Source organism: Streptomyces sp. NPDC002463 (assembly GCF_042889835.1).
GTDB classification, from domain to species: domain Bacteria; phylum Actinomycetota; class Actinomycetes; order Streptomycetales; family Streptomycetaceae; genus Streptomyces; species Streptomyces nymphaeiformis.
Genome location: NZ_JBIARL010000011.1, coordinates 55,923 through 110,753 on the forward strand (window position 1 = coordinate 55,923; position 54,831 = coordinate 110,753).

Annotated in this window: 54 protein-coding genes (2 of these 54 running past the window's edge); 18 read left to right on the plus strand and 36 right to left on the minus strand. The window is 72.9% G+C overall.

What is annotated here, in order from left to right; all coding sequences use genetic code 11:
* Positions 1–503: the 5' portion of an ABC transporter permease gene (locus ACFYX3_RS22580; RefSeq protein ID WP_389016094.1), read on the minus strand. Its footprint begins 184 nt before the window's first position; 503 of the gene's 687 nt are visible here — the first part of the coding sequence; the start codon lies at positions 501–503; its stop codon lies off the left edge, out of view.
* A 143-nt stretch (positions 504–646) separates the two neighbouring features.
* Between ACFYX3_RS22580 and ACFYX3_RS22585 the strand changes: the two genes are divergently transcribed.
* Complete coding sequence (locus ACFYX3_RS22585) at positions 647–1,642, plus strand: ABC transporter ATP-binding protein (protein ID WP_389016097.1); 996 nt, start codon at positions 647–649, stop codon at positions 1,640–1,642.
* A 105-nt stretch (positions 1,643–1,747) separates the two neighbouring features.
* Here ACFYX3_RS22585 and ACFYX3_RS22590 read toward each other — a convergent pair whose 3' ends face one another.
* Entirely contained in the window at positions 1,748–2,860 is a 1,113-nt protein-coding gene (locus ACFYX3_RS22590) for an alpha/beta hydrolase (protein ID WP_389016100.1), read from the minus strand.
* A 165-nt stretch (positions 2,861–3,025) separates the two neighbouring features.
* Here ACFYX3_RS22590 and ACFYX3_RS22595 point away from each other — a divergent pair, with 165 nt between their 5' ends.
* The 6 genes from ACFYX3_RS22595 to ACFYX3_RS22620 all read left to right on the plus strand — a co-directional run bounded on the left by ACFYX3_RS22595 (position 3,026) and on the right by ACFYX3_RS22620 (position 7,965).
* Complete coding sequence (locus tag ACFYX3_RS22595; protein ID WP_389016103.1) at positions 3,026–4,873, plus strand: phosphatidylglycerol lysyltransferase domain-containing protein; 1,848 nt, start codon at positions 3,026–3,028, stop codon at positions 4,871–4,873.
* A gap of 136 nt (positions 4,874–5,009) precedes the next feature.
* Complete coding sequence (folP, locus tag ACFYX3_RS22600) at positions 5,010–5,870, plus strand: dihydropteroate synthase (RefSeq protein WP_376581693.1); 861 nt, start codon at positions 5,010–5,012, stop codon at positions 5,868–5,870.
* A gap of 65 nt (positions 5,871–5,935) precedes the next feature.
* A complete protein-coding gene (locus ACFYX3_RS22605; RefSeq protein ID WP_376582065.1) occupies positions 5,936–6,355 on the plus strand; it encodes a nuclear transport factor 2 family protein in 420 nt (139 codons plus the stop codon).
* A 121-nt stretch (positions 6,356–6,476) separates the two neighbouring features.
* Complete coding sequence (gene folB, locus ACFYX3_RS22610; protein ID WP_116160313.1) at positions 6,477–6,836, plus strand: dihydroneopterin aldolase; 360 nt, start codon at positions 6,477–6,479, stop codon at positions 6,834–6,836.
* Positions 6,833–7,432, plus strand: coding sequence for a 2-amino-4-hydroxy-6-hydroxymethyldihydropteridine diphosphokinase (gene folK, locus ACFYX3_RS22615; protein ID WP_389016108.1), 600 nt, complete (start codon positions 6,833–6,835; stop codon positions 7,430–7,432). The genes folB and folK overlap by 4 nt, the downstream gene beginning before the upstream one ends.
* Before the next feature lie 47 nt (positions 7,433–7,479).
* Entirely contained in the window at positions 7,480–7,965 is a 486-nt protein-coding gene (locus ACFYX3_RS22620; protein ID WP_389016111.1) for a DUF3180 domain-containing protein, read from the plus strand.
* A 571-nt stretch (positions 7,966–8,536) separates the two neighbouring features.
* Here ACFYX3_RS22620 and ACFYX3_RS22625 read toward each other — a convergent pair.
* From ACFYX3_RS22625 to dacB, 7 genes are all read right to left on the minus strand, one after another.
* On the minus strand, positions 8,537–9,307 hold the full coding sequence (locus ACFYX3_RS22625; RefSeq protein ID WP_389016114.1) for a hypothetical protein: 771 nt from the start codon (positions 9,305–9,307) through the stop codon (positions 8,537–8,539).
* Positions 9,308–9,378: 71 nt separating this feature from the next.
* Entirely contained in the window at positions 9,379–9,984 is a 606-nt protein-coding gene (folE, locus tag ACFYX3_RS22630) for a GTP cyclohydrolase I FolE (protein ID WP_389016117.1), read from the minus strand.
* A 98-nt stretch (positions 9,985–10,082) separates the two neighbouring features.
* Positions 10,083–12,101: an ATP-dependent zinc metalloprotease FtsH gene (ftsH, locus tag ACFYX3_RS22635; protein ID WP_389016120.1), complete on the minus strand. Its 2,019-nt coding sequence runs from the start codon at positions 12,099–12,101 to the stop codon at positions 10,083–10,085.
* Positions 12,102–12,272: 171 nt separating this feature from the next.
* The gene (gene hpt / locus ACFYX3_RS22640) at positions 12,273–12,812 is read right to left on the minus strand and encodes a hypoxanthine phosphoribosyltransferase (protein WP_116165458.1); all 540 of its coding nucleotides are present in this window, start codon (positions 12,810–12,812) and stop codon (positions 12,273–12,275) included.
* A 41-nt stretch (positions 12,813–12,853) separates the two neighbouring features.
* Positions 12,854–13,852 (minus strand): tRNA lysidine(34) synthetase TilS, encoded by a 999-nt coding sequence (gene tilS / locus ACFYX3_RS22645; protein WP_116160308.1) that lies wholly within the window; start codon positions 13,850–13,852, stop codon positions 12,854–12,856.
* A gap of 208 nt (positions 13,853–14,060) precedes the next feature.
* Positions 14,061–15,200 (minus strand): zinc-dependent metalloprotease, encoded by a 1,140-nt coding sequence (locus tag ACFYX3_RS22650; RefSeq protein WP_382661562.1) that lies wholly within the window; start codon positions 15,198–15,200, stop codon positions 14,061–14,063.
* 59 nt (positions 15,201–15,259) lie between these two features.
* Positions 15,260–16,660, minus strand: coding sequence for a D-alanyl-D-alanine carboxypeptidase/D-alanyl-D-alanine-endopeptidase (gene dacB, locus ACFYX3_RS22655; RefSeq protein WP_389016125.1), 1,401 nt, complete (start codon positions 16,658–16,660; stop codon positions 15,260–15,262).
* A 102-nt stretch (positions 16,661–16,762) separates the two neighbouring features.
* Here dacB and ACFYX3_RS22660 point away from each other — a divergent pair, with 102 nt between their 5' ends.
* Positions 16,763–17,254 carry an inorganic diphosphatase gene (locus ACFYX3_RS22660; protein ID WP_362661041.1) on the plus strand — a complete coding sequence of 164 codons (492 nt, stop codon included), beginning with the start codon at positions 16,763–16,765 and terminating at the stop codon, positions 17,252–17,254.
* Positions 17,255–17,371: 117 nt separating this feature from the next.
* The gene (locus tag ACFYX3_RS22665; RefSeq protein ID WP_389016130.1) at positions 17,372–19,024 is read left to right on the plus strand and encodes a threonine/serine exporter family protein; all 1,653 of its coding nucleotides are present in this window, start codon (positions 17,372–17,374) and stop codon (positions 19,022–19,024) included.
* 9 nt (positions 19,025–19,033) lie between these two features.
* On the opposite strand, the gene ACFYX3_RS22670 is transcribed toward ACFYX3_RS22665, so the two are convergent.
* A complete protein-coding gene (locus ACFYX3_RS22670; RefSeq protein ID WP_382661564.1) occupies positions 19,034–19,738 on the minus strand; it encodes a DedA family protein in 705 nt (234 codons plus the stop codon).
* A 172-nt stretch (positions 19,739–19,910) separates the two neighbouring features.
* Between ACFYX3_RS22670 and ACFYX3_RS22675 the strand changes: the two genes are divergently transcribed.
* A complete protein-coding gene (locus ACFYX3_RS22675; protein WP_116160302.1) occupies positions 19,911–20,279 on the plus strand; it encodes a YbjQ family protein in 369 nt (122 codons plus the stop codon).
* Between the two features lie 2 nt (positions 20,280–20,281).
* Here ACFYX3_RS22675 and ACFYX3_RS22680 read toward each other — a convergent pair whose 3' ends face one another.
* Complete coding sequence (locus ACFYX3_RS22680) at positions 20,282–21,043, minus strand: MerR family transcriptional regulator (RefSeq protein WP_382661565.1); 762 nt, start codon at positions 21,041–21,043, stop codon at positions 20,282–20,284.
* A 137-nt stretch (positions 21,044–21,180) separates the two neighbouring features.
* Here ACFYX3_RS22680 and ACFYX3_RS22685 point away from each other — a divergent pair, with 137 nt between their 5' ends.
* Positions 21,181–22,455, plus strand: coding sequence for an ion channel protein (locus tag ACFYX3_RS22685; protein ID WP_389016136.1), 1,275 nt, complete (start codon positions 21,181–21,183; stop codon positions 22,453–22,455).
* Between the two features lie 9 nt (positions 22,456–22,464).
* Here ACFYX3_RS22685 and ACFYX3_RS22690 read toward each other — a convergent pair whose 3' ends face one another.
* The 6 genes from ACFYX3_RS22690 to ACFYX3_RS22715 form a co-directional block, all read right to left on the minus strand.
* On the minus strand, positions 22,465–23,280 hold the full coding sequence (locus tag ACFYX3_RS22690; protein ID WP_389016139.1) for an ABC transporter permease: 816 nt from the start codon (positions 23,278–23,280) through the stop codon (positions 22,465–22,467).
* Positions 23,277–24,227: an ATP-binding cassette domain-containing protein gene (locus ACFYX3_RS22695; protein WP_389016142.1), complete on the minus strand. Its 951-nt coding sequence runs from the start codon at positions 24,225–24,227 to the stop codon at positions 23,277–23,279. Before ACFYX3_RS22695 ends, ACFYX3_RS22690 begins: the two co-directional genes overlap by 4 nt.
* Before the next feature lie 103 nt (positions 24,228–24,330).
* A complete protein-coding gene (locus tag ACFYX3_RS22700; protein ID WP_389016145.1) occupies positions 24,331–24,945 on the minus strand; it encodes a PadR family transcriptional regulator in 615 nt (204 codons plus the stop codon).
* Positions 24,946–24,968: 23 nt separating this feature from the next.
* A complete protein-coding gene (locus tag ACFYX3_RS22705; RefSeq protein WP_389016148.1) occupies positions 24,969–25,511 on the minus strand; it encodes a DinB family protein in 543 nt (180 codons plus the stop codon).
* 133 nt (positions 25,512–25,644) lie between these two features.
* The gene (locus ACFYX3_RS22710) at positions 25,645–27,102 is read right to left on the minus strand and encodes an aldehyde dehydrogenase family protein (RefSeq protein WP_382661570.1); all 1,458 of its coding nucleotides are present in this window, start codon (positions 27,100–27,102) and stop codon (positions 25,645–25,647) included.
* A 62-nt stretch (positions 27,103–27,164) separates the two neighbouring features.
* Positions 27,165–28,037 (minus strand): helix-turn-helix transcriptional regulator, encoded by an 873-nt coding sequence (locus tag ACFYX3_RS22715; protein ID WP_352027053.1) that lies wholly within the window; start codon positions 28,035–28,037, stop codon positions 27,165–27,167.
* Positions 28,038–28,377: 340 nt separating this feature from the next.
* Here ACFYX3_RS22715 and ACFYX3_RS22720 point away from each other — a divergent pair, with 340 nt between their 5' ends.
* A complete protein-coding gene (locus ACFYX3_RS22720; protein ID WP_389016153.1) occupies positions 28,378–28,875 on the plus strand; it encodes an ATP-binding protein in 498 nt (165 codons plus the stop codon).
* Between the two features lie 54 nt (positions 28,876–28,929).
* Here ACFYX3_RS22720 and ACFYX3_RS22725 read toward each other — a convergent pair whose 3' ends face one another.
* The 8 genes from ACFYX3_RS22725 to ACFYX3_RS22760 form a co-directional block, all read right to left on the minus strand.
* Positions 28,930–29,142, minus strand: coding sequence for a DUF397 domain-containing protein (locus ACFYX3_RS22725; protein ID WP_063992029.1), 213 nt, complete (start codon positions 29,140–29,142; stop codon positions 28,930–28,932).
* A 179-nt stretch (positions 29,143–29,321) separates the two neighbouring features.
* Positions 29,322–29,486, minus strand: a complete 165-nt coding sequence (gene rpmG, locus ACFYX3_RS22730) for a 50S ribosomal protein L33 (protein WP_086826677.1) — start codon at positions 29,484–29,486, stop codon at positions 29,322–29,324.
* A 69-nt stretch (positions 29,487–29,555) separates the two neighbouring features.
* On the minus strand, positions 29,556–30,257 hold the full coding sequence (locus tag ACFYX3_RS22735; RefSeq protein WP_389016158.1) for a hypothetical protein: 702 nt from the start codon (positions 30,255–30,257) through the stop codon (positions 29,556–29,558).
* Entirely contained in the window at positions 30,254–30,814 is a 561-nt protein-coding gene (locus ACFYX3_RS22740) for a SigE family RNA polymerase sigma factor (protein WP_389016161.1), read from the minus strand. Before ACFYX3_RS22740 ends, ACFYX3_RS22735 begins: the two co-directional genes overlap by 4 nt.
* A 101-nt stretch (positions 30,815–30,915) precedes the next feature.
* Positions 30,916–31,512, minus strand: coding sequence for a hypothetical protein (locus ACFYX3_RS22745; RefSeq protein ID WP_389016164.1), 597 nt, complete (start codon positions 31,510–31,512; stop codon positions 30,916–30,918).
* Positions 31,513–31,618: 106 nt separating this feature from the next.
* Positions 31,619–33,682, minus strand: a complete 2,064-nt coding sequence (locus tag ACFYX3_RS22750; protein WP_389016167.1) for an FUSC family protein — start codon at positions 33,680–33,682, stop codon at positions 31,619–31,621.
* Positions 33,683–33,737: 55 nt separating this feature from the next.
* Positions 33,738–34,850 (minus strand): DUF2786 domain-containing protein, encoded by a 1,113-nt coding sequence (locus tag ACFYX3_RS22755; protein WP_389016170.1) that lies wholly within the window; start codon positions 34,848–34,850, stop codon positions 33,738–33,740.
* A complete protein-coding gene (locus ACFYX3_RS22760; protein WP_389016174.1) occupies positions 34,847–35,239 on the minus strand; it encodes a winged helix-turn-helix transcriptional regulator in 393 nt (130 codons plus the stop codon). The genes ACFYX3_RS22755 and ACFYX3_RS22760 overlap by 4 nt, the downstream gene beginning before the upstream one ends.
* Before the next feature lie 74 nt (positions 35,240–35,313).
* Between ACFYX3_RS22760 and ACFYX3_RS22765 the strand changes: the two genes are divergently transcribed.
* From ACFYX3_RS22765 to ACFYX3_RS22775, 3 genes are all read left to right on the plus strand, one after another.
* Positions 35,314–36,135 carry an NAD(P)H-binding protein gene (locus tag ACFYX3_RS22765; RefSeq protein WP_389016177.1) on the plus strand — a complete coding sequence of 274 codons (822 nt, stop codon included), beginning with the start codon at positions 35,314–35,316 and terminating at the stop codon, positions 36,133–36,135.
* Between the two features lie 70 nt (positions 36,136–36,205).
* A complete protein-coding gene (locus ACFYX3_RS22770) occupies positions 36,206–37,129 on the plus strand; it encodes an ABC transporter ATP-binding protein (RefSeq protein WP_389016180.1) in 924 nt (307 codons plus the stop codon).
* A complete protein-coding gene (locus tag ACFYX3_RS22775; protein ID WP_389016183.1) occupies positions 37,123–39,210 on the plus strand; it encodes an FtsX-like permease family protein in 2,088 nt (695 codons plus the stop codon). Before ACFYX3_RS22770 ends, ACFYX3_RS22775 begins: the two co-directional genes overlap by 7 nt.
* Before the next feature lie 497 nt (positions 39,211–39,707).
* Here the strand turns inward: ACFYX3_RS22775 and ACFYX3_RS22780 are convergent, their stop codons facing one another.
* Together ACFYX3_RS22780 and ACFYX3_RS22785 are read right to left on the minus strand one after the other, a co-directional pair.
* On the minus strand, positions 39,708–40,265 hold the full coding sequence (locus ACFYX3_RS22780; protein WP_389016686.1) for a GNAT family N-acetyltransferase: 558 nt from the start codon (positions 40,263–40,265) through the stop codon (positions 39,708–39,710).
* A 32-nt stretch (positions 40,266–40,297) separates the two neighbouring features.
* The gene (locus tag ACFYX3_RS22785) at positions 40,298–41,224 is read right to left on the minus strand and encodes an NADP-dependent oxidoreductase (RefSeq protein WP_389016186.1); all 927 of its coding nucleotides are present in this window, start codon (positions 41,222–41,224) and stop codon (positions 40,298–40,300) included.
* A 153-nt stretch (positions 41,225–41,377) separates the two neighbouring features.
* Here ACFYX3_RS22785 and ACFYX3_RS22790 point away from each other — a divergent pair, with 153 nt between their 5' ends.
* Both ACFYX3_RS22790 and ACFYX3_RS22795 read left to right on the plus strand, forming a co-directional pair.
* On the plus strand, positions 41,378–42,622 hold the full coding sequence (locus ACFYX3_RS22790) for a LuxR C-terminal-related transcriptional regulator (protein WP_389016189.1): 1,245 nt from the start codon (positions 41,378–41,380) through the stop codon (positions 42,620–42,622).
* A gap of 78 nt (positions 42,623–42,700) precedes the next feature.
* Positions 42,701–44,392: a bifunctional 3'-5' exonuclease/DNA polymerase gene (locus ACFYX3_RS22795; protein WP_389016192.1), complete on the plus strand. Its 1,692-nt coding sequence runs from the start codon at positions 42,701–42,703 to the stop codon at positions 44,390–44,392.
* A gap of 51 nt (positions 44,393–44,443) precedes the next feature.
* Here ACFYX3_RS22795 and ACFYX3_RS22800 read toward each other — a convergent pair whose 3' ends face one another.
* Together ACFYX3_RS22800 and ACFYX3_RS22805 are read right to left on the minus strand one after the other, a co-directional pair.
* Positions 44,444–45,724 (minus strand): hypothetical protein, encoded by a 1,281-nt coding sequence (locus ACFYX3_RS22800; RefSeq protein WP_389016195.1) that lies wholly within the window; start codon positions 45,722–45,724, stop codon positions 44,444–44,446.
* A gap of 40 nt (positions 45,725–45,764) precedes the next feature.
* Complete coding sequence (locus ACFYX3_RS22805) at positions 45,765–46,274, minus strand: SigE family RNA polymerase sigma factor (protein ID WP_389016198.1); 510 nt, start codon at positions 46,272–46,274, stop codon at positions 45,765–45,767.
* A gap of 121 nt (positions 46,275–46,395) precedes the next feature.
* Between ACFYX3_RS22805 and ACFYX3_RS22810 the strand changes: the two genes are divergently transcribed.
* Positions 46,396–46,776, plus strand: a complete 381-nt coding sequence (locus ACFYX3_RS22810) for a DUF6479 family protein (protein ID WP_376581747.1) — start codon at positions 46,396–46,398, stop codon at positions 46,774–46,776.
* Between the two features lie 117 nt (positions 46,777–46,893).
* On the opposite strand, the gene ACFYX3_RS22815 is transcribed toward ACFYX3_RS22810, so the two are convergent.
* From ACFYX3_RS22815 to ACFYX3_RS22845, 7 genes are all read right to left on the minus strand, one after another.
* Positions 46,894–47,607 (minus strand): pyridoxamine 5'-phosphate oxidase family protein, encoded by a 714-nt coding sequence (locus tag ACFYX3_RS22815; protein ID WP_389016202.1) that lies wholly within the window; start codon positions 47,605–47,607, stop codon positions 46,894–46,896.
* 47 nt (positions 47,608–47,654) lie between these two features.
* Complete coding sequence (locus ACFYX3_RS22820) at positions 47,655–48,995, minus strand: lysine N(6)-hydroxylase/L-ornithine N(5)-oxygenase family protein (RefSeq protein WP_389016205.1); 1,341 nt, start codon at positions 48,993–48,995, stop codon at positions 47,655–47,657.
* A gap of 28 nt (positions 48,996–49,023) precedes the next feature.
* Positions 49,024–50,268: an APC family permease gene (locus tag ACFYX3_RS22825; protein ID WP_389016209.1), complete on the minus strand. Its 1,245-nt coding sequence runs from the start codon at positions 50,266–50,268 to the stop codon at positions 49,024–49,026.
* 131 nt (positions 50,269–50,399) lie between these two features.
* Positions 50,400–52,493, minus strand: a complete 2,094-nt coding sequence (locus ACFYX3_RS22830; RefSeq protein ID WP_389016212.1) for an FAD-dependent oxidoreductase — start codon at positions 52,491–52,493, stop codon at positions 50,400–50,402.
* Positions 52,486–54,090, minus strand: coding sequence for a class I tRNA ligase family protein (locus tag ACFYX3_RS22835; protein WP_389016215.1), 1,605 nt, complete (start codon positions 54,088–54,090; stop codon positions 52,486–52,488). Before ACFYX3_RS22835 ends, ACFYX3_RS22830 begins: the two co-directional genes overlap by 8 nt.
* The gene (locus tag ACFYX3_RS22840) at positions 54,087–54,566 is read right to left on the minus strand and encodes a cupin domain-containing protein (RefSeq protein ID WP_184931028.1); all 480 of its coding nucleotides are present in this window, start codon (positions 54,564–54,566) and stop codon (positions 54,087–54,089) included. The genes ACFYX3_RS22835 and ACFYX3_RS22840 overlap by 4 nt, the downstream gene beginning before the upstream one ends.
* Positions 54,567–54,735: 169 nt before the next feature.
* A protein-coding gene (locus ACFYX3_RS22845) for a hypothetical protein (protein ID WP_389016218.1) crosses the window boundary here: on the minus strand, positions 54,736–54,831 show its 3' end. Its footprint extends 789 nt past the window's final position; only the last 96 of its 885 coding nucleotides appear in the window; the start codon falls outside the window, past its right edge; it ends in the stop codon at positions 54,736–54,738.

Consider the following 54,831-nt stretch of genomic DNA (forward strand, 5'->3'; position numbering starts at 1 on the left):
ACCGAGCCGACCGTCGTCAGGGCGATCGTGGAGACCGTCGCCATCCGTATGCCCGCCATCAGCACCGGCAGCGCCAGCGGGAGTTCGACCTGCCAGAGCATGCGCAGCGTGCCGTACCCCATGCCCCGGGCCGCCTCCCGCGTCTCGGCCGGCACGGCGGCGAGCCCCGCCAGGGTGTTGCGCACGAGGATCGTCAGCGCGTACAGCACGAGGCCGGTGACGACGAGCGCCGCCGACAGGCCGAAGAACGGCAGCAGCAGCGAGAACATCGCGAGCGACGGCACCGTGTAGAGCAGGGTGGTCAGTCCGAGGACCGGCCCCGCGAAGCGGGGCCGGTCGCGGACGAGCAGCGCGAGGGGCACCGCGACCGCGAGCGCGATCAGCACGGACACGACCGTGATTCCCACATGCTGGAGCAGCGCGTCCGTCAACTCCCCGCTGCGCGTGCGCAGATACTCACCGCAGATCCAGTCGTTCGCGACCAGACAGTTCGGCGCGCTCATCGTCCCTCCCCCCGGGTCGCCCGCACTCCCGAACGCTTGTGTGACGACCCTAACCCCCGCCACCGACAATCCCCGAGATCCGCCACCATGCGGCAACACGCCCTTCACACAAGGCCGTCGCCCAGGGGACAGAATGGGGAACCATGATCCGGTTCGAGCACGTGACCAAGCGGTACGACGACGGCACCACCGCCGTCGACGACCTCTCCTTCGAGGTCGCCGAGGGCGAACTCGTCACCCTGGTCGGCCCGTCGGGCTGCGGCAAGACGACCACGATGATGATGGTGAACCGACTCGTCGAGCCGACCTCGGGCCGCGTCCTCGTCGACGGCCGGGACATATCCGGCACCGACCCGGTCGCCCTGCGCCGCAAGATCGGCTACGTCATCCAGCAGGTCGGGCTCTTCCCCCACCGCACGGTCCTCGACAACACCGCGACCGTCCCCGCCCTCCTCGGCTGGAAGAAGGCCGCCGCACGCGCACGTGCCGCCGAACTCCTCGACCTCGTCGGCCTCGACCCGGCCGTGTACGGCTCCCGCTACCCCGCCCAGCTCTCCGGCGGCCAGCGCCAGCGCGTCGGCGTCGCCCGCGCGCTCGCCGCCGACCCGCCCGTCCTCCTCATGGACGAGCCCTTCGGCGCCGTCGACCCGGTCGTCCGCGAGCGCCTCCAGAACGAGTTCCTCGCGCTCCAGGCCACCGTCCGCAAGACCGTCCTCCTCGTCACCCACGACATCGAGGAGGCCGTCCGCATGGGCGACCGCATGGCCGTCTACGGACAGGGCCGCATCGAGCAGTTCGACACGCCCGCCACCGTCCTCGGCTCCCCCGCCACCCCGTACGTCGCGGACTTCGTCGGCAGCGACCGCGGCCTCAAGCGCCTCGCGGTCACCCCCGTCACCGAGGCCGACCTCGACCTCTGGAAGGGAAGCCGCGAAGGGTACGTCGGAGGCCCCGAGGAACACGAGGACGGCACCCGTGTACCCCTCGGGACCTCCCTCAAGGACGCCCTCGCCGTGCTCCTCCAGCACGACACCGGCCGCCTCACCGTCACCGGCGACGACGGCCGGCCGCTCGGCGTCCTCACCCCGGCCGGCGTCCACCGCGCCCTGCGCAGGGCCACCCCACGCGTGGAGGGCTAGAACCTGTCCGGCGGACCACGGCCGGGCCCCGATCCGCCGGACAGGCCTTAGGGCCCGTCTTTCGGGTCAGGGCCCGCGAGCCCGGCACGATCCGAAAGGCAGGCCCTAGTTCCCGCTGAGCCTCGCGCCCATCCAGACCAGACCCGGCGGGATCTCCCGGAGCCACGTGTTGAAGTTGTGGCCGCCGCTCTCCAGGATGATCGACGAGACCTGCGCCGGGCGCTTCACCTTCTTGACGAACTGCCGCGTCCCCTTCAGGTTGCTCTCGCCCCGCTTCGACGACGTCACCAGGAACGACGTGTTCCCCGGCTTCCCGTGGTCCAGGCTCCACAGCAGGTCGCCCCGCTTGCGCAGCGCGTCGTCCCCGTGGAACAGGTCCCCGGTCGTGACGTCCTCCGCCGCCCGGTAGTACGCGGAGAAACCCGCCCCCGCCACGAACCGGTCCGGGTGGTGGAGGGCGATCTTCAGGGCGCAGTAGCCACCCGTGGAGTTCCCCATGAACCCCCAGTTCCGCGCCTTCTTGCCCACCCGGTACGCCTGCGACACCGCCTTCGGCAGGTCGTCCGCGAAGAAGGTCTCCGTCTGCGGGCCGCCCGGGACGTCCACGCACTCGGTGTCCCGCGGCGGCGCCACCGTCGGACGCAGCATCACCAGGATCATCGGCTGCATCCGCCCGGCCTTCGCCTGGAGGTACGCCGACTTCGGGTAGTCGAGCCCCTTGATCAGGTTCTCCGCCGTCCCCGGATAGCCCGTGAGCACCACCGAGGCGGGGAAGGTCCGCTTCGCGTACTGCGGCTGGAAGTACTCCGGCGGCAGGTACACATAGGCCGGCGAGACGATCCCCGACCGCTCCCCCGCCACCAGGACCTTCTGTATCTGTCCCCCGACCGACGGACGGCCGCCTCCCGGCACGTCGAGCGCCTGCGTCCCCAACACCCGGACGTCCTTCGAACCGGCCCCGTGGTCGACGACCACGCCCATGTCCTGCTCCTGACCGAGCAGATCGGCCCAGGAACCGTAGAAGAGGAACGACCGGTTCGCCGCCAGACCCACCGCCGCGAACAGCGCCACCTGGGTCATGAGCAGCAGCCCCACCCGGCCCGAGACCGGCAGCCAGCCGCGCCGCGCGAGCTTCGGCCACAGCCAGACCGTGGCCAGGAACAGCACCACGGCCAGCGCCACGGCCGACACGAGGACTTTGTTACTGGTGAGACCCATGGGACGACCGAGCCTTCTTTCCGAGATTTTCCCGTGCGTGAATGAACCCGACCCCGTACGCCCTCGTCATAGAAGGCGCACCAGCCGGGACGGCCCGCCGAACGAGCCGCAGGGCCCGACCGGAGTCAAAGACCCTGCGCAGGACCACGGGAAGTACGGGAAGCCATGTCTGTCACGGTAGATGGGGACAAATCGGGATCGGTTCCGATTCGGGTGCGGCAGATTCTCCGCGGCCCCCGCCCCGAGAAGGTCCCCACCTTCATCGGCACGGCCTGCACCGCCATCGGCCTCATCGACATCGCCGCCGGGGTCTTCCCCCGCTTCCGGGCCAGCCGCATGCACCACGCGGCCGAAGTCCTCCCCGGCACCCTCGGCCCCCTCTCCGCCGCCCTCTCCCTGAGCGCCGGCGTCCTCCTCCTGCTCCTCGCCCACGGCCTCAAGCGGCACAAACGCCGCGCCTGGCGCGCCGCCGTCGTCCTCCTCCCCCTCGGCGCCGCCGCCCAGTTCGCCTGGCGCCACTCCGTCCTCGGCGCCCTCCTCTCCCTCGCACTCCTCACCCCCCTCGTACGCCACCGGGGCGAGTTCAACGCCCTCCCCGACCCCCGCAGCCGCTGGCGGGCACTCGCCAACTTCGTCGTCATGGGCGCCGGCTCCATCGCCCTCGGCCTCGTCATCGTCAGCGCCCACCCCCGCCGCATCATCGGCAGCCCCAGCCTCGCCGACCGCCTCGAACACGTCCTCTACGGACTCCTCGGCATCGAAGGCCCCGTCGCCTACACCAGAGGCGTCGACTGGACCGTCGGCTACTCCCTCGGCGCCCTCGGCATGCTCACCGCCCTCACCACCATCTACCTCGCCTTCCGACCCGAACACCCCGCCGCCCGCCTCACCGACGAGGACGAGACCCGCCTCCGCGCCCTCCTCGACCAGCACGGCGGCCGCGACTCCCTCGGCCACTTCGCCCTCCGCCACGACAAGGGCGTCGTCTTCTCCCCCAGCGGCAAGGCCGCCGTCTGCTACCGCGTCGTCTCCGGCGTCATGCTCGCCAGCGGCGACCCCATCGGCGACGTCGAAGCCTGGCCCGGCGCCATCGAACGCTTCATGGACGAGGCCAAGGCCCACTCCTGGACCCCCGCCGTCATGGGCTGCTCCGAGACCGGCGGCCAGGTCTGGACCCGCGAGACCGGCCTCGACGCCCTCGAACTCGGCGACGAGGCGGTCGTCGACGTCGCCGACTTCTCCCTCACCGGCCGCGCCATGCGCAACGTCCGCCAGATGGTCAAACGCATCGAACGCAACGGCTACACCACCCGCGTCCGCCGCGTCCGCGACCTCGACGACGAAGAACTCGAACGCGTCCGCCGCGCCGCCGCCGACTGGCGCGGCACCGACACCGAACGCGGCTTCTCCATGGCCCTCGGCCGCATCGGCGCCCCCGGCGACGGAGACGCCGTCATAGCGACCGCCCACAAGACCGACGACGCCGAAGGGACCGACTCGCCCTACGGAGACCTCAAGGCGATCATCCACTTCGTCCCCTGGGGCCCCGACGGCATGTCCCTCGAACTCATGCGCCGCGACCGCTCCGCCGACCCCGGCATGAACGAGCTCCTCATCGTCGCCGCCCTCCAGGCCTCCCCCGACCTCGGCATCACCCGCGTGTCCCTCAACTTCGCGATGTTCCGCGCCGCCCTCGCCCGCGGCGAGAAGATCGGCGCCGGCCCCGTCCTGCGCATCTGGCGCGGACTCCTCGTCTTCCTCTCCCGCTGGTTCCAGATCGAGTCGCTCTACAAGTTCAACGCCAAGTTCCGGCCACGCTGGGAACCCCGCTTCGTCGTCTACCGCAAGAGCGGCGACCTCCCCCGCATCGGCTTCGCCGCCATGCAGGCCGAAGGCTTCGTGAACCTCTCCCTGCCCCGCCCCTTCACCCGCAGGCGCCCCGCCCCCGGCTCCCGCCCCTGCGCCCACATCGTCCCCGCCCAGACCGGAGACCACGAGATCCGCGCCGCCTGACCGAACCACCCGCCCGGCCCAGGCCCCGGCCCCACGCCGCCCGACCGGCCCAGGCACTGGCACCCACCCTCACGCGTACGGCCCCAGCACCAGGTCCACGAGGCCTGATATCGCCCCTGGGCCCTACGCTGGACACATGAGTACGACGATCGACCGGGGCACGGCGCTCGGCCTGCCGGAGTGGGACCGCTGCGCGGTCATGGGCGTGGTCAACGTGACCCCCGACTCCTTCTCCGACGGCGGCCGCTGGTTCGACACCACGGCCGCCGTCAAACACGGCCTCGACCTCGTCGCCGAAGGCGCCGACCTCATCGACGTCGGCGGCGAATCCACCCGCCCCGGCGCCACCCGCGTCGACGAGGACGAAGAACTCCGCCGCGTCATCCCCGTCGTCCGCGGCCTCGCCGCCGAAGGCGTCACCGTCTCCGTCGACACCATGCGCGCCACCGTCGCCGCCCGCGCCGTCGACGCCGGCGCCCTCCTCGTCAACGACGTCAGCGGCGGCCTCGCCGACCCCGCCATGATCCCCACCGTCGCCGCCGCCGAAGTCCCCTTCGTCGTCATGCACTGGCGCGGCTTCAGCGACAACATGAACAGCCTCGCCGTATACGACGACGTCCTCGGCGAAGTCCTCACCGAACTCCGCACCCGCATGGAAGCCGTCGTCGACGGCGGCATCGCCCCCGAGCGGATCGTCATCGACCCCGGCCTCGGCTTCGCCAAGCTCGCCCCCCACGACCTCGCCCTCGTCGCCCACCTCCCCGAGCTCCGCGCCCTCGGCCGCCCCCTCCTCGTCGCCGCCTCCCGCAAACGCTTCCTCGGCCACGTCCTCACCCGCGAAGGCGCCACCCCGCCCCCCGCCCGCGAACGCGACGCCGCCACCGCCGCCGTCTCCGCCATCGCCGCCCACACCGGCGCCTGGGCCGTCCGCGTCCACGAGGTGCGCGCCACCGCCGACGCCGTACGCGTCGCCAGGGCCGTCGAAGGAGCCGCGTGAGCCCCACGGACCGCGCCACCGACGAAGCGGCCGTCGAAGCCGCCAACACCGCCTTCTACGAGGCCATGGAGACCGGCGACTTCGAACGCCTCTCCGCCCTCTGGCTCGACGACGGAGCCACCCCCATCACCTGCGTCCACCCCGGCTGGCCCGTCCTCACCGGCCGCGGCGAAGTGCTCCGCTCGTACGCCCTGATCATGGCGAACACCGACTACATCCAGTTCTTCCTCACCGACCTGCGGATCTCCCTCACCGGCGACACCGCCCTCGTCACCTGCACCGAGAACATCCTCAGCGGCGGCCCCGCCGAGGACGGCGCCGAGCTCGGCCCCCTCGTCGGCCAGCTCGTCGTCGCCACCAACGTGTTCCGCCGCACACCCGCGGGCTGGAAGATCTGGTCCCACCACGCCTCCCCCGTCCTCGGCGAGACCACGGAGGCAAGCGGCCCGGAAGACGGCTCCGAACCTTCGGAACCACCCGCCTGACCCGCCCCCGGCCCCCCAAGAGCAAGCGCTGTCGGTCCCCGCAGGTAGATTCGAAGTGGACACCCGGCCGTCCGCACCCGGCTGCGTGGCCACCCGAACTACGACAGCAGGAGTGATTCGCGTGGATCGTGTCGCGCTGCGCGGCCTCAAGGCCCGAGGCCACCACGGCGTCTTCCCCAAGGAGCGCGAGGAGGGCCAGACCTTCATCGTGGACCTGGTCCTCGGCCTGGACACCCGCCCGGCGGCCGCCGAGGACGACCTGACGAAGACCGTCCACTACGGAATCGTCGCCGAAGAGGTCGTCGACGTCGTCCAGGGCGAGCCCGTCGACCTCATCGAAACCCTCGCCGAGCGCATCGCCCAGCAATGCCTCAGCCACGCCGGGGTACAAGAAGTGGAGGTCGTCGTCCACAAGCCGGACGCGCCCATCACCGTGCCCTTCGACGACGTGACCATCACGATCACCCGGAGCCGACGATGAAGCCGACGCAGAGCGACCCCACCGTCCAGCCCGTACCGGCCTCCGTCGTCGAGACCGTCGACGCCGCCGACACCACCCTCTCCAACCCCCGCTGGGCCGTCCTCGCCCTCGGCGCCAACCTCGGCAACCGCCTGGAGAACCTCCAGGGAGCCATCGACGCCCTCGGCGACACGCCCGGCCTCCGGGTCAAGGCCGTCTCCCCCGTCTACGAGACGGCCCCCTGGGGCGTCGAACCGGGCACCCAGCCCTCCTACCTCAACGCCGTCACCCTCGTACGGACCACCCTGCCGCCCTCCTCCCTCCTGGAGCGCGCCCACGCCGTCGAGGAGGCCTTCCACCGCGTCCGCGAGGAACGCTGGGGCGCCCGCACCATCGACGTCGACATCGTGGCCTACGCGGACCTCGTCTCCGACGACCCCGTCCTCACCCTCCCGCACCCCCGCGCCCACCAGCGCGCCTTCGTCCTCGCCCCCTGGCACGACGTCGACCCCGACGCCCAGCTCCCCGGCCACGGCCCGGTCGCCGACCTCCTCGCCTCCCTCGGCGACGAAGGCGTCACCCCCCGAGCCGACCTGGAACTCCGTCTCCCCGAGTAGTCGTTACGCTCGGGGAGACCGCCCGACGACCACACGAAGGACACCCGGTGAAACAACTGCGGCTGAAGGTACTCACCGGACTGTTCCTCGTCGCCGGCGTCCTCTCCTGGGGCGCCGCCCGGCTCTGGGACTCGGTCGGCACCCTCCCCAGCGTGCCGCTCGCCGCGCCGATCGTCCTCGCCGTCATCGCCGTCGTCCTCACCGCGACCGCCCTGTCGATCCGCGCCCGCCTCAAGGCCCAGCGCGAACGCCGCCCCGGCGCCAAGGGCGTCGAACCCCTCATGGCGGCCCGCGCGGTGGTCTTCGGCCAGGCGAGCGCCCTCGTCGCCGCCCTCGTCGCCGGCATGTACGGCGGCACGGGCGTCTTCCTCCTCGGCTCCCTCGACATCCCCGCCCGCCGCGACCAGGCCCTCTACGCGGCCTTCTCGGTCGCGGCGGGCATCGCCGTCATCGCCGCCGCCCTCTTCCTGGAACGCGTCTGCAAGCTCCCGGAGGACGACGACAACGACAAGGGCCACGCCCCCGTCTCCTGAACGCCGCCGTCGGCGACGAGAACGACGACGCATTCGCGGTCGGGCTCACCATGGCGACGATGGCCCTCTTCTCCGGCCTGTCCCCCCATCTACGCGACGGAACGACCCTCGGCTCGATCTCCTACGGCGGCTCCCTCATCGGCGCCGTCGCGGGAAACATCACCCACCGCCGAGCCCAGGGCAGCCCACCACGCCGCCACGCGCCCCGCAGGCCGCCGCCCCTCGGGCCCCGTCCCCCGCCCACCACGGCTTCGCGTGGCGCCGCAGGCTTGTGGCGGCCGCCGTGATCTACGCGCCGATGCTCGCCGTGGGGGCCCTGCCCCTGAACCGAACCCGCCTCTTACCAGACCTCGCGCGCGAGGTGCCCGTTCACCAGGAAGGTGGGGTGCGGGGCGAGGCGGTAGCTGTAGAAGGTGAAGGGTTTGGTGCCGAGGGCGGGGCGGGGGCGGACGTCGTGGACCTGGACCCAGGAGGACTCGGGTGGGTTCAGGGGGTGGTGCTCGGCGGTGAAGGTGCCTCGGGTCTGCCAGCGGTCGGCGATGTAGAGACGCGACGCCCGGCCCTGTACGGCCTAGGGAGTGAAGCGCGCTCCGATGATCGGTGCCCATTCCGTCGAGAACGGCACATTGGCGCTGGCCACCACTCGGCCCTCGTACTTCCCCCAAGTCACCCGGCAGCCGTCACCGTCGGTATAGCCGTCGAGGAACCCACGGAAGGTGTCGATGTCACGCAGCACCACTCGCGGGAAGCGCTGCCGCATGTGATGCGGGTCCCCGCCTACGTAATGGCGTATCGCGTCCGAGAGGTACGAGGAGACCACTCGGACGCGGAAGCCCGAGACATCACGCTTCAGGTACCCGGATGGGCGTGTTACCGACTCCACCTTCGCGGACAACCCCGTGCAGGCCGTCAGAGCGGCCGCATACCGCGAAGTGAAGCCCTCGTCATTGACGATCAATGACACGTAGTTCTTGTAGACCGTCCCGTCAGCGCACGTGGCGCCCACGAAGTAGCCGAACTCGTACCCCGGCCGGATCGTCAGTCGCTCCCGGCACAGCTTCTTCGCATGCGTCCAGGCAACCGTCTTCCCCGCCGCGTCCGCCGCGCGCGTCCACCCGTCCGGGGTGAGCAGCAGCAGATCCGGGCCGGCAGTGAAGGTCATGTGGTCCGTGACCACATCGACGGCCTGCCGCCCCTTCACCGCCGCCACGTCCACGACCGTGGTCCGCACCGTCCGGTCGCCGTCCAGCGTCCACATCGCGCTGCCCGGCACCACGTTCTTGGCCTGCGCGCAGCCGTCCACCAGGTTGACCAGCAGCTTGCTGGTCGGCCCGTACCCCATACCGCCCCCTTGATCAGCGATCGATTCCGCTGATCAAGGGGGCGGTATGGAGCAAGGTGGACAGTCCGCTACTAGCGGGCCAATATCAGGGACATGGCCTCAGCACGTGTAGTGGCGTCACGAAGTTGACCACGCACCGCCGAGGTCGTCGTCTTCGCGCCCGGCTTGCGGACTCCGCGCAGCGCCATGCACATGTGTTCGGCCTCGATGACCACAATCGCGCCGCGCGCGTCGAGGATCCTCATCAGCGAGTCGGCGATCTGGGTGGTGAGGCGCTCCTGCACCTGCGGACGCCGGGCGAAGACGTCTACCAGACGGGCCAGCTTCGACAGTCCCGTAATTTTGCCCGTTTCGGCAGGAATGTAACCAATGTGGGCTACGCCATGAAATGGGAGCAAATGATGCTCACACTGGGACGTCAGTTCGATATCTTTCACCAGGACCATCTCGTCGTGTCCCAGGTCGAACGTGGTCGTCAGAACGTCCTCGGGCTTCTGCCACAGCCCCGCGAAAAGCTCCTTGTACGCCCGCGCCACCCGCGCCGGCGTCTCGCGGAGGCCCTCGCGGTCCGGGTCCTCGCCGACCGCGATGAGGAGCTCCCGTACGGCGTTCTCGGCGCGCTTCTCGTCGAACTCGCCGATCTTGCCCTCACCGTCCAGCGTCACCGGGTCGGTCATCTCTGCCTCGTTCCGTCTGTACTCGGTGCGCGAAATGCCGCGCCCCCACAGGCTAGAACCTGTGGGGGCGCGGCATCCATTCCGGGGTGCCGGGACGGTCAGTCCTCGGGGGTGTCGACCGGGGCGATGTCGATGCCCTTGGTGGTGTCGACCGCCGGGGTCGCCGTGCCGTTGGCGGTGTTCGTCAGGGCCAGCTCCTTGGGGGAGAGGACCGGCGGGCGGGTGGAGGGGGTGCGGCGGGCCGAGCCGGTCCAGGCCGGGCGGGCCGGGCGCTTGACGATGGGGGCGAAGATCTCGGCGATCTCCTCCTTGCCCAGCGTCTCCTTCTCCAGGAGGGCGAGGACCAGGTTGTCGAGGACGTCGCGGTTCTCGACGAGGATCTCCCAGGCCTCGTTGTGCGCGGTCTCGATGAGCTTCTTGACCTCTTCGTCGACCAGCGCCGCGACCTCTTCCGAGTAGTCGCGCTGGTGCGCCATCTCGCGGCCGAGGAAGGGCTCGGTGTTGTCGCCGCCGAACTTGATGGCGCCGAGCCGCTCGGTCATGCCGTACTGGGTGACCATCGCGCGGGCCGTGGCGGTGGCCTTCTCGATGTCGTTCGCGGCGCCCGTGGTCGGGTCGTGGAAGACGAGCTCCTCGGCCGCACGGCCGCCCAGCATGTAGGCGAGCTGGTCGAGCATCTCGTTGCGGGTGGTCGAGTACTTGTCCTCGTCCGGCAGGACCATCGTGTAGCCCAGGGCGCGGCCGCGGGACAGGATGGTGATCTTGTGGACGGGGTCGGAGTTCGGCGAGGCCGCCGCGACGAGGGCGTGGCCGCCCTCGTGGTAGGCGGTGATCTTCTTCTCCTTGTCCGACATGATCCGGGTCCGCTTCTGCGGGCCCGCGACCACGCGGTCGATCGCCTCGTCCAGAGCCTTGTTGTCGATCAGCTTCTGGTCGCCTCGGGCGGTGAGGAGCGCCGCCTCGTTGAGGACGTTGGAGAGGTCCGCGCCGGTGAAGCCCGGGGTGCGGCGGGCGACGGCGCCGAGGTCGACGTCGGGGGCGACCGGCTTGCCCTTCTGGTGGACCTTGAGGATCTCCAGGCGGCCCTGCATGTCCGGGCGGTCGACGGCGATCTGCCGGTCGAAGCGGCCGGGGCGCAGGAGGGCCGGGTCGAGGATGTCGGGGCGGTTGGTGGCGGCGATGAGGATGACGCCGCCCTTGACGTCGAAGCCGTCCATCTCGACGAGCAGCTGGTTGAGGGTCTGCTCGCGCTCGTCGTGGCCGCCGCCGAGGCCGGCGCCGCGGTGGCGTCCGACGGCGTCGATCTCGTCGACGAAGACGATGGCCGGTGCGTTGGCCTTGGCCTGCTCGAAGAGGTCGCGGACGCGGCTGGCGCCGACGCCGACGAACATCTCGACGAAGTCGGAGCCGGAGATCGAGTAGAACGGGACTCCGGCCTCGCCGGCGACGGCGCGCGCGAGGAGCGTCTTGCCGGTTCCGGGCGGGCCGTAGAGCAGGACGCCCTTGGGGATCTTGGCGCCGACGGCCTGGAACTTCGCGGGCTCCTGGAGGAATTCCTTGATCTCGTGGAGTTCCTCGACGGCCTCGTCCGAGCCGGCGACGTCGGCGAACGTGGTCTTCGGCGTGTCCTTGGTGATGAGCTTGGCCTTGGACTTGCCGAACTGCATGACGCGGGAGCCGCCGCCCTGCATCTGGTTCATCAGGAAGAGGAAGACGACCACGATGAGGACGAAGGGGAGGAGCGAGAGCAGGATCGAGACGAAGGGCGACTGCTTCGTCGGGGAGACGGTGTAGCCCTTCTCGATCTGTCCGGCCTCGAACTTCTCCTGGAGCTTGTCCGCGAGGTCCGCGCCCTGGGTGCCGATGTAGCTGGCCTGGAGCTTGTCGGACTTGTTGATCTTCTGACCGTCGATGAGGTCGATCTTGATGAGCTGCTCATCACCGGTGGTGAGTTTTGCCTGCTTGACCTGGTTCTTGTCGATCGCCTGGACGACCTGGCCGGTGTCCACCGTCTTGTAGCCCTCGGACGAGCCGACGACCTGCATCAGCACGACCACGGCGAGGACGGCCAGCACGATCCACATGACCGGCCCACGGAAGTATCGCTTCACGTCCATCCATACGGAGCGATGACGCCCCGTCCCTCCTGCCCGTAGGTAAATGCTGCTGTGAGAGCTGCTGTGTGAAAAAGCTGTTCTTCGGACGGTACCTCAGCATCGTCGCCCGCGACCGCCTTCCCGTGGTTCAACGGAGGGAAGGCGGTGCGGGTTCCCCGTGAGGCGGGGGCATCAGCCGCCGTAGACGTGCGGGGCGAGCGTGCCGACGAACGGAAGGTTCCGGTACTTCTCGGCGTAGTCGAGGCCGTAGCCGACGACGAACTCGTTGGGGATGTCGAAGCCGATCCACTTGACGTCGATGGCGACCTTCGCGGCCTCCGGCTTGCGCAGGAGGGTCACCACCTCGAGGGAGGCGGGCTCGCGCGAGCCGAGGTTCGACAGCAGCCAGGACAGGGTCAGGCCGGAGTCGATGATGTCCTCGACGATCAGGACGTGCTTGCCCTTGATGTCGGTGTCGAGGTCCTTGAGGATCCGCACGACGCCGGAGGACTGGGTGCCCGCTCCGTAGGAGGAGACGGCCATCCAGTCCATGGTGACGGGGGTGGAAAGGGCGCGAGCCAGATCCGCCATCACCATCACGGCGCCCTTGAGGACGCCGACGATGAGCAGGTCCTTGCCCGCGTATTCCGCGTCGATCTTCGCGGCCAGCTCTGCCAGCTTGGCGTCGATCTCTTCCTTGGTGATGAGCACCGACTGGAGGTCGGTGCCCATGTCCTTCTCGTTCACCCGGGTCACTTTCGTTGCAGCGTGCGTCAGCCTTGCCGGATGACCAGTCTGCCACCCTGGCGGCGGGCTTCGACGCGGCCGGGCAGGTTGATGGCTCCCTGGCCGCGCCATCCGGTGATGAGCCGGTCGACTTCTTCGATGTGGCGGGCGAAGAGGGAGCCGGCGGGGGCGCCCTCGGCGATGACGGCGCGGCGCAGGACGCGGCGGCGTACGGCGGGGGGCAGGCCGAAGAGTTTGGCGCATTCGAGGGTGCCCGCCTCGTCGCGTACGGCGGTCTCGGCGTCGGCGGCCCAGGTGTCGAGGGCGTCGGCGTCGTCGCGGGAGAGTTGGGCCGTTCGGGCGAGGGCTTCGACGACGCCCTTGCCGAGGGCCTTCTCGAGGGCGGGGAGGCCTTCGTGGCGGAGCCGGGAGCGGGTGTAGGCGGGGTCGCTGTTGTGGGGGTCGTCCCAGACGGCGAGTTCCTGGGCGATGCAGGCCTTGCGGACGGTCTGGCGGTCGAGCTGGAGGAAGGGGCGCCGGTAGCGGCCGGAGGTGCCGGAGACGGCGGCCATGCCGGAGAGGGAGCGGATGCCGGAGCCGCGGGCGAGGCCGAGGAGGACGGTCTCGGCCTGGTCGTCGCGGGTGTGGCCGAGGAGGATCGCGGTGGCGCCGTGGCGGGCCGCGGCGGCGTCGAGGGCGGTGTACCGGGCGTCGCGTGCGGCGGCCTCGGGTCCTCCTTCGCGGCCGACGGTGACGGCGACGGCCTCGGCGGGGGTGAGGCCGAGGGCGGTCATGCGTCCGGCGACCTCGGCGGCCCGGGTGTCGGAGCCGTCCTGGAGGCCGTGGTCGACGGTGATGCCGCCGGCGCGTACGGGGAGTTTGCGGGCCTCGAAGGCGAGGGCGGAGGCGAGCGCCATGGAGTCGGCGCCTCCGGAGCAGGCGACGAGTACGAGCGGCTCGGTTCCGGTCGTGTCGTCGGTGATGACGTCGTGGAGTACGCGGCGGACCGCCAGGCGTATCGCCGCGACCGCAGGATGGGGACCCATGTCCGGTGCCCTTCGTGATGGGGGTGGGGTGCCTCGGTCGGTGTCTTAACGGTCGGAAAGGGGGGTTCGGTCACTCAGAGTGCGTCGATGGTGACAGAAACCCGGCCGTTACCCGAGCATTGCACGCCTCACCCCATGCCCAGGGTCCCTCGGATGGGTGATTGGTGGGGTGTTCCGACGTGTTCCTGTGTCGTGTGCCGCATCCGCCTCAGGAGTCTGCCTTACGGTGCACCCTCGCGATCCAGTCGGCGGGTGCGGCGATCTCGGTCTTGGTGGGGAGGGTGTTGGGGGAGGTCCAGACGCGGTTGAAGCCGTCCATGCCGACCTGGTCGACGACGGCGCGGACGAAGCGTTCGCCGTCGCGGTACTGGCGGAGTTTGGCGTCGAGGCCGAGGAGCCGGCGCAGGGCGAGGTCGAGGCGGGAGGCGCCGCGGGCGCGGCGGGCCTGGAACTTCTCGCGGATCTCGGCGACGGAGGGGACGACCTGGGGTCCGACGCCGTCCATGACGTAGTCGGCGTGGCCTTCGAGGAGGGACATGACGGCGGTGAGGCGGCCGAGGATCTCGCGTTGTTCGGGGGTCTGGACGAGTTCGACGAGGGAGGGGGAGGGTTCGCCCTCCTCTCCTTCGGGGCGGCCGCCGGCGAGGGTCTGGGCGGCGTCGCGGAGGCGTTCGACGACGGTGCCGGGGTCGACGTCGGTGGCGGCGAGGAACGACTGGATCTCGCCCTGGAGGTGGTCGCGGAGCCAGGGGACGGCGGTGAACTGGGTGCGGTGGGTCTCTTCGTGGAGGCAGACCCAGAGCCGGAAGTCGTGCGGGGTGACGTCGAGTTCGCGTTCGACGTGGACGATGTTGGGGGCGACGAGGAGGAGGCGTCCGCCGCCGTCGGCTCCGGCGGGGAGGTCGCGGGTGGCGGGGGCGAAGGTCTCGTACTGGCCGAGGATGCGGGAGGCGAGGAAGGACAGCAGCATGCCGAGTTCGACGCCGGTGACCTTGCCGCCGACGGTGCCGAGGAGGGCGTTGCCGGGGGTGGTGGTGCGGCGTTCCTGCATCTTGCCGAGGAGCGGGGTGAGGAGTTCGCGGAAGCCGGCGACGTTGGCCTTGATCCAGCCGGCGCGGTCGACGACGAGGACGGGTGTGTCGTGCGGTTCGGCGCCTTCGGGGATCATCCGGGTGTAGGCGCGGACGTGTTCCTCGGAGGCCTTGGCGTGTCTGCGGAGTTCGGCGACGACCTCGCGGGCCTCGTCGCGGCTGACTTCGGGTCCGGGCCGCACGAGGCGGGTCGCGGTCGCGACCGCGAGGTTCCAGTCGACCATCCCGGATGTGCCTGCGCCACCGATGCTCGTCATGCGTCAACCGTACGGGCTCGGGGCCTGTTCGGTGAGGGTTCGATGGGGGGTGTGTGGGGTCACTTCCGGCCGGCGAGGGCGGCGGAGAGGCGGTCGAGGGCGGGCTGTGCCTCGTACGGGGAGGGGGTGCGGCCGGCGAGGAACGCGAAGGCGAGGAGGCGTCCGTCGGGGGTGACGACGGTTCCGGCGAGTGTGTTGACGCCGGTGAGGGTGCCGGTCTTGGCGCGGACGAGTCCGGCGCCTGCGGTGGCGGGGCCGGTGTCGAAGCGGCCGGCGAGGGTGCCGGTGAAGCCGCCGACGGGCAGTCCGGTGAGGAGGGGCCGCAGGTCGGGGTGGGTGGGGTCGGCGGCGTGGGTGAGGAGTCCGGTGAGGAGGGCGGCGGAGACGCGGTCGCGGCGGTCGAGTCCGCTGCCGTCGGCGAAGCGGGCTCCGGCGACGGGGAGGCCGAGTCGGGCGAGTTCGTCGCGTACGGCCTTCTGGGCGCCCTGGAAGCTCGCGGGCTGTCTGCGGGCGAGGGCGGTCTGGCGGGCGAGGGCTTCGGCGAGGTCGTTGTCGCTGTGGGTGAGGGTGTGCTCGACGAGGTCGGCGAGGGGGGCGGATTCGGTACGGGCGAGGGGGGCGGTCCTGGGGGTGGGGCCGGGGACGGGCGTTCCGGTGATCTTGATGCCGGCCCGGGTGAGGAGGTCGGCGAAGGCGGTGGCGGTGTCGCCGGCGGGGTCGGCGGTGCGGGGGGCGGGGCCGCTCGGGCTGTCGTCGAGGCGCCCTTCGCGGGTCATGAGGGCGACGACGGGGGCGAGGTTCTCGTTGGGGCCGATCGGGTGGAGTGCGGGGCCGCGGTAGAGGCTCGTGTCGTAGGCGAGGCGTACGGAGGTGTGGCCGCGGGTCCTGAGGGCGCGGGCGGTGTCGGCGGCGAGGGCCTTCAGGCGGGCCGGGTCGAGGGTGGGGTCGCCGCCGCCGGTGAGGGTGACGCTCGTGCCGTCGGGGGTGGCGGTGACGGTGGTGGGGATGCGGTGGTCGGGGCCGAGGGCGGAGAGCGCGGCGGCGGCGGTGGCGATCTTGACGGTGGAGGCCGGGGTCATGGGTGTGCCGGCGCCTTCGCCGTACAGCTGCTTGCCGGTGGCGGTGTCGACGACGGAGGCGGTGCGGAGCGGGCCGAGGCCGGGGTCGGCGAGGAGCGGCACGAGGACGGCGGCGAGGTCGGCGGCGCGCCCGGCGGCGGGGGCGTGCAGGGCGGTGAGGACGCCGGGGGCGCTGGGGGCGGGGGCGGGACGGCGGGGTGGTGCGGGCGCGGCGGAGGGGGCGTGATGCGTGCCACCTGCCGTATGGGCGGCGGCGCGGGCCCGCTCGGCCGTACGCTGGCCACCGTCCCATGGTCCTGCCGCGGTCACCGCGGCGGCGGCCAGGGCGAGACCGAGGGCGGCGGAGCCCGCCGTGAACTGCCACGTTCTCGGCTCCGGCATTGCCGACCAGCCCCTTTCGCGATCACACACGTGCGTGAGGGACACTTAATCACCGCGCGTCGTCGCGAGCATTCACTTGTGTTGATTCAGGAGGAGCCACCCGTGGAGTTCGACGTTCTCATCGAGATCCCCAAGGGATCGCGGAACAAGTACGAGGTCGACCACGAGACCGGCCGCATCCGTCTGGACCGTCGCCTCTTCACGTCGACGGCCTACCCGACCGACTACGGCTATGTCGAGAACACCCTCGGCGAGGACGGCGACCCGCTGGACGCGCTCGTCATCCTCGACGAGCCGACCTTCCCGGGTTGCCTCATCAAGTGCCGCGCCATCGGCATGTTCCGCATGACGGACGAGGCCGGCGGCGACGACAAGCTGCTGTGCGTGCCGGCGACGGACCCGCGCATGGAGCACCTGCGGGACATCCACCACGTGGCCGAGTTCGACCGCCTCGAGATCCAGCACTTCTTCGAGGTCTACAAGGACCTGGAGCCGGGCAAGTCGGTCGAGGGTGCCGACTGGGTCGGTCGCGCCGAGGCCGAGGAAGAGATCCAGAAGTCGTACGCGCGCTTCAAGGAGCAGGGCGGCCACTGAGCCCTCTGTTCTCGTGAGCGTCTGAAGGCGGTGCACCTCTTGGGGTGCACCGCCTTTCGCGCATCCGTCGGACCTTCATACTGGAATCCAGGATTCCCCGGGGATGAGGCGGAGAGCGTGGTGGCGGAGCCGGAGGACGGCGTTCCTGAGGACCGGAAGCCGCAGTCGGACGAGGCGCGGAGCGCGTTCGTGCCGCCGGCCGGGGTGGAGCAGCCCGCGCCGCCGGAGGAGGAGCATCCGACCTCCGAGTTCGCCCTTCCGTCGGGTCTGGCGCCGGAGCCGCCGCAGGAGCCGGAGGGTTCGGCGTTCGCTCCGCCGGCGACGTACTCGGCGAAGAGTTCTCCGCCGGCGTTCACGCCGGCGTACGGGGTGCCGCTGGTGCGGCTTCCGCAGGACGCGCCGTGGCAGGACCGGATGCGGACGATGCTGCGGCTGCCGGTGGGTGAGCGGCCGGTGCCGGAGGCGCCGCGCAAGGAGGACGAGTCGGGGCCTTCGGTGCCGCGTGTGCTCGACCTGACGCTGCGCATCGGTGAGCTGCTGCTCGCGGGCGGGGAGGGTGCGGAGGACGTCGAGGCGGCGATGTTCGCGATCTGCCGTTCGTACGGGCTCGACCGGGTGGAGCCGACGGTCACGTTCACCCTGCTGTCCGTCACGTATCAGCCGTCGCTGGTGGACGATCCGATCACGGCGAACCGGACGGTGCGGCGCCGGGGTACGGACTACACGCGGCTGGCGGCCGTGTACCAGCTGCTTTCGGACATCAACGCGCAGGCGCACGAGGTGACGCCGGAGGAGGCGTACCGGCGGCTCGCGGAGATCCGGCGGAACCGGCATCCGTATCCGGGCTGGGTCCTGACGGCGGCGGCGGGCGTCCTGGCCGGTGCGGCCTCGGTGCTGCTCGGCGGCGGTCCGACGGTCTTCTTCGTGGCGGCGCTCGGCGCGGTGCTCGGCGACCGGCTGGCGTGGCTGTTCGCGGGGCGGGGGATGCCGGAGTTCTACCAGTTCCTGGTGGCGGCGATGCCGCCGGCGGCGATGGGGGTGCTCCTGACGCTGCTGCACGCGGACCTGCGTCCTTCGGCGGTGATCACCGGTGGCCTGTTCGCGCTGATCCCGGGGCGGGCCCTCGTCGCGGCCGTGCAGGACGGTCTGACCGGTTTCTACATCACGGCCTCGGCGCGGCTCCTGGAGGTGGCGTACCTCTTCGTCGCGATCGTGGTGGGCGTGCTGTCGGTGCTGTACCTCGCGGTGCAGTTCGACGCGCAGCTGAACCCGGAGGGGGCGCTGCGGCCGGTGGAGCGGCCGGTGGTCCAGATCCTGGCGTCGATGGTGCTGTGCGCGACCTTCGCGATCCTGCTGCAGCAGTCGCGGTCGACGGTGCTGTTCGCGACGCTGAACGGCGGAGTGGCGTGGGTGGTCTACGCGTCGATCGCGGTGACCGCCGGGGGCTCCGCGGTGATGGCGACGGCGGTGGCGGCCGGTCTGGTGGGCCTCTTCGGGCAGCTGATCGCCCGCTATCACCACACCTCGTCGCTGCCGTACGTGACGGCGGCGATCGGGCCGCTGCTGCCCGGTTCGGCGACGTACTTCGGGGTGCTCGCGATCGCGCAGCACAACCTGGACCAGGGCTTCGCGTCGCTGGCGAAGGCGGCGGCGCTCGCTCTGGCGATCGCGATCGGCGTGAACCTGGGGAGCGAGCTGGCCCGGCTGTTCATGCAGGCCCCGGGCGCGGCGGCGGCGCGGCGCGCGGCGAAGCGCACCCGGGGTTTCTAGCCGTACGGTCTACCGCTTGGCGTGGCGGCCGCGGGAGCCGCCCGGCGGGTTCGGGGTGCCGGGGGCGTCGTGGTCGCTGTGCGACGGGTTCTTCTTCGCGTGGGAGCGTGCGCGGAGGAACTCGATCGCGACCGGGATCACGGAGATCAGGACGATCCCGACGAGGATCAGCTCGATGTGCTTGTGGACGAAGTCGACGTTGCCGAGGGAGGCGCCGAGCAGGGTCACGCCCGCGCCCCACAGCAGGCCGCCGATGAAGTTGAAGATGATGAACGAGCGGTAGTTCATCCGGCTCACGCCGGCGATGATCGGCGTGAACGTGCGGACGATGGGGACGAAGCGGGCCAGGATCAGCGACTTGGGGCCGTGCTTCTCGAAGAAGGCGTGCGCCTTCTCGACGTTCTCCTGCTTGAACAGCTTGGAGTCGGGGCGCTTGAAGAGGGACGGGCCGACCTTGCGGCCGAAGAGGTAGCCGACCTGGTCGCCGAGGACGGCGGCGGCCACGACCAGGGTGCACACCATCCACAGCGGCGTGTCCAGCTTGTTCGTGGTGACGAGCAGGCCGGTGGTGAAGAGCAGCGAGTCGCCGGGCAGGAAGAACCCGATGAGGAGTCCGGACTCGGCGAAGACGATGACGAGGACACCGATCAGACCAAAGGTCTGGATCAGATGGTCCGGGTCCAGCCAGCTCGGTCCGAGGGCAAGCGTGTTCACGGGCTTCCGGGCTCCTGCGGTCGGTGGGGGCTTGGGGACGACTGCCCCACGGCGTGGGGGACAGCGGCCCCAAGCTATCAACGTGGGCCGGAAGCACCCGGTTCCCCCGGCCCTCACGGGATGCGGACCCCGGCCGCGGGCCCGAGGCTTGGGGGTCAGGAGGTGCATGCCGATGGGCATCGACGAGTACGGGGGCGGCCAGGGGCCGCACCCCGAGGTGCTGGTCGTGACGACGAACGACGTGCCGGGCTTCGAGGTCCGGCAGGTGATCGGTGAGGTCTTCGGTCTCACGGTCCGCTCCCGCCATCTGGGCAGCCAGATCGGCGCGGGCCTGAAGTCGATGATCGGCGGTGAGCTGAAGGGCCTGACGAAGACCCTGGTGCAGACCCGCAACCAGGCGATGGAGCGCCTGGTGGAGCAGGCGAAGGCGCGCGGCGCGAACGCCGTGCTCATGTTCCGCTTCGATGTGACGGAGGCGGCTGACGTGGGCACGGAGGTGTGCGCGTACGGCACGGCGGTGGTGATCGCGCCGCGCGCCTGAGCTCAGGCCGTCTGCCGTTCGGCGTTCGCCCGGACGGACTCCCGGAGGTGTTCGGGGAGGCCGGGGTGGATCGACTCGTAGAACGCGTGGAAGTTCTCGTCGGCGACGTACATCTCCGTGAGCTCCACGTGGGTCCTCGGGTGGCATGCGAAGAACCAGGTGGTGAGGTGGCGGCGGTGGGCCTCGGCGAGGTCCATCGCCTCCTCGGACCGCGGGTCGCGGCCCTCGTCCATCAGGGCGGCGTAGGCGGCGCCCCAGGCGTCGACCTCGTCCTTCATCCGCTGCCAGTCCTCCTTGGAGTACCCGGCGGCCCGCTCCTGGGCCTGCCGGTGGGAGTGGGAGCCGCCCCAGCGGCGGGCGGACTCCTCCGCGTACCGTTCGGGGTCCTTGTCCCCGAAGACCTCGAACTTCTCCTCGGGTGTGAGGTTGATGCCCATCTTCTTCGCCTCCATGGCGTGCTCGACGGCCGCCGCCATCCTCCGGAGCTCGCCGATCCGCGCGGTCAGCAGCGTGTGCTGGCGCCGCAGGTGTTCCTGCGGGTCGGCGTGCGGGTCGTCGAGGAGGACGGCGACCTCTTCGAGGGGGAAGCCGAGCTCCCGGTAGAACAGGATCTGCTGGAGCCGGTCGAGGTCCGCGTCGTCGTAGCGGCGGTGGCCCGCCGTGCTGCGGCCGCCCGGTGAGAGCAGCCCGATCGCGTCGTAGTGGTGCAGGGTGCGCACCGTGACCCCGGCGAAGCCGGCCACCTGTCCCACGGAGTAGCCCATCGGCCGTCCGCCCTTTCTCTGTCGGTACGCCGTTCAGCCTGGGTCCTGACGCGACGTGAGGTGCAAGTCCCGGCCGGGGCGCCGCTTTGACAACCATTCAGGGTGTTGTGCGGCTTTTGGACACTTATGGTGGGCCGGTGGCCACCGATCAAGCTCCGCCTCCCGTCGAGTCGCCCGCCCGGCTCCTGATCCCGCAGATCCTGCCCGCGCTCCTGGTCGGGGTGGGCGCGAGCCTGCTGTTCCTCGGGGTCAGCGCCCTCGCGGAGAAGTTCCAGCACGTGCTCTGGAACAACCTGCCGGACGCGCTCGGCATCGGGAACTACTCCTCCCTCTGGATCATCACCATGCTCACGGCGACGGGCATCGCCGTGGGTCTGGTCGTGTGGAAGGTGCCCGGCCACGCCGGCCCCGACCCGTCCTCGGAGGGGCTCGGCGGGGCGCCGTTCGCCCCCGCGGTGCTGCCGGGGCTGCTGCTCGGGACCACCTTCATGCTGGCCGGCGGCGTCAGCCTCGGCCCCGAGAACCCGATCATCGCCACCAACATCGCGCTCGCCTACTGGCTCGGCCGCAAGGCGGCACCCGCCATGCCGGGCGCGACCTGGGTCGCGCTGGCCTCGGCCGCCACCATCGGGGCCCTCTTCGGCACCCCGGTGGCGGCCGCCCTCGTCCTCTCCGAGGCCCTGGCGGGCCGGCCGGGCCGCGGCTCCCTCTGGGACCGGCTGTTCGCCCCGCTCGTCGCCGCCGGCACCGGCGCGCTGACCACCCAGCTGCTGTCCCAGCCCAGCTTCGACATCGGACTCCCGCCGCTGGACGACCCCGGCTTCGACGACATCCTCGCCGCCGTGGTGATCGCCTGCGCCGCGGCCGTGTTCGGCCTCGTCGCCTGCTACCTCTTCCCGTACGTCCACGCCGCCTTCCGGCGCCTGCGGCACCCCCTGGTGATGCTGCCCGTCGGCGGCCTCGTCCTCGGCCTCCTGGGCGCCTTCGGCGGGCACCTGACCCTCTTCAAGGGCCTGGCGGAGACCAAGGAGCTCGCCGCCTCCGTCGGCAGCTGGTCCTCGGGCGAGCTGATCAAGCTGGCCGTGGTCAAACTCCTCGCCCTCCTCGTCGCCGCCTCCTGCGGCTTCCCGGGCGGCCGGATCTTCCCCGCCGTCTTCATCGGCGCCGCCTTCGGCCTGTGCGCCCAGGCCCTCGTCCCCGAGGTCCCCCCGGCCGTCGCCGTGTCCTCCGGCGTCCTCGGCGTCCTGCTCGCCACCACCCGGCAGGGCTGGATCAGCCTCTTCACCGGCGCCGTCCTCGCCGCCTCCCCCTCGATGCTCGCCGTGCTCGTGCTCGCCTCCCTCCCGGCCTGGCTGATCGTCACCGGCCGTCCGGCGCTGCAGCTCGACCACGAGGGCCACTCCCTGCACTGAGACCCGCCGCTACTTCCCGAGCCGCCCGAACCTCCGTACCGCCAGCGGGAAGAAGACCAGCAGGAGCGCCAGCGGCCAGGCCAGCGCCGCCGCCAGGTGTCCCGGCTCGCCGCCCGGGTTGCCGAAGAGGTCGCGCACCGCCGTCGCGGTCGCCGACATCGGGTTCCACTCCACGACCGTGCCGAGCCACCCCGGCATCGAGTCCGGCGAGGCGAAGGCGTTGGAGAGGAAGCCGACCGGCCAGACCAGGATCTGTACGGCCTGCACCGGCTCCGGACGCCCGGCGACCAGGGCGAGGAAGATCCCGATCCACAGCATCGCGAACCGGAGCAGGAGCAGCAGTCCCAGGGCCCCGAGGAACGCCGCGGGGCCGCCCGTCGCCCGCCAGCCGATCGCGTATCCCACGCCGGCCAGCACGAGCAGTCCCGCCGCCGACTGGAGCATGTCGGCGGCCGCCCGCCCCACCAGGACCGCCCCGTCGGCCATCGGCATGGACCGGAACCGGTCGATCACGCCCTTCTCCAGGTCCCGCGTCACCGCCGTCATCGTGCCTTCGAGGCCGAAGACCATCGTCAGGGTGAGCATCCCGGGCACCAGGTAGTCGACGTAGTCGCCGTCGACGGTCCGCCCGCCGCCGACCAGGTGGCCGAACATCAGCAGCAGCATCACCGGGAAGACGAGCCCGACGAGGACCTGCACCGGCTGCCGCGCCCAGTGGGCGAGTTCCCGCCGGGTCATCGTCAGGCAGTCGCTCAGCGCGTACGCCGGGCTCGTCCCCGCCCCGGCCCGCACCGTGCCCGCCTCCGTCGTCTCCACCGCGCTCATGCCGCCACCTCCTTCTCGTCCGCCGTCAGCCGCAGGAAGACCTCGTCGAGCGTCGGCCGCCGCAGGGCGATGTCCTCCGCCTCGATGCCGGCCGCGCCGAGCGCCCGTACGGTCTCGGCGAGCGCGGCCATCCGGTCCGCGACCGGGGCGCCGATGCGCCGCCGGTCGACGTCCACGGTGACCTCGGCCCGCGCCACGGGCAGCAGTCCCGCCGCCTCGTCGAGCCGGGCCGCGTCCCGGACGACCACGTCGACGCGGTCGGCGCCCACGCGCGCCTTGAGCTCGTCGGGCGTGCCGTCGGCGACGACCCTCCCCCGGTCCACGACCGAGATCCGGTCGGCCAGCCGGTCGGCCTCCTCCAGGTACTGCGTGGTGAGCAGGACGGTCACCCCTCCGCCGACCAGGGAGCGCACCGCCTCCCAGACCTCCCCGCGCGCGCGTGGGTCGAGTCCGGTCGTCGGCTCGTCGAGGAAGAGGACCTCGGGCTCGGTGATCAGCGAGGCGGCCAGGTCGAGGCGCCGCCGCATGCCGCCGCTGTAGTGCCGGACGGGCTTGCGGCCGGTGTCCGCGAGACCGAAACGCTCCAGGAGCTCGTCGGCCCGCGTGCCGGCGCGCCGGGCGCCCAGGTGGTGGAGCCTGCCGAACATCTCCAGGTTCTGCCGGCCGCCCAGCTCCTCGTCGAGGGCGGCGTGCTGCCCGAGGAGCCCGATCCGCCGCCGCACCTCCCGGGCCCCGGTCCGTACGTCGTGGCCCGCGACCCGCACCAGGCCCTCGTCGTGGCGCAGCAGGGTGGCCAGGATCCGTACGGTCGTGGTCTTGCCCGCGCCGTTGGGGCCGAGCAGGCCGTGGACGGTGCCGCGCCCGATGGCGAGGTCGAGTCCGTCCAGGGCGTTCTTGTCGCCGTACCGCTTGCGCGCACCCTCCACGAGGACCGCCTCCGATGGCATCCGTTTCCTCCCGTAGCCTCGTAGTCAAATTTGACCAGTTGCTCATGACGACGCACCGATGACGGAGGACGGTATGCCCTCCGAAGCGATTGATCAAACTTGATCAGCTCGCGTACGGGTTCTCCTGGCCCTCCGCGAGCACCCCCACGAAGGCCTCTCCCTCACCCGCGAACACGTACGCCCCGCCCTCGATCCGCTCGATCAGGCCGAGCGTCCACTCCTTGCCGGCGTCGGCCGAGTGGACCCACATGTGCATGATCTCGCCGATGTGCCCGAGCTGCTCCGGGCCGCCCTCCGGCGTGTAGTACCCGGTCACCGAAGCCCGCCACTCGTCGAGCGCCCGCACCCGCCGGCGCAGCAGCTCCGCGACCTCCTCGCGGGGCAGGTCCACCATGAAGCCGATGGCCGCCGACAGGACGTCCGTCTTCTGGTCGTACGTGGTCAGCGCCTCGCGCAGCAGCGCGAAGTACTCCTCCGTACCGGCCTCCGTCAGCTCGTACTCGACGCGCGGCGGCCCGCCGACCGCGCTCGGCGCGACCTCGTGCGCGTGCAGCAGTCCCTGCTTCGCCATCTGCTTCAGCGCGTGGTAGATCGAGCCGGGCTTGGCGTGGGACCACTCGTGCGCGCCCCAGTACTCCAGGTCGTTGCGCACCTGGTAGCCGTGGGCGCGGCCGTGCTGCTTGACCGCGCCCAGGACGAGAAGACGGATGGCTGACATGCGTCGATGTTAGTCAATATTGACTAAGCGGCGCCGTTCTCCTCCGCGATCAGGTCGAAGGAACCCTTGCCGTCCAGGGACTCGCGGATGACGTCCGCGTGGCCGGCGTGCCGGCCCGTCTCCTGGACCAGGTGGAGCAGCATCCAGCGGATCGAGACCCGCCCGTCCTTGGGGAACCAGGGCGCCTCGGGCAGCGGGAAGGTCTCGTCCAGGCTGGGCACGCTCCGGACGAACTCCTCCGTCTCCTTCGCCACCCGCTCCATGAAGGCCACCGTGCCCGCGCGGGTCTCGTCGCCCACGAGCTGGAAGCTCTCGTGCCAGGTCGACTCGTCCCGGCGCAGCTCGTTCGGCTGCTGCTGCGCCATCCGCAGCCAGTTGAGCTCGGCCTCGGCGACGTGCTTGATCAGGCCGGAGAGGCTCAGCTCGCTCGCGCTCGGGCGGCTCGCCGCCTGCTCCTCGGTGAGGCCGAGGGACGCCCGCACGACCGCCTCGCGCTGTGCCTTCAGGAAGTTCAGGAACGCGCCGCGCTCGTCGCCGGGCTGCTCCGCGGGAACAAGGGCCACCATGATGTCCGCCTTCTGTCGTCCGTACGCCGGTCGGTGTCGGTGTCGTTTCCCCGACACCGACCAACGTAGGTGTCATATAGGCCAGATGATGTCCTAGAAGGCTCCGGAAAGCTCCGGAAGACCCTGGAAGGCTCTAGAAGGGGAAGCGGCTGCGGCCGTGCTGGATCGAGATCCACTTCTGGGTGGTGAAGGAGTCCACCATCGCCTCGCCGTTGAGCCGGCCGACGCCCGAGTGCTTCTCGCCGCCGAAGGGCACGATCGGCTCGTCGTGCACGGTGCCGTCGTTGATGTGGATCATGCCGGTGTGGATGCGCTTGGCGACCCGTACACCCCGCTCCACGTCGCCCGTGTGGACGGCGCCGCTGAGCCCGTACGGGGTGTCGTTGGCGATCCGTACGGCCTCCTCCTCGCCGTCGAAGGGGACGATCAGCGCGACCGGGCCGAAGATCTCCTGGCTCAGGACCGGGGCGTCGGCGGCGATGCCGGTGAGGACGGACGGGGAGACGAGGTTGCCGTCGACCGTGCCGTGCAGCAGGGCCGTCGCGCCGGCCGCCACCGTCTGCTCGACGACCGAGGAGACGGACTCCGCCTGCTGGGAGTTGATGAGGGGACCGATGTGGGTGGCGGGGTCGGCCGGGTCGCCGACGCGCAGGGTCTTCACCTTCGCCACGAACTTCTCGGTGAACTCCTCCTCCAGGGTGCGGTCCACCAGGATGCGGTTGGCGGCCATGCAGACCTGGCCCTGGTGCACGAAGCGGCTGAAGACCGCCGCGTCGACCGCGTAGTCCACGTCGGCGTCGTCGAGGACGATCAGGGCGCTGTTGCCGCCGAGTTCGAGGACGGCGTGCTTGAAGTTCTGCGCGCAGACCGTGGCGACGTGGCGGCCGACCTTGTCGGAGCCGGTGAAGGAGATGACCTTCGGGACCGGGTGGGTGAGGAGCGCGTCGCCGATCTCGGCGATGTCGGTGACGACGACGTTCAGCAGGCCGGCCGGCAGACCGGCCTCCTCCAGCACCTTGGCGACCAGCGTGCCGCCGCAGATCGGGGTGTTCTGGTGCGGCTTGAGGACGACGGCGTTGCCGAGCGCGAGCGCGGGCGCGACCGACTTGATGGAGAGGAGGAAGGGGAAGTTGAAGGGGGAGATGACGCCGACGACGCCGACCGGGACGCGGTAGACCCGGTTCTCCTTGCCGTCGACCGGCGAGGGCAGGATGCGGCCCTCGGGGCGCAGCGCCAGCTGGATCGCCTCGCGCAGGAACTCCTTGGCGAGGTGCAGCTCGAAGGCCGCCTTGAGACGGGTGCCGCCGAGCTCGGCGACGATCGTCTCGGCTATCTCCTCCTCGCGGTCCTCGACGATCCGCAGCGCGCGCTCGAAGACCAGCCGGCGCGTGTACGGGTTGGTCTCGGCCCACGCCGCCTGGGCGCGCTCGGCGGCCCGGTAGGCGTGGTCGACCTCGTCGGCGGTGGCGACGGTGATCGACGCCAGCTTCTCCCCGGTGTACGGGTTGAAGTCGATGATGTCCCACGAACCGCTTCCGGGCTTCCACTCGCCGTCGATGTACTGGTGGGCCAGGTCGGTGAAGTGCGACATGGTTGAGACCCCTCTACCCGCTACCTGCAGTGCGACTGATGTGGCGTCATCGTACTGACGTATCAGGAGAGTTGAAGGAGACCCCGGAGAAGGTCCCGGCTTTCGGCCGGATCCGGTCCGTCCTTCTGGAGCTTCTCCATCACCCGCTGGTACTGGGCGACTTCCTCGCGCTTGTCGAGGTAGAGGGCGCTGGTGAGCTGTTCGAGGTAGACGATGTCGGAGAGGTCGGACTCGGGGAAGCTCAGCATCGTGAAGGCGCCGCTCTCGCCGGCATGACCGCCGAAGCTGAAGGGCATGACCTGGAGCGTGACGCCCGGGTGTTCGGAGATCTCGATGAGATGCCTCAACTGCCCCTGCATGACGGACCGGTCGCCGTAGGGGCGGCGCAGCGCGGCCTCGTCGAGGACGGCGTGGAACTGCGGGGCGCGCTCGGAGACGAGGACCTTCTGGCGTTCCAGGCGCAGGGCGACGCGGCGGTCGATCTCGGCGCGCGAGGCGTCGGGCATGCCGCGGGTGACGACGGCCTGGGCGTACGCCTCGGTCTGCAACAGGCCGTGGACGAACTGCACTTCGTAGACGCGGATGAGGGAGGCGGCGCCTTCCAGACCGATGTACGTCTGGAACCAGCCGGGCAGGACGTCGCCGAAGCTGTGCCACCAGCCGGCGACGTTGGCCTCCCGGGCGAGTCCGAGGAGCGCGCCGCGCTCGGCCTCGTCCCCGACCCCGTAGAGGGTGAGCAGATCCTCGACGTCCCTGGCCTTGAAGCTCACCCGTCCCAACTCCATACGGCTGATCTTGGATTCGGACGCGCGGATGGAATAGCCCGCCGCCTCACGGGTGATCCCGCGCGACTCGCGCAGTCGCCTCAGCTGGGAGCCCAGCAGGATGCGCCGCACCACGCTCCCGCTCGCTCCGCTCGATTCGCCTGCGGTCACGGCTCTTCGCCTCCCCTTTACGGTGTCGAGCCCCCGTCGAGCCCCGGATTCTGCCATCAAACGCTTCAGCGCGTACACATTCGATTACGGAAAGGCGGCGAGTTCCGGGCATCCGGGCGCACAATGCGGGCACAGTGCGTGCGGATCGAGGGAAGTTCGCCTCATCGTGTGGACGACTTATGCACAGATTCGGCACGCGGGCGGACAGGTCCGGCGCGTGCACGTGCATCTGCCCTTGCATCCAGTGGACGCATTCGGAACCATGGAGCTCGCGCAGCCGCGTACTCGTTCGTGTTGTCGTGTTGTCGCACCACAGTCGCGATTCCCGGGAGTGCCTCGCATGGGGACCAATGGATCGACCGTGCTCGAGCCGTTACGGCAGGGCCTGCCGCCGATCGATCCCGGCGCCGTCTCCACCTCCGCCTCCTGCGCCCTGCCCGCCCGGTACGAAGCCGTGCGCGGGGCCCGCAAGTTCACCAGCACCACGCTCGACCGCTGGGACCTGACGGAGCGCTTCGACGACGTGGCCCTGGTCGTCTCCGAACTCGTCACCAACGCACTGCGTCACGCGGTGCCCGCCGATGCGACCCAGGAGGAGGGCCAGAACCCGCCGGTCCGGCTGCACCTGATGCGCTGGGCCTCGCGCCTGGTGTGCGCCGTGCGCGACCCCAGCAGGGAGAGCCCGGAGGCGCGCGGCGGCGAGGAGGACTTCGCCGCCGAGTCGGGGCGCGGTCTGTTCCTGGTGGACTCGTTCAGCGACAGCTGGGGCTGGCACCCGCTCGCGGGCACGCTCCAGGGCAAGGTGGTGTGGGCGCTGTTCCGGATCGGCCCGGAGTAGCGCCACGGACATGGGAAGGGCCCCGACGGAAACCGTCGGGGCCCTTCTCGCGTCTCAGACCAGGTGGTCGAACTCCCCGTCCTTCACGCCCAGCAGGAGTGCCTCGATCTCCGCGGGCGTGTAGACGAGCGCGGGCCCGTCGGGGTGGCGCGAGTTGCGCACGGCGACGTCGCCACCGGGGAGCTTGGCGAACTCCACGCAGGACCCCTGGGAGTTGCTGTGCCGGCTCTTCTGCCACACGACTCCTCGCAGCTCCGTGGCCGCCATGCCGTTGTACGCGTGATGCGCATGATGCACTGGTAGCTCCCCGAGTTGCTTGGTGCAGGTGTCAACTTCCTCGGATCATAGCTGTGTTCATATGCGGATGCATGAGCAGATGCACGTGCACAGGGGGTGGCGTAGCGGCTACGCGACGGAGAGTTCTACCGGCGGGTACGCCGCCCGGTTCAGCGCTCCTCGCGGAAGTCGACGTGCCGGCCGGCGACCGGGTCGAACTTGCGCAGGCCGAGACGGTCGGGATCGTTGCGGCGGTTCTTGCGGGTGACGTAGGTGAATCCGGTACCGGCGGTGGACCGGAGCTTGACGACGGGGCGGAGCTCATTGCGTGCCATGCTGTGGAGAGTAAACGAAAATGAATCCCATTGCCAATAGATGCCTGGAGACGTACGTCACCCGGCCGGTCACCCCGGCAGGTCGGCCAGGCGCGTGCCCGCGCGGTCGTAGAGCGTGACGGTGGCGCGGCCGCCGCCCGGGCCGAGGTACGCGTACCAGACGCCCCAGCCCGGGTGGCCCGGCAGTTCGAGGAGGGTGGCGCGCACCGGGCGCCCCCCGGTGGCGGTGAGTTCGACCCGGCCGGGCGCCCGGGTCCCGTAGTAGAGGCCCGAGTGGAGCGCCCCCTTCGGGCCGCCCTCGGACTGGTGGGTGACGCCGGGCTCCGCACGGTCGATGTTGCCGTCGGCCACGCTCCGGAAGTTCTCGCCCTCCGGACCCGACCAGTGCTTGCCGTCCTTCGTCAGCCACACCGTGATCCCCCGGCCGACGTCCACGCGCTCCCCCGCGGCCACGACCCGGACCGGAGGCGGGGTCTGCGTCGGGCGGACGACGGTCGGCGGGGCGGCGACGGGCGCGGGGTCCGGCGGGGACGGCCGTACGGGAACCAGGGCGACGGCCGCCGCCACGGCCGTCCCGACCCCGAGCACCGAGAGGACGGACAGGCCCGCCGTACGGCGCCGCCGCCACCTCCGGCCCGCGCGCCGGACGGCGGCCAGCGGCACCGGACCCGGGGCGACGTCGAGGGCCGCCCGCACGAACTCGGCCCGGACCTCGCTCTCATCGGGGGCGGGCGGAGGCGGGCCGGGGTCCGGAAGGGGTGCTGGGTTCATCGTCGGGCTCCAGAGGAGGTGAGGGGGAGGGAGGAGAGAGCCGATGTGGTGGGGGCCGCGAGTCCGGGGTGGGCGCGCAGGGCCGCGAGACCGCGCCGGGCATGGGACTTGACCGTGCCGAGCGAGCAGCCGAGCACGCTCGCGATCTGCGGCTCGGTCAGGTCCTCCCAGTAGCGGAGCACCATCACGGCACGCTGGCGGGCGGGGAGGTCCGCCAGTGCGGCCAGGAGGGCGGTGCGCTCCTCGACCGCCTCCGCATGGTCGGCGGAGGTGTGGCGGAGCGGCTCCGGCAGCACCGGCGTCAGGAGGTGGGCGACCCGCTTGCGGCGGATCCTGCTCAGGTTGTTGTTGATCAGCGCGCGGCGCACGTAGAGGTCGATCTCGGCGCGGGGAACCCGCCGCCAGCGCCCGTAGACCTTGGCCAGCGTCGTCTGCACCAGGTCCTCGGCCTCGTGGAAGTCCCCGGTCAGGAGCTGGGCCGTGCGTACGAGGCGGGGCCAGGCGGCGACGGCGAACTCGGCGAAGCCGTCGTCCTCGGTGACGGACTCGTACGGCACGGTGTCGGACCTCGCGATCGGTCGGTGGGTGGCTCGTGGGAAAAAAGGGGGGTGGTGGGGCCCGCCCCGTGCCGGGCCCCACCACGTCTGCGTACCGCCGGTCAGTGCTCCCGGGCCGGCAGGTCGGCCAGGAGCCTGCCCGTGCGGTCGTACAGCGCGACGGCCGGGCTGCCCTTGCCCTGGGACGGTCCCGTGCGGGCGTACCAGACGCCCCAGTCGGGGTGCCCCGGCAGGGCGACCAGCGTGGTGACGGTCTTGTGGCCCTCGGCGTCGGTCAGTTCGACGCGGCCCGCCTTCCGCGTCCCGTAGTAGAGGCCCGAGTGGAACACGCCCGCCTCGTCGCCTTCGCTCTGGTGGCTGACGCCGGGCTGCGAGCGGTCGATGTTGCCGTCGACCACGCTGCGGAAGTTCTCGAAGCCGTCCGGGCCCGCCCAGTGCTTGCCGTCCTCCGTCAGCCACACCGTGTAGCCCCCTCCGGCGTCCACGCGCTCACCGGAGCGGACGGTACTGATCCGGGGCGCGGCGGCGGGGACGGCGGCGCGCGCGGTGGCCGACTCGGCGGCCGGCGCGGTGATCGGCTTGGTGATCGGCGCGGTGATCGGCTTCGCCGGGGTCTCGGCGGACGCGCCCACCGCCGACGGGGCCGCGATCACGGCGGCGGCGACGACACCTGCAGCCGCCAACAGGTACTTCCTCATCCACGTACTCCTGGGATCGTCCGGGATCTTCCGGGGCCGCGACCGTTCGCGCCCCCCTCCCTTTCAACTCCGCTCCCTCCCCCTCCGGATGACATGCCGCCAGGATCTATCCGGATCTCCTCGACCCCGTCAGGGCCGTCGTGAGCTCCTCCAGGGACTCCAGGAGCAGGGCCGCGCCCTTGTGGAGCAGGAAGTGGTCCGGCGGTTCGGCCGACCAGGCGGTGACCGTCTCGCGCAGGTCGTCCCAGTGCGGCTCCCTGCGTTCCCGTACCTCCTTCGCGCCCCGTTCCGTCGAGCGGCGCAGGGACTCGGCGAGGGTCGCCGCCGCGGGCAGCGGCGGGGCGCCGTGCTCCGGCAGGTGGGCCTCCATGAGCATCGCCACCCGGCCGAACTCGGCGAGCGCGTGCTCGGCCTGTTCCACCGCCGCGTGCGAGAGCCCCCGGTGCCGCACCGGTTCGTGGGTCGCCCGCTCCACCGCCTCCTGCCAGGCGACCCGGGCCTCGCGGGTCTTCAGGAGCGCCTCCCGTACGTCGGGGCTGGCCGGGCCGGCCGGATGGGCGTACCGCGCGGTGACGACGGCCGCGTACGCGCCGACCGCCGCCAGCCAGTCCGCGAGCCGGCCGCGCAGCCGGGGCGTCTCCCAGGCCGGGTAGACGGCGTACGACAGCATCGCGAGGAGCCCGCCGAGCAGGGTCAGCAGGACGCGGTCCCGTACGGTCTGGGTCAGGCCCGCGCCGCCCATGCCGAGCAGGAAGACGACGTACGCGGAGACGAAGGTCTGCGCGGCCGCGTACCCCGTCCGCATCAGCAGGTACATGCAGAAGGCGCACACCACCGCGAGCACGGCCGACAGGTACGTGCCCGGGTGCGCCGACTGGACCACCGCCGTCGCCAGCGCCACCCCGACCAGGGTTCCGCCGAAGCGCGCCACCGAGCGCGCGTACGTCTGCGAGAAGTCCGGGCGCATCACCATCACCGAGGCCATCGGCGCCCAGTAGCCGTGCCCGAACGGCAGCCACGTCCCCAGCAGATAGCCGGCCGCCGTGACCACCGAGACGCGGACCGCGTGCCGCAGGATCGGGGAGTCGGGGCGCAGTTCGGCGCGCATCGCGGCGAGGACGAGAGGCGCGAGACGGAGGAGGGTCGGGCGGCTGCGGGCCCCTGCCGCTTCCGTGGACGTCTCCGTACGGGGCTCCGCCGTCTCGACGACATCGCCGAGCAGCGCCACCAGACGGGAGGCCGCGCGGCGGGGCGGGCCCTTGAGGATCGCGCCGGTGTCCGGGGTGCGGAGGCCGGTGAGGGCAGCCGGCGGCAGGGTGACCGGTTCGCCGTGCCGGATCGCGTGCGCGGCGGCGTCCAGGACGTCGGCCGCCGCGCCGAGCAGCTCCCGCACCCGGTCCCGCTGCGCCCCCTCCGTCGGCACGCCGACCGCCGGGTCCGCGAGCGAGGCCAGGACCGGCCGGATCCGCTCCGCGAGCCCCCGCGCGCCGTGCAGCTCCGCCGGGCGGGTACGGGCCTGGCGCGGTGTCACAGCGGCGGCGCTCCTCGCCGTCATGAGCGGTACGGGGTCGAACGGGGCGACCGGGTCGTGGCGCAGCCGGCGGGCGTAGTCCGCCTCCGCGGCGAGCGCGTCCGCGAGGGCGTCGCGCTGGGCGCCCCAGCGGCGGACCGGGAGGAGGACGACCAGGGCGGCCTGGACCACACCGCCCGCGAAGATCATGACGGCGTGGCCGGCGGCGGTCGCGACGGAGGTCGGGAGGGTGACCGTCACCAGCATGATCGCCACGTTGGAAGAGGCGATGATCCCGGCGGTCGGGCCCGCGGCCCACGCCAGGCCCGACAGGAACGTCCAGCTGAGCAGGAGGGCGAGGAAGAGCGCCTCGTGCGCGCCCGTGACATAGCCGAGGAACGTCGAGACGGCGAGGCTGCCGCCGGAGGCCAGGGCCAGGGTGGGGCGGGGGCGCCAGGAACGCTGGAAGGTGGCGACGGCGGCCTGGAAGGCGCCGAAGGCGGACGACGCGGCGACGGCGGGGCCGAAGAGGGCGAGCGAGACGCCGACGACCAGGGCGAGGCCGAGCGCCCCTCGGGCCGCGACGGCGGGCTCGAGCCGCCGCCGCTCGACGGTGAGCCCGGAACGGGCGGTCTCCTTCAGCGCCCGAAACCAGCTCATACCGAGAGCGTATCCACGAAACCACCCGAACCAGACCCGCGCCCCTCGGCAGGCGCTACGGCAAGTGGGGCCTGTTCGGGTGGAGGCCGGCTGCGTCGGCGGCCGTGGCGCCGTGCGTCCAGCCCGCCTCGTCCCACGCCGCGCGGACCCGCGTCGTGCGCGTCTCCGGGAAGAGTTCGTCTGTGCGGGCCGTGACCGCGACCTCCCGGGACGCGAGGGCCGGGAGGAGCGTCGGGGCCTCGGCGGCGACCCGGCGGGACGTCGCCGAGAGCCGGGCGCCGAGCCGGTTCGCGTACGCGAGGAAGAAGGACTGCCGGAAGGACTTCGTGCGCTTGCGGCCGCCCGCCCGCTGCTCCGCCTCCGCCCGCGTCATCGCCGCCGTCCCCTGCACGAGGAGCGAGGTGTAGAGCAGCTCCACCGGGTCCAGGTCCGCCTCGAAGCCGACGACGGTCGAGAAGCCGTACGTCTCGTTCCACACCGCCCGGCAGTGGTTCGCCGTCGCGACCGCGTCGAGCAGGATCGCCTTCGCCTGCTCGTACGGCGGCTCGACCCCGACCCGGATCGCGCCCGGTGTCTCCGGGGACGGCGCGCCCGCCGCGAGCGTGGCCTCGTCCAGGCTGTGCCGGGCCATCAGCTCCTGGGCCTTCGCGGTGAGCGCCTCCGCCTCCTCCGGGTATCCGGTGGCCTCCGCCTTGGCGAGCAGCGCCCTGATCCGGGTGAGCATCCGGGGCTCGCCGACGGCGGCGGGCGGCAGGGCCTCCCCCGGTACCGGGCCGACCGCGTCCAGGCGCGGCAGGCGGACCAGCAGCCGGTACAGCTCCAGGACGGCCGTCGCCCGCGAGAAGCGGTCCGTCGGGCGCCCCTCCCCCGCGTCCAGTGCGTCGAGCTGCGCCTGCCAGCGGTGCGGGAGCCGTTCATAGCCGGCCGTCTCGGAACTGATCAGCCCCGCCAGGAGCCGTACGTGCTCGTCCGACAGCTCGCGGCGGGCCATGCGCGCCAGGTCCGCCGGCTGCCAGCCCCGTACCCACAGCGTCCGCACGAACTCCTCGCCCCGCCGGGACAGTTCCGCGTCCGCGCCCGGGGCGGCGGCGAGCAGGGACGCCGCCGTGTCGAGGGAGCCGTCGTCGCTCGCGTACAGCGCCTCGAAGGCCTTGTCGATCACGGTCATTCCGTCGTCCTCGCGTCCCATTCCTCGCGCGACCGGGCGATCACCGCGCGGTGGTCGAGCGACCAGTCGATCAGCTGCTTGATGAGGTGGGTCATGCTGTGGCCGGTCTCCGTCAGCGCGTACTCCACCTGCGGCGGCGTCGTCGGGTACACCGTCCGCGAGACCAGCCCGTCGCGCTCCAGGCGGCGCAGGGTGAGCGTCAGCATCCGCTGCGAGACACCCGCGACGAGCCGCTGGAGCTCCCTGAACCGCCGTGGCCCCGCAGCCAGTTCGACGACGACGTGCACCGTCCACTTGTCGCCGAGCCGGTCCTGGACGTCCCGCACCCCGCAGTCCTCGGCGCAGCTCACCAGGGGCTCGGTGGTTACCTCCGTGTGCCCTTCCGACATGAATGTGCCTCCTTCCGCGATCTTCCACGTCCGCCCACGATGGTCTCAGCCGTCACGCTCCCTGGAGGAATTCCATGCTGCTCGCCACCGGCGTCTCCGGCGCCCTCGGCTCTCTCGTCGCCGAACGGCTCGCCGGCCGCGACGGCGTCGTCCTCGGCACCCGCGCCGGGCTTCCCGGCACCCGCCGCCTCGACTTCGACGCGCCGGAGACCCTGCCGGAGGCCTTCGCCGGCGTGGACACCCTGCTCCTGGTATCCGCCGGGTACGGGGAGGACGACGTCGTCGTCGCCCGGCACGGGGCCGCGATCTCCGCCGCCGAGGCCGCCGGCGTCCGGCACGTCGTCTACACGAGCCTCTCCGGCGACGGCGACCACCTCGCGTACGCGCTCGCGCACCGCTGGACCGAGCGGCGGCTGACGGGGTCCACGGCCCTCGACTGGACGATCCTCCGCAACGGCCTCTACGCCGAGCTCCTGACGTGGATCGCGACCCCCGACGCGCAGAACCGCATCACGGGCCCGCTCGGCGAGGGCCGCCTCGCCGCCGTCGCCCGCGCGGACCTCGCCGACATCGCCGTCACCGTCGCCACGGACCCGGCCGCGCACCGCAACCGGGTGTACGAGCTCGTCGGCGAGCGCCCCCTCGGCGGCGCCGACCTGGCGGCGGCGCTCGGTGCCGCGTACGTCCCCGGCACGCTCGCGGAGGCCCGTACCGCGCTCGCCGCCTCCGGGGCCGCGCCCTTCCAGGTGCCGATGCTGGCGAGCACGTACTCGGCGATCGCCCACGGATTCATGGACGGTACGGGCGTGGAGCGCAACGACCTGCGCGCGCTGCTCGGCGGGCGCGAACCGCTCGACGCCCTCGAGGTGTTCGTGAAGTCGGTACGGGAGGGGTAGGGGCAGCACCACCCCCCGGACGCCCTCTGGTGGTCGTGATCGGAGCGGGCCGAGACGGTTCGCTCGAGCCATGACCTCGAACGCCGCTGTACGGCTCCGCCGGCTCACCCGGCACCACCGTGACGTCCACGCCCTCGACGGCGTCGACCTCGACTTCCACGCCGGGACCTTCACCGCCGTCATGGGGCCGTCCGGCTCCGGCAAGTCCACCCTCCTCCAGTGCGCCGCCGGGCTCGACCGGCCCACCGCCGGGACCGTGGAGGTCGGCGGCGTCTCCCTGGAGGGCCTGAGCGAGCGGCGCCTCACGCTGCTGCGGCGGGACCGGATCGGCTTCGTCTTCCAGTCCTTCAACCTGCTGCCCTCCCTGACCGCCGCGCAGAACGTGGCCCTGCCGCTCCGGCTCGCGGGCCGCCGCGTGTCCCGTCCCGCGATCCGGGAGGCACTCGCGCGCGTGGGGCTCGCCGGCCGGGAACGCCACCGGCCCGGCGAACTCTCCGGCGGCCAGCGGCAACGGGTCGCGATCGCCCGGGCGTTGATCACGCGTCCCGCCGTCCTCTTCGGCGACGAACCGACCGGCGCGCTCGACTCGACGACGAGCCGAGAGGTCCTCGACATGCTGCGTGACCTCGTCGACCAGGAGTCCCAGACGATCGTCATGGTCACCCACGACCCGGTGGCGGCGTCCCGCGCGGACCGCGTGGTCTTCCTGACCGACGGAAGGGTCGCGGGCGAGCTGACGGGGCCGACGGTGGAGACGGTGACGGCGCGGATGACGGGGCTGGAGACGGGAGCAGGCGCGGCGGGGCGGGGGCTCGGGCCGGGGCTGGGCGGCGTCGGTGCGACGGGCGGCCCGGGGCGGGGCCGGGGTGACGCGGCGGGCGCTCACGCGGGCGGCCCGGCCGGTGGCCGGGGACCTGGCGGTGGCGGCGCGGCCGGTGGCCGTTCGGTCGGTGGTGGCTCCGTCGACGCCTCCGCAGGAGGTGCGGCGTGCTGAGCGTCGTGCTGTCCGGGCTTCGTGACCGGTGGGCCTCGTTCCTCGGAGGGTTCGTCGCGCTCGCGCTCGGTGCGGGGGTGCTCGTCACCATGGGGCTCGGGCTCTCCGCCACCTTTCACGCGCCCGAGCGTTCTCCCCAGCGGTTCGCCTCCTCGCCCGTCGTCGTCCAGGGCCCGGACCGGCTGACGATGGACGTGCGGCGCGGACCCGGCACCGTACCCGTGGAGCAGCGGCTCGACCGTCCACAGCCTGTGGACGGCGATGTGCTCCGCGCACTCCGCGCCCGCTGGACCGTCACCACCTCCGGCGGCCCCGACGCCGTCGGCGTCGACGCGCCCGCCGCCGACGTCCGGGCGCTCGTCGGCGACCGCGCCCGGGTCCTCACCGGGAACGAACGGGCCGAGGCCGACCCCGACCCCGAGCGGGACGCCCGCGCCCTCGTCACCCTCAACGCCCTCCTCGGCACCTCCGGCGGCGTCACCGCCTTCGTCTCCGTCTTCGTCGTCGCCTCCACCTTCGCCTTCGCCGTCGCACTGCGCCGCCGCGAGTTCGGGCTCCTGAGGACCGCCGGCGCCACCCCCGGCCAGATCCGGCGGCTCCTCCTCGCCGAGGCGGCGGTGCTCGGCGTGCTCGCCTCCGCCGCCGGGTGCGCGCTCGGCGCCCTCGGCGCGCCCCTCCTCGCCCGGACCCTCGTCGACGGCGGCCTCGCGCCCGCGTGGTTCACGATCGGCGACGCCGCCTGGCCGTTCCACACGGCCTTCTGGACCGGCGTGACCGTCGCCCTCGCCGGGGCCGTCGCCGCGTCCCGGCGGGCCGGGAAGGTCGGTCCGGCGGCCGCGCTGCGCGAGGCGGACGTCGACGCCGACGCCCTGCCCCTCGGCCGGGCCGTCCTCGGCACGGGCCTGCTCCTGGCCGGTCTCGGGCTCCTCGCCTGGACCTGCGCCACGGACCCGTCCGCGCTGCTCAAGCGGAAGACGTACACGACGCTCCCGATGCTCCTGATCAGCGGCGTCGCCCTGCTGTCCCCGCTCCTCGTCCGGCCGACGGCCCGGCTGCTGCGGGCGCGCGGGGCGGTGGGCACGCTCGTACGGGAGAACAGCGCGGCCGCCGTCCGCCGCACCGCCGCCGTCGCCGCGCCCGTCCTCGTGACCGTGGCGCTCGCCGGGACGCTGTTCGGCTCGGCGGCGAGCGTCACGCGCGCGAAGGAGGTCGAGGCGCGGGAGCAGACGGCGGCCCGGTACGTGGCGAGGGGGGAGGACCTGGCTGCGGTGGCGGCGCCGGAGGGGGCCGTGGTGTCCCCCACCGGGGCGACCTCCGTCTTCGTACGGGACGGGGACGAGGCCGTCGTGAAGTACGGGGCGCGGGCGGTCGCCGACCCGGCCGCCTTCGCGGAACTCGCCCGGCTGCCGGTCGTCGCCGGGGACCTGCGGGACCTGGACGACCGGTCGATCGTCGTCAACGAGGAGTTCGAGCGGCAGCGGGTCGGGGAGACGGTGGACGTGTGGCGGGCGGACGGGAGCGGTCCGGTACGGCTCCGGATCGCGGCCGTCCTCGCGCTCGGAACCGGCGACAACGGGCCGTACGTCACCCGGGCGAACGCGCCCGGCGCCGCCCTCGACCGGATCGACGCGCGCGGCGGCGGGGCGGCGACGGTCCGGGCCCTGGAGGCGAGCGGCGGGACGGTCGGGCACGTGGTGACCGGTGCCTCTCCGAACCGCCTCGGGATGATCCTGGTCCTCGGCATCGCCCTCGTCTACACGGTGATCGGGCTCGCCAACACCCTGCTCATGGCGACGTCGGTACGGGGCGGAGAACTGGCCTCGCTACGGCTCGCCGGGGCCACCCGCGGCCAGATCCTGCGGGTCGTGACGGGCGAGGCGGCGCTCGCCGTCGCGATCGGGACGGTGCTCGGGCTGATGGTGACGGGAGTCGTCCTGGGCACCCTGGGAGCGGGCCTGGCGGCCCTCTCGGCGCCGGTGGCCCTGGTTCTCCCCTGGCCGGTGATCGGCGCGGCGGCGGGCGTGTGCGGCGTGGTCGCGGTCGCTGCGTCGGGCGTCCCCGCGTGGCGGCTCACGCGCTGAGCGTCCATGGTGGGACGACGGAGCGGTGACCGGGGTCGGAGCCGGGTCACCGCCCCGTCCGCGCGACCCGCGCCTGGCGAGGCGGTGCCCACCTGCCTCCGCGCCCCAGGCCCTCGCCGCACGGGCCCGCGCCCACCCCCGTGTGGCGCGGCGCCCGGCGGGGCGGTGCCCCGGCCCCGTGTGGGCAATCGTCCCGCAGGGCGATGGGGGTCCCCCTGCTCGAGCGAAGCCGAGAGCTCGGGGGAGGGTGGGCACACGGGACGGCGCCCCTGGCGGCGCCTCCGCGTTCCGCGCCCTGGCCCGCACCACGTGCGCGCCGTCGCTCGCGGTGCGGGTCCAGGCGCGAGAGCCTCTGGCGCCGGCGGGCGCGGGTCCGTTGTGCCCACCCGTTCCGCCCCAGCGGAACGATTGCCCGCAACGGGCGGGGGCACCGCCCGTGTGGGCGCGGGCGCACAACGGGGCGGGCGCCGTCCCGGCGCGGCGCGGGCCCGGAGTCGCTAGCCCGCAGGGGCGCCCCGCCAGTCCGGGGCCAGGACCGACCAGATCTCCTCGTCGTGTCGCGTGCCCCGGTACGCGTAGCTCGCCCGGAGGACCCCGTCGCGCGTCATCCCCAGCCGCCGCGCCACCGCGATGCTCGGTTCGTTGTCGGAGGAGACCACCCACTCCACCCGGTGGATGCCCCGTACCGAGATCGCCCAGTCGATGAGGGCCCGCGCCGCCCGGGTCACCAGGCCCTTGCCGACGGCCGCCGGCTCCAGCCAGCAGCCCGCCTCGGCGTAGCCGCCCGGGACGTCGAGCCTCCGGAGGATCACCGCGCCGACGAGCGTGCCGTCCGACCAGATGCCGTGGATCCGGCCCGTGTCGGTCGCGACCTTCTCCGCGTACAGCCTGAGGTACGCCCGGCTCGACTCCAGGTCCGTCACCACGTCGGGGAGCCCGTTGCGCGCGCCGATGAACTCCCGCCCCCGGTCCATGTGCGCGAGGAACTCCCCGGCCTGCCACGGTTCCAGCGGGCGCAGCTCCGCGCCGTCGTCTCCCAGGGACATCGCGTACATCGGCAGCATCGCCTTTCTCGTCCGGACCCGCCTTACGGGATCAGGACGATCTTGCCCCGCACATGCCCCGACTCGCTCGACTCCTGCGCCCTGGCCGCCTCCTTCAGCGGCAGGGACTCCGCCAGCCGGACCGTCAGCACGCCCTCCGCCGCCAGGCGCGCCTGGGCCGTGAGCCCGGCCCGTACGGCCTCCGGGTCGCCCGTCACGCCCGAGAAGACGATGCCGTGCTCCTCCGCGTCCGTCGCCGCGATCGTCACGATCCGCTCCTTCGCCGCCTCGCCGCCGCCGAGCAGCTCGATGGCGACCGGCAGCACGCCGTGCCCGGCCGCGTCGAAGACCGCGTCGACGCCCTGCGGGGCGGCGGCGCGCACCCGGTCGGCGAGGCCGTCCCCGTACGCGACGGGGATCGCGCCGAGTTCGCGCAGGTAGCCGTGGTTGGACTCCGAGGCGCTGCCGATCACCGTGATCCCGGCCGCGACGGCCAGCTGGACGGCCACCGAGCCGACGACGCCGGCCGCGCCGTGCAGGAACAGCGTCTCGCCCTCCCGCACCCGGAGCAGGTCCAGGACGCGCTGCGCGGTCTCGCCGGCCACCGGAAGGCTCGCGGCGGCCTCCCAGGAGAGCCCGGCGGGCTTGGGGGCGACCGTGCCGGCGATGGCGTACTCCGCGTAGGCGCCGGTCTTCGTCCAGCCCAGGACCTCGTCGCCGACGGCAAGGTCGGTGACGCCCTCGCCGAGCGCGTCGACGGTGCCGGCGAACTCCAGGCCCGGGACGGCGGGGAAGGTCGTCGGGTAGAACTGCTCGACCCAGCCGTAACGCCGCTTCCAGTCCACCGGGTTGAGCCCGACCGCCGCGACCTTGACCCGCACCTCACCCGGTCCCGGCTCCGGCTTGGCGACGCCGGCCTCGTGGCGCAGCACCTCGGGGCCGCCGAACTCCTCGTACACGATCGCTTCCATGTCAGCCTCCGTCGCTGCCCGTTGCGTCTTCGATCTCTCTTCGATGACCCAACTCTGCGCCGACGGACCCCTCTCCCCCGCCCTCCCAACGGCCAGTCCCACCTGTCCGAAAGACGGGCCGTCACCTGACTGCCCCCGATTAGGCTGCACCGTATGGACGCGCTCACGCTGACCACCGCGTACGAGATCATCCGGCAGCCGCTCGGGGAGATCCTCCCCCGGGTCTCGGCCGCCCTCGCCCCGCTCGTCCCGCACGTCGACGCGGCCGAACTCTCCACCCACTGCGCCCACTCGCCCTTCAAGGCCCTCGGCGGTACGGAGCTGATGACCGCCGCCGAACTCGCCCCGCTGCTCGCGGCCGGCGTCCCCGGCGCGCCCTGGCAGGGCCGTGCCGTGATCGGCGGCCGGGAGCGCGAGGTCGTCGCCGTCACCAGCCACGCGACCCGGCGCGGGGCGGTCCTCGTGCTCGTACGGGAGGACGGCGCCGCCCCCGCCGACACGGCCGCCCTCACCGCCGCGCAGGCGCTGTGGGACCTGGTCGCCGCGCACTTCGACCGGTTCGCCACGGAGGCCATGCCGGGCGCCCTCGCCCGCTCACGGGCCGCCGCCGACACCCGGGCCCGGGTCATCGCCGAACTCACCGCCTCCCACGCGGCGGCGCTCTCCGGGGTCCTCGGGGTGCTGCGCAGCCGGGCCCTCGACGACAGGACCGCCCGGACCACCGCCACCGACCTGGCCGCCTCCGCGCTCATCGAGATGCGGGCCGAGCAGCGGCGGGACCGGGCGCTCGCGGAGGAGCCCGCCGAGGACGCCTTCGAGCGGCTCGCCGGCGAGCTCCGGCCGATGCTCCGGCACAGCAGGGTCCGTCTCGAACTCGGCGCGCCCGACTCCACGCGCTCGCTCGCGGCGGACGTCGCCCACAGCGCGCGGGCCATCGTCCGGTCGCTGCTCCTGATCGTCCTGGAGCAGGAGTCCGTGCACCGGGTGCACGTCGGCTGGCAGCTCACCGAGCACGAACTCCGGGCCTCCGTGCGCGACGACGGCGCGGGCGCGCTCGCCCCCTGCGACCTGGGGGCGGGGACGATCCGGGACCGGCTCGACGTCCTCGGCGGGCGGCTCGACATGGACGCGGTGCCGGGCTGGGGCACGACGATCACCGCCGTCATCCCCCTCGCGACCCCGGAGGCGCCCGTCGAGGCCGCCCACCCCCTGACGGGGCTCGGGGAGCGGGAGGTGGAGGTGCTGCGGCACCTGGCGCTCGGGCACCGGAACCGGCGGATCGCGGAAGAGCTGCACATCAGCGAGTCGACGGTGAAGTTCCACGTCGCGAACATCCTCAACAAGCTGGGCGTCGACTCCCGCGGCGAGGCGGCGGCCCTCTTCCACGCGGCCGCGTAGCACCTCCCCCGGGCTTCCCCCGACCTCCCCCGGCCCGGCTTCCCGGGCCTGTCAGTGGCGGGTGCCAGACTCGCACCCATGAGCGAGAGGTGGGCGCTGGACGCCGAGACCGAGGGGGACGGAGCGCTGCTCGTGCCCCTCGGGGCGGACGGGCTGCCCGCCGGGCCCGTGCGGCGCGAGCCGGACCTCGCCGCGGCCGTGCGGGCGCGCCCCGACGTGGCCCGCTGGGTGTGGCGGTCGACGGCCGAGGTCTATCCGCGGCTCCTCGCCGCCGGCGTCCGCGTCGAGCGCTGCTACGACATCGAGGACGCCGAGCAGCTCCTCCTCGGCCACGAGGGGCGGCTCGGCGAGCCCCGGTCGGCCGCCGCCGCCTGGGCGCGCCTGCGCGCCGCCCCCGTACCGCCGGATCCGCCGCAGCGCGCCGCCGAGCCCGGCTCGCAGGACTCCCTCTTCGAGCCGCGCCCCACCGTCTCCGTGCCCTTCGACGGGCTCCTCGCGGTCTACGCGGAGCAGCTGCGCCGCCACGACCGGGCGGAGCATCCGGGCAGGATGCGGCTGCTCACGGCCGCCGAGTCGGCGGGGATGCTGGTGGCCGCCGAGATGCACCGGGCCGGGCTGCCGTGGCGGGCGGACGTGCACCGGGACCTGCTGAGCGAGCTGCTCGGCGAGCGGTACGCGGGCGGGGGCGAGCCGCGCCGCCTGGCGGAGCTCGCGGACGAGGTGTCGGCGGCGTTCGGCCGCCGGGTCCGGCCGGATCTGCCTGCGGACGTGGTGAAGGCCTTCGCGCAGGCCGGGATCCGGGTGAGATCGACGCGCCGCTGGGAGCTCGCCGAGCTCGACCACCCGGCCGTGGAGCCGCTCCTCGCGTACAAGAAGCTCTACCGGATCTGGACGGCGCACGGCTGGTCGTGGCTGGCCGACTGGGTGCGGGACGGCCGCTTCCGGCCCGAGTACCTGCCGGGCGGCACGGTCAGCGGCCGCTGGACGACGAACGGCGGCGGGGCCCTGCAGATCCCGAAGGTGATCCGGCGGGCGGTGGTCGCCGACGAGGGCTGGCGGCTCGTGGTGGCCGACGCCGACCAGATGGAGCCGCGCGTCCTCGCCGCGATCTCCCGCGACCCGGGCCTGATGGAGGTCGCGGGGCACCCCGACGACCTGTACACCCGGCTCTCCGACCGCGCCTTCTCCGGTGACCGCGACCACGCCAAGATCGCCCTGCTCGGCGCGATCTACGGGCAGACCAGCGGCGACGGCCTGAAGAACCTGGCGGCGCTGCGCCGCCGCTTCCCGCGCGCGGTGGCCTACGTCGACGACGCGGCGAAGGCGGGCGAGGAGGGCCGGCTCGTACGGACCTGGCTGGGCCGGACCAGCCCGCGGGCGGTCGGCTCGGGCGACGACGAGGAGGCGGGCCTGCCGCAGGAGGGCGGCGAACCGGAGGCGGAGAGCGGCGAGTTCGTCCCCGGGTACGCCTCGGGGAACGCGCGGGCGCGCGGCCGGTTCACCCGTAACTTCGTCGTCCAGGGCAGCGCTGCCGACTGGGCGCTGCTGATGCTGGCGGCGCTGCGGCGCTCCCTCGCGGGGATGCGGGCGGAGCTGGTGTTCTTCCAGCACGACGAGGTGATCGTGCACTGTCCGGCGGAGGAGGCGGAGGCGGTGACGGAGGCGGTCAGGGCGGCGGGGGACGAGGCCGGGCGGATCGCGTTCGGGGAGACGCCGGTCCGCTTCCCGTTCACGACGGCGACGGTCGAGCGGTACGCGGACGCGAAGTAGGGGCGGGGCGACTCGGCGCCCCGCCCCCTCCCCGTACTCCCCCGCGTACGCCTACTTCAGCGGCAGCTTCTTCCACTTCGGGCTCAGCGCGATCGCCTTCAGCTGCTCCATCGTCAGCACGGGCTCGGCACGCGTCGCGGCCGAGTACTGCGCGCCCGAGTTGAAGGCGGAGACGATGACCCGGAAGCCCTGCGGGCTCAGGGTGTCGACGTTCCACCAGACGACCCCGGCGCCGCCCTTCTCGCCGGCCCGCTGCGTGGACTTGACCTTGGTGCCGTCGGGCAGGGTGACGACGTCGTCGCCGGTGAAGAGGTCGGCGATCTTCCCGCTCCTGGGCTGGACGTCGACGCCGACCATGCTCGCGCCCTTGCCGTCGTCGACGACGACGTAGCCGTGGCCGTCCCCGCCGCCGTGGGACTGCACGGTGAGGCCCTGCGGCAGGAGGGAGCGCAGGGTGGCCTGGACGGCGGCCGCGCTCGGCACGGCGGGCAGGTGCGCCTCGCCCGTGCCGGGCTTCGTCGGGAGCTGGGGCAGCCGGGCGATCAGCGGCCGCCAGGCGTCGGCCGTGACGAGGGTCTTCAGCTGGGAGGCGCTGAAGGGCGGGTTCTCGCGGGTGATCGCGGCGCCCTTCTCGGCGGCGGCGTTGTACTCGCTCGCGTCGACGAGGAAGCCGTCCTTGGTGAGCAGGACCGCGCGCCAGTTCTTGGTCTCCTCGCGCCCGTCGGGGTACTCGTACCCCTGGAGGACCATGAACCGGTCACCGCCCGGCAGCAGCTCGCTGGCGCACCTGTCGTAGCGGACGAGGGCCCTGTCGGGGCAGGTGACCTGGTCCTTGCCGGCCTCCCCTGTCGTGCCCGCACGGAAGAGGCCGACGCTGACGCCCGCCTTGCCGTTCCCGTCGTCGTAGACGCCGGTGACCGACTGGCCCACGCCGTCCAGGTCGTCGAACTGCCACCGGCCGGCCGGGGTGTTGGACTTGAGGACGGCGGCGATGTCCTTCACCGGGATCGTCGCCTCGCCCGGCGGCACCTTGCCGGGTTCGGCCGCGCCGTTGCCCTGCCGGGGCTGCGGGGGCGCCGCCACGGACGTGGTCGTCGCCTGCCCGGCGGGGCCGAGGAGCGAGCCGCCGTACGCGCCGCCGATGCCGACGGCGGCGAGCGCGAGGACGCCGCCGGTCACCGCGAGGCGGCGGCGCACCAGGCGGCGCCGGCCCCGCTGGAGCCCGCCCGCGACCAGCTCGCGCCGGTCGTCGACGGCGAAGCCGTCGCCGGCGCTGCGCAGGACCGCGCCGAGCTCCTCCTCGAACCGCTGTGTTTCTTCGTTCTGGGGCATGCCGAGATCACCGTCTCCGGTCGGTAGGAAAGGTACGTGGTCAGCGGGTGGCGAACTCGGCGACGCTGCCGCCGAGTCGGTCCCGCAGCTTCGCGAGCGCCCGCACCGAGCGGGTGCGTACCGCGGCGGAGCTGACGTGCAGGGCATCGGCGGTCTCCTCGATGCTGCGGTCCTCCCAGTACCGCAGCACCACGACCGCGCGGTCCTTCGGCGCGAGCCCGGCGAGCGCGTCGAGCAGCGCGATCCGCAGGGCGGGGTCCTCGCCGTGCTCGGGTGCGCGGTCGGGCAGCTCGCCGAGGGGGCGCTCGGTGGCCGAGCGGCGCCGCTGGTGCGTGAGGAACGTGCGGACGAGCACGGTCTGGGCGTACGCGGCGGGGTTCCCGATCCGGGCCATGCGGCCCCAGTGGGCGTACATCCGGCCGAGCGTCTCCTGGGTGAGGTCCTCGGCGAGATGCGTGTCACCGCTGGTCAGCAGGCACGCCGAGCGGAACAGGTACCCCGTGCGTGCGGAGGCGAACTCCAGGAACTCGTCCGCGCGGGACTTTCTCATGCCCCTCCTTTCCCTCGCGGTCACGTGGTGTGGTCGCCGTACACCTCCTTGACGCGACGGGGGAGAGGAAATGTTTCAGCCCGACGTATCCGAAGAAGCGGAATCGGGTAATCCTGTTGGTATGAACACTCTCAGCGCAGCAGAGAACCTGGCCGCTGGGGTTTGGCAGTCAGGTCTGGCCCAGGTCATCGGCGGGCTCGTCGTCGTCGGCGTACTCATCGGCGCCGTCGCGCTGGGCTTCTGGCTCAGCGACCGCGAGTCCAAGAAGCCGAAGCCGGAGGAACAGCCGCACCGGCCCGACACCGGCGCGCTGCCCGGCGAGGTGGAGGAGTACCGCAAGCCGTCCGAGATGCCGCAGACCGACGGCGAGCACCGGCTCATGCCCTATCAGCTCAAGAACGCCGGAGAGGCCTCCACCGATCCACCCACCGAGGAGAAGCGCAAGTGGGGCGGCATCTCCAGCGGTGGCTTCGGCAGCGGAGGCACCGGACACGGCGACTGACCCCGGACCGACCGATCCCGGACCGGCCGACGCCCGCCCCCTCGGCCCCCTGACCCAGAAAAGCCCAGCCGTACTCGGCTGGGCTTGGTCCGGCTCCAGCTCCGGCTCGCGCTCCGGTCACACCGGGGCGGCCGCCGGCTCGCCGCCCAGGATCCGGCCCGCCCGCGAGGCGATGTGGGCCGGCGGGGCGAAGTCCGCGGGGAGGACCGGGTCGGTGACCGGCTCGCCGAAGGTGGTCACCACCGGGAGCACCCCCGCCCACAGGCCGAGCGCCGCGTCCTCCGATTCGCCGTCGTCCGGCGGTCCGGAGGCGGTCTTCACCGAGGCCTCGGTCAGGTCGAGCGCGAGCACCGCCGTCGCGGCCAGCTCCTTGCGGCTGGGCTGCCGCGCGTACTCCCACTGGCCCGGGGAGCTCTGCTCGGTCAGGGCCCGCAGGCCGCGGAGCTTCTCCTCCGGGTCGGTGACGATCTCGGGCACGCCGTAGATCATCGCGCAGCGGTAGTTGACCCCGTGCTCGAAGACGGAGCGGGCGAGGACGAGGCCGTCGACGTGCGTGACCGTGACGCAGACGGTGGTGTCAGGGGCCTGGACCAGGCTGCGGCTGGCGACCGAGCCGTGCAGGTAGAGCCGGTCGCCGTCCACGCCGTACGCGGTGGGCACCACCATCGTCGTGCCGTCGACGGTGACGCCGAGGTGGCACAGGAAGCCCGCGGCGAGCACGGCGTCCAGGTCGGCCCGCCGGTGGCTGCCCTTGTGACGCATCCGGCGCAGCCGGGTCCGCTCGGTGACGGTCATCGCGCCGTCGCCGTCGGCGTCGGTGGTGGTGCTCATGGTGAGCTCTCCTCACGGTGTGGTCGTAGGTGTCGTTGTACGGGGGATCAGCCCGACACCGCCACCGGCTTTCGCCTGTCGGAACGGCGGCGCGCCGCCAGGGAGTCGCAGATCTCGCCGGCGCGGACGGCGGCCATCGACAGCAGGTTGGCCGTGATGCCGTGCGAGTGCTCGGTGCCGCCCATCAGGTAGATCCCGGCCTCCACCCCGGACGCCGTCTCCACCTGGTAGTCGCGGAGCACCCGCAGCCGACCGTCCTCGTCGCGCGCGCAGGCGGCGTCGAGCTCGCCGAGCAGCCGGCCCGGGTCGGGCTCGGAGTAGCCGGTGGCGTAGACGACGGCGTCGGCGTCCATCGTCTCCGTCTCTCCCGTGGCGAGGTTCCGCACCTGGACGCGGACCCCGTCGGGGCCCTCCTCGACCCGGGTGAGCCGGGTGACGCCGAGGATCCGCAGCCGCTGCTCGCCGCGGACCTTCTCCTGGTACGAGCGGCGGTAGAGCTCCTCGATGAGGTCCATGTCGACGACGCCGTAGTTGGTGTTGCGGTGGTAGTCCATGAGCGTGCGGCGGACGGACGGCTCGGCCGCGTGGTACAGGTCGACGGCCTCCGGGTCGAAGATCCGGTTCGCGTACGGGCTGTCGTCGGCCGGGCTGTAGCCGTACCGCGTGTGGACGGCGACGACCTCGGCGTCCTCGTACGTGCGGTGCAGGTGGTCCGCGATCTCGGCGGCGCTCTGCCCGGCCCCGGCGACGACGAAACGGCGCGGCTCGGCGGTGGGCAGCGCGGCGAGGCGGTGCAGGAACTCGCTGCTGTGCCAGAGGCGTTCGGAGGACGTGACGCCCTCGGGGAGGCGGGGCACGAGGCCGGTGCCGATGACGAGGTTCCGCGCCCGGTACGTGACGGCCTCGGCCTCGCCCACGGCGGCGACGTCGACCTCGACGACGGGACCGGACGTCCCCGCGGGCCGGATGGCGGTGACCTCGAGGCCGTAACGGACCATGTGGTCCACGCCGTCGGCGGCCCACTGGAGGTAGTCGTGGAACTCCTCGCGGGTCGGGAACAGCACCTTGTGGTTGATGAAGTCGACGAGACGGCCCCGGTCGTGGAGGTACGGCACGAAACCGAAGCGGCTGCGCGGATTGCGCATCGTGGCCAGGTCCTTGAGGAACGAGACCTGCATGGTGGCGTCCGGGATCAGCATCCCCCGGTGCCAGCCGAACCTCGGCTGCTTCTCCAGGAACACGGCCGTGAGCCGCTCGTCGGGCGCGGCCTGCTCGTTGTACTCCTCGATCGCGATGGCGAGGGCGAGGTTGGCGGGCCCGAAGCCGACACCGACGACGTCGTAGACGGGGGTGGTCTCGTTCACGGTCTCGTTCGAGGTCTCGTTCATGGCGAAGTGCCTTTCGGTGGAGGGAGGTTCAGCGAGTGCGGGTGCGGCCGGCGAGGGCGACGCAGCCGGCGGCGAGGAGCAGGGCGAGCAGCAGCCCCGTACCGGCGAAGGAGAGGAAGGCGGCCGCGATCAGCAGGGTCACGACGGCGGTGGCGCGCAGGGCGCGGCCGGTGCCGCGGGCCCGCAGGGCGGCCGCGGCGGCGGCCACGTACAGGAGCAGGAAGGCGCTGCTGGTGACGACGAGCACCAGTTCCTCGCCGGTGCCGGTGAGGGTCAGGGTGCCGAGGACGGCGGCGTAGGCGAGGGCCAGGGCGACGGTCGCCCGCACCGGGCGGTCGGCCAGGGCGCGCGGCAGGATCCGCTCGCGGGCGGCGGCCCGGACGACGCGGGTGGCGCCGAGGACCCAGGCGTTGGTGGCGACCACCGCGAGCCCGAGGGCGAGCAGGTCGCCGGCGACCGCGCCGGCGTCGCCGAGCGAGGCGCCGAGGAGGGCCGTGATGACGACGGGCTCGTCGCCGGGGACGGCCAGGTAGGCGGCCGTCACCGCCGCGTACAGCAGCCCGACGATGGGCACCGCCCAGCGGATCGCCCGCCGGTAGCTGCGGGCCGGGTCGTCGACCTGCTCGGCGAGGGTGGAGACGTTCTCCCAGCCGAGGAAGGAGAAGAAGGCGGTGACGACGGCGATGCCGACGCCGTCCCAGCCGTGCGTGAGGAACGGGGTGTACTGCCCCGCGTCGAACCGCGGCACCGCGAGCACGACGGCGCCGCCGAGGCCGAGGAGCAGCACGAGCAGGGCGGCGGTCTGCACGCGGGCGCCGGCGGCGAGGCCGAGCAGCGTGAACGCGGCCGACAGTGCCATGAAACCGATCGCGAGCGGGTACACGGGCCCGTCGGGCTGACCGAGGAGCCCGAGCAGGCAGCGGGCGGACACGATGCCCATCACCGGATTCCCGATGACGTACGTGGCGACGAGCAGCAGCGCCGCCGCGCGGCCCGGGCGGCGGCCGAACCCGGCCTCCACCATCGCGGCGAGCCCGGAGGCGTCGGGACGCCAGGCCGACATCTCCGCGAAGAACCGGGCGAAGGGGTACGAGCTCAGGGCCAGCGCCAGCCACGCGAGCAGAGCGGCGGGCCCGGCCTGCCGCTCGGTCAGCCCCGGCACCAGAAGGATGCCGGTCCCGACGAGACTGCTGACGTAGAACACGACGAGCGCGCGGACGCCGAGGGGGGTGGGGGCCGGGGCGGCGTCGGGCCGCTGCAGCAGATCGGTCATGGTGTCACCTCCAGTTGAGTTGCGGACCTGGCCCGCCGTTGTGGGCATGCGTTCCGCCGGGGCGGGACGATGGCCCACACGGCGGTGGGCGCCGCCCCGCCAGGCGCGGGCCCCGCACCGCGGGCGCGGCCTCACCCGCCCCCCAGCACATCCAGCGCCTCCGCCGCCGCCAGCTCCCCCGCCGCCGGGGCCGTTTTGAAGCCCGCCCCCGACCACCCCGTCGCGAGGACGATCCGGCTGTCGGGGTGTTCGCGGCCGAGGTGGGGACGGGAGTGCGGGGTGTAGAGGTCGACGCCCTGGCGGCCGCCGAGGAAGCGGGTGCCGGGGTCGGCGAGCCAGGGCCACCGCGCGGCCGCGCCGGCGCGGATGTACGCCACGTGCTCGTCGGTGAGCGTGGCGAGCCCGCCCGGGGGGACGTCCCATTCGTCGACGGGCCGCCCGGCCATGTAGCCGCCCGCCGCCTCGCCGTACAGCTGGGGCCGGCCCCAGACGCCGCTGACCATGTCGACGACGGTCGGCAGGCCGGCGGCGGCGGGGTGGTGGAAGAAGCCGTACCGGATGCTCTTGGTGCGTCCGGCGTCCGCGCCGCTCAGCCGGTGTCCGGCGATCTCCCCGGTGCCGCCGCCGGCCGCGAGGACGACGGCGCGGGCCTCGACGGGTCCGCCGGGTTCGAGGAGGACGCGGACCCGGTCGGCCCCGGGCGGGGCGTCGAGTTCGCGTACGCGGGCGGGCAGCAGCCGGGCCCCGTGGGCGAGGGCACGGTCGCGGTAGACGCGCGCGGTGCGGGGCGGGTCGGCGTAACCGGCCTCGGGCTCCCAGACGGCGCCGGTGACGCCGTCGACGGAGAGCCCGGGGAAGCGGGCCCCGAGCACGCCGGGGTCCAGCAACTCCGCGGGCACGCCGGCCCCGTTGAGCTCGGCGACGCCCTTCTCGGCCTGTTCCAGGTCGGCGTCGCCGCAGAGGACGAGCGACCCGGTGGTCATGAAGCCGTACGGTCCTGGCGCGAGCGCGGCGGGCCCCCAGGCGAGCCGGTGGCTGCGGAGGGCGAGCCCGCGCAGGTACGGGTCGGCCTCGAAGCAGCGGACGAGCCCGCCGGACCAGGCGGTGGCGTGGTCCTGGCGGCCGTCCATGGGCGCGACGAGCGCGACCCGCGCGCCGTGCCGGGCGAGGGCGGAGGCGGTGGCGGAGCCGACGACCCCGGCACCGACGACGATGACGTCGTACGCCCGCCCGTGCCGCCCGCCGGTTCGGGTACGGTTCGGCGCCTCAGCCGCTGCCGGCACCGGCACGAAGTCCCATCCCGCGCTCCCCGCCTCCGGCTCCCCGCTCGCCGTGAACCCCCGGTCCGCGTGGGCCCGTACGGCGGCGAGCAGGGTGCGCCCGGTGCGGCCCGGGTCCTCGGCGAGCGCCGCCGTGGCGGCGGCGAAGGCCGCGTCCACATGGGCCTCGGGCCCGCCGCGCATCCGGGCCACGGAGGCGGCACCGGAGGGCGACCCGAGCAGCTCGGCGAACTCGTCCACCGCGCAGTCGTCGGTGAACCAGAACGCGCCCGTGAACCCGGCCGCCCGCCACTCCCGCCCCACCCGCGCGGCCCCGACATGGGTGCCGCAGACGACGAGCGCGGCGACGTCCCGGCCCCCGGGCCCCTCCACGACCTCGAGGGACGGTTCGGCCAGGGCCGCCGGCACCGGCACGGCGCCCGTCGCGGGCCCGCTCCCGTCGGAGACCACGGGCCCCGACGGGACGGCGGGCCCCGCGACCCGCGAGGCGTCCCGTACGAGCTGGGCGAGCCGCTCCCCGTACGCGCTGCCGTCGTGCGTGACGGCGACCCGGATGTGCCCCGCGTCCCGTACGGCGGCGAGCAGGTCGACGGCCTGGGCCCGGTCGTCCGGGCACCAGCGCAGGAGGGTGCCGGCGCTGTCGGCGAGGAGGCCGGGCGTGGTGGCCAGCGGGAGAAGGACGGGGAGTCCGGCCGCCCGGTAGACGGGGAGGGCGGCGGCCGCACCGGCGCTGTTGAAGTGGCCGACGACCAGGGCGTGCCGGCCCTCGGCGACGACCGCCTCGGCGATCTGCCGGGCCGTCTCGGCCTCGCCGCGGTCGTCGTACAGCTCCCAGTTCACGGCGGTGCCGTACCGCTCGGCCGCCCGCTCCAGGTGCTCGCCCCAGACGGCCCGGGGCCCGGAGAAGGGCCCGACGACGGCGCCGCGCGGCAGGACCTCAGGCACTGAAGACCGCCCCCGGCCAGGCCGCCACCGGCGTCCCCGGGGCGAGCGGCGCGAGGGCCTCCGCGTCCACCCGGCGCGGCTGGGGCGCGAGGCCGAGGAGGGCGGCGAGCCGGGCGGAGCCGTACGGGAGGGCGGGCGCGGCCCAGGCGGACAGGGCGGCGGCGACGGCGAGCTGGGCGGAGAGCGCGGAGCGGTACGCGGCGGCGCCGTCCGGACGCTCGGCCTCGAAGCCGTTCACGTAACCGAAGTCCTCGGCGAGGCGGACCACTTCGTCGAGCAGCGCGATCGCGCGCCGCGCGTCGTACCCCTCGACGCCGTACGCGTCCCGCAGCTGCCCGACGGTCTCGACGAGCCGGGCACGCAGCCGCTCCCACGCGGGGCCCTGCGGCACCTCGGAGGAAGCGGCACCACCGGACTCGGCGACGGCCGTGAGCAGTCGGCCGAGCCAGCCGTCCCAGCGCTCGGCGAGCCGCGTGCGGCTGAGTTCGAGGGCAGCCGAACTGAAGCTGGTCTGACGGCCGTTGGGACGGTCGGACAGGACGTGGTAGCGCAGGACGTCCGCGCTCGTCCGGGCGAGCTCCTCGTGCGCCCAGATGGCGTGCCGCCTGCTGGTGGAGAACTTGAGGCCTTCGAGCCGGTAGAACTCGTTGACGACGAAGGCCTTCGGCAGCGCGATCTCCGGGTCGTACGCCCGGAAGGCGGCGGGGAACAGCAGGGCGTGGAAGTAGCCGTTGTCGAAGCCGAAGAACTGGACGGGCGCGGGCGCGGGTCCGGTCTCGCCGGCGCCGGTCCACTCCAGGAGGTAGCCGGGGGCCATCTCGAACCAGACGTAGATCCGCTGCTCGGTGAAGCCCTCGACGGGCACCGGCACACCCCACTCGGAGGGGTGGCTGACGGCGATCTCGGGGAGCCCTCCGGCCCGCATCCGCTCGCAGAGGGAGCGCAGGTGCGGCGGCATGTCGACCTCGTCCCAGAAGGCGGCGAGCTGCTCCTCCCAGAGGGCGAGCGGGAAGTACAGCCGCTCGCAGTCGCGGAGTTCGGGGGTGGCGCCGCAGCCGGTGCAGACGGGGTTCGCGAGGTCGGCGCAGTCGTTCGGGCGGCCGCAGGGCTCGCAGGCGTTGCCGTTGGAACCGGAGCCGCAGTGCGGGCAGTCGCCCTTGAGGTAGGCCTCGTACAGCCAGCGCTCGCAGCCCGTGCAGTACGGCAGCGGGCGCGTACGGGCGACGATGTGCCCGGCGTCGTACAGGCGCTGGAAGAACTCCTGGACGGCCGACTGGTAGCCGACGTCCCGGCGCGGGCGGACGATGGCGTCGAAGTCGGCGCCGGCCTGCCGCCACACGGACTCGATGGAGGCGCCGTAGCCGTCGGCGACCTCCTCGCCCTTGCGTCCGCCGTCGTTGAGGCCGCGGACGGGCACGTAGCTCTGGTGGTCGTCGAGGCCCGTGGTGTAGCGGACGGGGCCGGCGCCCTCGGCGGCGAGGAAGCGGCGCAGGACGTCGCCGGCGAGGTAGGGCCCGGCGAGGTGACCGATGTGGAGGTCGCCGTTGGGGGTGGGCGGGGTGGCGGTGATCCAGTGGGCGGACACGTCGGCGCTCACGCGGCGACCTCCTCGTTGTCGTTGTCGGTACGGACGGCGGGCTCGCGCAGCGGCCAGTAGAGGGAGACCCAGCTCAGCTCGGTGTCGCCGGTGTTGTGGACGACGTGCTCCTGGTTCCGGGGCAGCACGACGAGGTCGCCGGTGCGGAACGGCGGCTCCAGGCGGCCGTCGAGGGTCACGCTCCCGGTGCCGGAGAGGATGAGCATGACCTCGTCCTGGTCGTGGCAGTCGGGGTCGGAGTCCCCGCCGGGCTTCAGGAAGCAGGCCATGGCGCCGACGGGCGGCTCGGCGTCTCCGCCGGGCCAGGGGATGAGCCGCTGGCAGGCGAGCCCGAACTCCTCGGTGGCGGCGCTGCGGTCGATGCGGAGGCGGCGGTCGGCCATGGGGGCGGCTCCGGTCTTCGGGGGGAGATCGCGGTACGGAGTGGGGGCGAGAGCCGGTTCTCCGGGCGGCAGGATGGGCGAGGTGAAGGGCATGGAGGTCTCCTGAGAAGGGCGAGGCGCGGGACGGCCTGGTCTCACGGAAGGGGCGAGGCGCGGGACGGTCGGTCTCGCGGGAAGGGGCGAGACCCGGGGCGGCCGGTCTCACGGGAAGGGCGAGACGCGGGGCGGCCGGGTCTCACGGGAAGGGCGAGACGCGGGGCGGCTACGGCGAGTCGAGGCCCTGCACCGACGCGACCGGGATGCGGGCGAGGCCGGCCATCACCTGGCGGGGGCCGGCCCCCCACCCGTACCGCTGCTT

What these genes read in the sequence shown, in the direction of transcription:
- ACFYX3_RS22585 (WP_389016097.1), top strand. Translation starts at nt 647, where the DNA reads ATGATCCGGTTCGAGCACGTGACCAAGCGGTACGACGACGGCACCACC.
- ACFYX3_RS22590 (WP_389016100.1), bottom strand. Translation starts at nt 2,860, where the DNA reads ATGGGTCTCACCAGTAACAAAGTCCTCGTGTCGGCCGTGGCGCTGGCC.
- ACFYX3_RS22595 (WP_389016103.1), top strand. Translation starts at nt 3,026, where the DNA reads ATGTCTGTCACGGTAGATGGGGACAAATCGGGATCGGTTCCGATTCGG.
- folP (WP_376581693.1), top strand. Translation starts at nt 5,010, where the DNA reads ATGAGTACGACGATCGACCGGGGCACGGCGCTCGGCCTGCCGGAGTGG.
- ACFYX3_RS22605 (WP_376582065.1), top strand. Translation starts at nt 5,936, where the DNA reads ATGGAGACCGGCGACTTCGAACGCCTCTCCGCCCTCTGGCTCGACGAC.
- folK (WP_389016108.1), top strand. Translation starts at nt 6,833, where the DNA reads ATGAAGCCGACGCAGAGCGACCCCACCGTCCAGCCCGTACCGGCCTCC.
- ACFYX3_RS22625 (WP_389016114.1), bottom strand. Translation starts at nt 9,307, where the DNA reads ATGGGGTACGGGCCGACCAGCAAGCTGCTGGTCAACCTGGTGGACGGC.
- folE (WP_389016117.1), bottom strand. Translation starts at nt 9,984, where the DNA reads ATGACCGACCCGGTGACGCTGGACGGTGAGGGCAAGATCGGCGAGTTC.
- ftsH (WP_389016120.1), bottom strand. Translation starts at nt 12,101, where the DNA reads ATGGACGTGAAGCGATACTTCCGTGGGCCGGTCATGTGGATCGTGCTG.
- hpt (WP_116165458.1), bottom strand. Translation starts at nt 12,812, where the DNA reads ATGGGCACCGACCTCCAGTCGGTGCTCATCACCAAGGAAGAGATCGAC.
- tilS (WP_116160308.1), bottom strand. Translation starts at nt 13,852, where the DNA reads ATGGGTCCCCATCCTGCGGTCGCGGCGATACGCCTGGCGGTCCGCCGC.
- ACFYX3_RS22650 (WP_382661562.1), bottom strand. Translation starts at nt 15,200, where the DNA reads ATGACGAGCATCGGTGGCGCAGGCACATCCGGGATGGTCGACTGGAAC.
- dacB (WP_389016125.1), bottom strand. Translation starts at nt 16,660, where the DNA reads ATGCCGGAGCCGAGAACGTGGCAGTTCACGGCGGGCTCCGCCGCCCTC.
- ACFYX3_RS22675 (WP_116160302.1), top strand. Translation starts at nt 19,911, where the DNA reads ATGGGCATCGACGAGTACGGGGGCGGCCAGGGGCCGCACCCCGAGGTG.
- ACFYX3_RS22680 (WP_382661565.1), bottom strand. Translation starts at nt 21,043, where the DNA reads ATGGGCTACTCCGTGGGACAGGTGGCCGGCTTCGCCGGGGTCACGGTG.
- ACFYX3_RS22690 (WP_389016139.1), bottom strand. Translation starts at nt 23,280, where the DNA reads ATGAGCGCGGTGGAGACGACGGAGGCGGGCACGGTGCGGGCCGGGGCG.
- ACFYX3_RS22695 (WP_389016142.1), bottom strand. Translation starts at nt 24,227, where the DNA reads ATGCCATCGGAGGCGGTCCTCGTGGAGGGTGCGCGCAAGCGGTACGGC.
- ACFYX3_RS22700 (WP_389016145.1), bottom strand. Translation starts at nt 24,945, where the DNA reads ATGTCAGCCATCCGTCTTCTCGTCCTGGGCGCGGTCAAGCAGCACGGC.
- ACFYX3_RS22705 (WP_389016148.1), bottom strand. Translation starts at nt 25,511, where the DNA reads ATGGTGGCCCTTGTTCCCGCGGAGCAGCCCGGCGACGAGCGCGGCGCG.
- ACFYX3_RS22710 (WP_382661570.1), bottom strand. Translation starts at nt 27,102, where the DNA reads ATGTCGCACTTCACCGACCTGGCCCACCAGTACATCGACGGCGAGTGG.
- ACFYX3_RS22720 (WP_389016153.1), top strand. Translation starts at nt 28,378, where the DNA reads ATGGGGACCAATGGATCGACCGTGCTCGAGCCGTTACGGCAGGGCCTG.
- ACFYX3_RS22725 (WP_063992029.1), bottom strand. Translation starts at nt 29,142, where the DNA reads ATGGCGGCCACGGAGCTGCGAGGAGTCGTGTGGCAGAAGAGCCGGCAC.
- rpmG (WP_086826677.1), bottom strand. Translation starts at nt 29,486, where the DNA reads ATGGCACGCAATGAGCTCCGCCCCGTCGTCAAGCTCCGGTCCACCGCC.
- ACFYX3_RS22735 (WP_389016158.1), bottom strand. Translation starts at nt 30,257, where the DNA reads ATGAACCCAGCACCCCTTCCGGACCCCGGCCCGCCTCCGCCCGCCCCC.
- ACFYX3_RS22745 (WP_389016164.1), bottom strand. Translation starts at nt 31,512, where the DNA reads ATGAGGAAGTACCTGTTGGCGGCTGCAGGTGTCGTCGCCGCCGCCGTG.
- ACFYX3_RS22750 (WP_389016167.1), bottom strand. Translation starts at nt 33,682, where the DNA reads ATGAGCTGGTTTCGGGCGCTGAAGGAGACCGCCCGTTCCGGGCTCACC.
- ACFYX3_RS22755 (WP_389016170.1), bottom strand. Translation starts at nt 34,850, where the DNA reads ATGACCGTGATCGACAAGGCCTTCGAGGCGCTGTACGCGAGCGACGAC.
- ACFYX3_RS22760 (WP_389016174.1), bottom strand. Translation starts at nt 35,239, where the DNA reads ATGTCGGAAGGGCACACGGAGGTAACCACCGAGCCCCTGGTGAGCTGC.
- ACFYX3_RS22765 (WP_389016177.1), top strand. Translation starts at nt 35,314, where the DNA reads ATGCTGCTCGCCACCGGCGTCTCCGGCGCCCTCGGCTCTCTCGTCGCC.
- ACFYX3_RS22770 (WP_389016180.1), top strand. Translation starts at nt 36,206, where the DNA reads ATGACCTCGAACGCCGCTGTACGGCTCCGCCGGCTCACCCGGCACCAC.
- ACFYX3_RS22780 (WP_389016686.1), bottom strand. Translation starts at nt 40,265, where the DNA reads ATGTACGCGATGTCCCTGGGAGACGACGGCGCGGAGCTGCGCCCGCTG.
- ACFYX3_RS22785 (WP_389016186.1), bottom strand. Translation starts at nt 41,224, where the DNA reads ATGGAAGCGATCGTGTACGAGGAGTTCGGCGGCCCCGAGGTGCTGCGC.
- ACFYX3_RS22790 (WP_389016189.1), top strand. Translation starts at nt 41,378, where the DNA reads ATGGACGCGCTCACGCTGACCACCGCGTACGAGATCATCCGGCAGCCG.
- ACFYX3_RS22795 (WP_389016192.1), top strand. Translation starts at nt 42,701, where the DNA reads ATGAGCGAGAGGTGGGCGCTGGACGCCGAGACCGAGGGGGACGGAGCG.
- ACFYX3_RS22800 (WP_389016195.1), bottom strand. Translation starts at nt 45,724, where the DNA reads ATGCCCCAGAACGAAGAAACACAGCGGTTCGAGGAGGAGCTCGGCGCG.
- ACFYX3_RS22805 (WP_389016198.1), bottom strand. Translation starts at nt 46,274, where the DNA reads ATGAGAAAGTCCCGCGCGGACGAGTTCCTGGAGTTCGCCTCCGCACGC.
- ACFYX3_RS22810 (WP_376581747.1), top strand. Translation starts at nt 46,396, where the DNA reads ATGAACACTCTCAGCGCAGCAGAGAACCTGGCCGCTGGGGTTTGGCAG.
- ACFYX3_RS22815 (WP_389016202.1), bottom strand. Translation starts at nt 47,607, where the DNA reads ATGAGCACCACCACCGACGCCGACGGCGACGGCGCGATGACCGTCACC.
- ACFYX3_RS22820 (WP_389016205.1), bottom strand. Translation starts at nt 48,995, where the DNA reads ATGAACGAGACCTCGAACGAGACCGTGAACGAGACCACCCCCGTCTAC.
- ACFYX3_RS22825 (WP_389016209.1), bottom strand. Translation starts at nt 50,268, where the DNA reads ATGACCGATCTGCTGCAGCGGCCCGACGCCGCCCCGGCCCCCACCCCC.
- ACFYX3_RS22840 (WP_184931028.1), bottom strand. Translation starts at nt 54,566, where the DNA reads ATGCCCTTCACCTCGCCCATCCTGCCGCCCGGAGAACCGGCTCTCGCC.